A 55,200-nucleotide genomic window follows, 5' to 3' on the forward strand; every position below is an offset into this window, starting at 1 on the left:
CTCCGGCAATCCTGAATTCTTCGAAGTCTTCGGACGGAAGCCGCTGGTGGTCCTGACCTTGGTCTACGCCGTCGGTTCGCTGTTCGCAGCTGTCGCCGGAACCTACATCGCAGCCGACATCGGCATGCAGCCAGGGCTCGGCGAGCAGTACTTCATCGTTGCCATTATGGCTGTCTTCATCGGCGGAATCGGCAGCATCCGCGGCGCCTTCGTTGCAGCCATGCTGCTGGGCGTATTGCAGAATCTGCTGCTGCTTTGGATGGGTGCGCAATGGACACTGGCCGCGGTCTTCCTCGCCTTTTTGATCCTCATCACGGCCAGTCCCCAGGGGCTCCAGGCCATCAAACTGCAGACAAGAAAGAGGAGGCTGGCATGACACTGCTGCTGTCGCTGGTCACATCCATCGCAATCTTCGGAATCCTTTCGGTCTCCCTGGGCCTGCTGACCGGACACCTCGGAATCTTCTCCATGGCTCATGCCGCACTCTTCGGAATCGGCGCCTATACTTCCGCGTTCCTCACCGTGAAAGTGGGCTGGGACTTCATCCCCGCCCTGTGCATGGCGATGGTCATCACGGCGCTCGCTGGGGCGGTCATGGCAGTGCCGTCCCTGCGCGTCTCCGGCGACTACTTCCTGGTGGCTTCGTTCGCCCTGCAGGTCGTGGCGACCAGCTTGTTCGAAAACTGGACGGATGTCACCGGCGGCACCGCCGGTGTACCGGGCATACTACGACCGGAGCTCGGCCCTGTGGAGTTCTACACGGACGGATCCTTCCTGGTGCTGTGTCTGGTGGTGCTGGCACTCATTACCGGCTTCATCTGGTTTCTCGTCCACTCACCGTACGGGCGCATGCTCCATGTCATCCGGGACGACGAGACGGTGGCCGCGACCATGGGCAAGCCGATTGCCGCCTCTAAGGTCATTGTGACCATGGTCAGCGGCGCCTGCGCCGGCATCGCCGGTGTCCTCTACGGCCAGTACCTGATGTACATCAGTCCGGCGTCCTTCGAGGTCCACGTCTCGGTGACCATCGTGACCATGATCGTGATCGGCGGCATGACATCGGTGTTCGGCACCGTGGTCGGCGCGGCCATCATCCTGTTGATCCCGGAGGCGCTCAAGCTGGTCCATCTGCCGACGTCGGTGGCCGGCCCGCTGGAGCAGGTTTTCTTCGGCGTGCTGCTGGTGGTCCTGATGTTCTTCAGGCCGCAGGGCATCTTCGGCGAGCTGCCGCGCGGCCGCAAGCAAAAAGTGGGCACGCAGCCCGACGGCGACAACCACACGACGGAGGTGAAAGCACATGCTGCTTGAGATCAAGGATTTGAACAAGCACTTCGGCGGTCTGCACGCCGTCCGGGACGCCACCTTCACCGTGCCGGAAAACAAGGTCACCGGCTTGGTGGGCCCCAACGGCGCCGGCAAGACGACAGTGTTCAATATGGTCACCGGAACCATTGCTCCGGATTCCGGGGTTGTCACTTTTCGGGGCAAGGACATAACTAGGGCGTCGGCCCAGGAAAGGGTCCACCACGGCATTGCCCGCACCTTTCAGGATGTCCGGCTGCTGCCGCGGCTGACCGTGGCGGAAAACGTGGCTGTAGGCGTGCAGGGCCAGCCCGGAGAGAATTTCTTCAAGGTCTTCCTGACCCCGGCCCTGGTGCGCAGGCGCGAAAAGGACACCATGGCCCGCGTGCAGGAGTGCCTGGACTTCGTCGGCATCAGTGACAAGGTCCGCCGGGAACCGGCAGGCAACCTCTCCTACGGCGAACAGAAGCTGGTCTCCATCGCCCGGCTGCTGGCCACCGATGCGCACCTACTGCTGTTGGACGAACCGACGTCCGGGCTGGACGAGTCCTCGCTGGACCAGTTCCGTGCGGTGCTGGCCAAGCTCATTGCCGACGGCCGCACCGTGCTGATGGTGGAGCACAACATGCTGCTCGTCCGCGAGCTCTGCGACAGCGCCGTCTTCCTGGCTTCGGGCCAGGTGCTCGCCGTCGATACCCCGGAGAATCTGATGGAAAGGGAGGAACTCCGTGAAGTCTACTTCGGAGCCTAGGACGGACACGGCACGGGTGGGCCTGACAGCCCAGCTGGAGGTCTCTGAGGTCCATGCCCAGGTGGGAGGCCAGCATGTGCTTCAGGGCCTATCGCTGACCATCCAGGAAGGCGAATTCCTGGCTATCCTGGGCCACAACGGGGCAGGGAAGTCCACGCTGCTGCGCACTGTCATGGGACTGGTCAAGGCCCAGCGAGGGAGCCTGTCCTTCGAAAACCAGGACATCACCAAGCTGAACACACCGCAGATAGTGCACTCGGGTCTCACCCTGGTCCCGCAGCAGCGCGGTTACTTCGAAAATCTCACGGTCGAGGACAACCTAGGCCTTGCGGTCACCGCAGGCCGGATCACACTGGACACTATTTACGAACTGTTTCCCATCCTGGTGGAGCGGAAAAAGCAGCTGGTAGCCACCATGAGCGGCGGGCAGCGCCAGATGGTGGCAATCGGAATCGCGCTGCTGTCCAACCCGAAGTTGTTGATGCTGGATGAGCCGTCCGTGGGCCTGCAACCGAACCTGGTCGAGCGCGTGATGGAGGTCGCCGCCCAGATCAACCGGGACTTCGGAATTACGGTAATTCTGGTGGAGCAGAACATCGATAAAGCCCTGGCCGTGGCGCACCGCGTCGCAGTGATCAACCGCGGCCGGATCGCATTGAACAAGCCGACCGCCGAAGTCGAATCCAAGGAAATCTGGGATCTGCTTTGAGCCGAGAAAACTATGCCGCGCTGCTGCAGGATCTGGCCCGGACACACGGCAGCAAGACTGCCCTGATTGACGACGCCGGTACCATCACTTTTTCCGGCCTGGCCGACCGGACAAACCGGCTGGCAGCCGGTTTGTCCGGTCTCGGGGTGGGACCGGGGGACGTGGTCGCAATCTGGCTGCCGAACACCATCGAGTGGGCGGAAATCGCGCTGGCCGCGGGCCGGCTCGGAGCTACTGCACTGGGTGTGAACACCAAATTGCGCTCCCACGATGTGCAGCAGTTGGTGGCCGAGTCCGGGGCCAAGGTACTTGTCACCTACCCGGGCTTCAAGGGAATCGACTTCCTGGGCATGCTGGCGGATATCAGCAGATCCGGTGCAGGGATGCCGCGCTCGCTGACGCATATCGTGCATATCCGTTCAGCGGGGCTCCCGCGTCCCTCCGGACCTGACCGGACTCTGGTGGATTATGAGACGCTGCTGGAGGGCGATGCCGCATGCCCGACGGCGCCGGGCGGTGCAGCGGAGCTTCCGGCCCAGGCTTTCACCTCATCTGGGAGTACCGGCCGGCCGAAAATCATCCTGCATAACCAGCGGGGCCTGCTGTTTCACGGCCATGAGGTGGCCGGGCGGTTCGGCTATGACGCACAGGACGCTGTCGTCTTTGGAACCCTGCCGCTCTGCGGCGTGTTCGGCTTCAATACGCTGATGGCGGCCCTTGCGGCCGGCCGCCCTTTGGTGCTCCAATCCGTCTTCAATCCCGAGGATGCTTTGTCGCTGGTCGAAAAGCACCAGATCACCCACATGAACCTGTCCGACACGATGCTGCGCATGATGCTGGACGCCCTGGCGGACCCGGGCCGCGTCGCCTCGTGGCGTGAGGCAGCGTTCGGCAACTTTACCGCCACGGACCCGATGGACATGATCCGTACGGGGGAGCAGCTGGGCAAGAAGTTTTTCCAGACCTATGGCTCCAGTGAAGTCCTGGCACTAATGACGTATCCGGAACAAGGATCCACTGCCGGACGCTGGGCGCTCGGCGGGGGTGTCCCGGTGTCGGAGGACATCGAGGTTCGGATTCGTGACGCCGACACAGGCCTTCCGGTTGCCGCGGGTGCACACGGTGAAATCGAAGTCCGCGGCCCCAATCTGTCGATCGGAGTGTTGACGGCGGACGGCATTCGACCCCAGCCCCTCGGCGCGGATGGGTTCTTGGGCACGGGGGACCTAGGCTACCTGCGGACCGCGCGGGACGTGGTCTACCTGGCGCGGATGGGGGACGCCCTGCGGCTCGGCGGCTTCCTGGTCAGCCCGCGTGAGGTTGAGGCGTTTCTGGGCGGCCTCACCGGGGTGTTCGAGGCCCAGTACGTTGCGGTGGGGGGACCCAACGGCCTGGTGCCGGTGGCTTTCGTCATTGTCGACAAGGGGGAAAACTCCAAAGGCAGCATCACGGAGGAAGACATCATCGCGGCCTGCCGCGCGCGGCTCGCCGCCTTCAAGGTGCCCCGGCGGGTCCTGATCGTGGACAACTTCCCGATGGTGCGCGGCGCCAACGGGGACAAGGTGCAGCGGAACACGCTGCGCGAATTCGCCTACGAGCACTTGTACGGCAGAGCCGGCAACAACGCTGATGCGGCAAGCACGTCGGGTAAGAACGGACAGAGGGTATGACGGTAGCGGCAACGATGAAGGCCATCCAGATACAGGCATTCGGTGGGCCGGAGGTGATGGAGTACACGACCCTGCCTGTGCCTGTGCCTAAGCCGAACGAGGTCCTGATCAAGGTGGCCTACTGCGGCGTCTGCCGGCATGATCTTCTCACCCGGGCGGGCGCCTTTCCGCGCGCGCAGGTTCCGGTGGTTCTGGGCCACCAGGTCAGCGGGACCGTGGCCGCCGTCGGGAGTTCCGTCACGGAATTCGTAGTCGGCGATCCCGTGATGAGCATGATCTTCGTTGGCTGCGGCGACTGCGGGAATTGCGCCGAGGGCCGAGACGCGCTGTGCACATCTGTGACGCCAAAGTTCCTCGGCGAGGATTACGACGGCGGATACGCGGAGTACGTGGTGATTGCCAAACGCACCGCCGTGAAGATCCCGGGCCGGGTAGGCCTTCCGGAGGCGGCGATCCTGACCTGCACCCTGGGCACCGCCTACCACGGGCTGCTGGGCCGCGGGGAGCTCAAGGCCGGGCAGACGGTGGTCATCACCGGAGCCAGCGGCGGCGTCGGCAGCCACGCCGTTCAGATTGCCAAGGCCGTCGGGGCAACCGTGGTCGGGGTCGTCTCCTCGGCCCGGAGCGAGGCCCGGGTCCGGGCCGCCGGCGCGGACCATGTGATCGTTAGCGCAGAACGGAAGTTCGCCAAGGAACTGCGTGTATTGCTGGGCTATCAGGCCGATCTCGTTCTGGAAGTGATCGGCGCCCCCACCCTGCTGGAATCCCTGCACGCCGTCCGCCCGGGCGGCCGCGTGGTCGTCGTCGGCAATGTCGAAGGTAAGGGCGTCACCGTGCCACCGGCCTACCTGATCCTCAAGGAAATCAGCCTGATCGGCACCAAATCTTGCACCAAAGAGGAGATGGCCGAGGTGCTCGCGTTAATCGAGGCGGGCAAGGTGTCCCCGGAAGTCTCCGAGATCATCCCGCTGGCGCAGGCCCGAAAACTGCATGAGCGGATGGAGGCCCAGGGTGCCTCCGGCCGTGCAGTGCTGGAGGTGGCCGGTGTCTGAGCCGCAGCCCGCAGCGGTGCTGAACTACCCGCCGCACGACGGTCTATTCTACGAAGACTTGGAAGCCGGCCAGTCGTTCCAGTCGCAGGGGCGCACCGTCACCGAGGCCGACCTGACCATGTTTTCCATGCTCTCCGGGGACTGGAACCCGATCCACGCGGATGCCGAGTTCGCCATGAAGAGCCCGTCCGGGCAGCGGCTGGTGCACGGCGTGCTGGGTCTGGCGATCGTAACCGGGCTGATGGACCAGGCCGGCTGGTTCCGGGATTCGGCCATCGCCATGATGGACATCGAGCACTGGAAATTCGCTAAGCCGATCCTGATCGGCGACACCCTGAGGTGTCGGATGGATATCACCTCCGTCCGACCAACGTCCAGGGGCACTGCCGGCGTCGTCGGACGCCGGTTCACACTGACCAACCAGCGCGGCGAGACCGTACAGGCGGGGGACATCGCCATACTGGTCAAGATGCGCAAAGCACCGGAAGGAACCTGAGATGCGGGTAGTGGACGGACTGCAGGGACTGGCCGCATTGGTAGGGCAGGAGCTCGGCGTCAGCGGATGGCTGCGGATCGACCAGGACAGGATTCAGCAATTCGCTAATGCTACCGGCGACCATCAGTGGATCCACGTTGATCCGGTCCGCGCGGCCGGCGGCCCCTACGGGAGAACCATCGCCCACGGCTACCTGACCCTGTCCCTGCTGCCGCTGCTCAGCGGCGAGGTTTACCGGGTGGATGGGCTGAAGCTGACCATGATCTACGGTCTGGATAAGGTCCGTTTCCCGGCGCCTGTTCCGGTGGGATCCAGGCTGCGGAACCGGCCGGTGCTGGTCTCGCTGACGGACACCCGGGCCGGCACTCAGGCGCTCATCCGGCACACGCTGGAGCTTGAGGGCTCCGGGCGGCCGGCCTGCGTGGCGGACCAGATCCGTCTGATGGTGCCGTGATGCCAGCTGCGTATGAATTGGTCTTGACCGAACTGAACGACGGCGTGCTGGTGGTGACGCTAAACGATCCTGCCCGGCGCAACCCGCTGTCCACGCCGATGCGCGAACAGCTAATAGATGTCCTCGCGGCCGCCGCCGCTGACGACGCCGTCAGGGTGCTGGTCCTCACAGGGGCGGACGGCGCGTTCAGCTCGGGTGGGGACCTCTCCGCAATGCCGCCGGCATCGCGGGAAGACAGCGATGAGCGGATGGACCGCGTCCGGACGCTGGTACAGCTCGTCGCGGGATCCGCCAAACCCACAATCGCGGCCCTTGAAGGCCCGGCAGCCGGCATCAGCGTCGGCTTGGCGGCGGCCTGCGACGTCGTCATCATGGCGGAAGGGGCAAAGGTGCTGTTTCCCTTTACCAGGCTGGGACTGCTCCCTGACGGCGGCCTGATGGGCTCGCTGTCGCACCGGATCGGACGGTCCGCAGCCAAACGGGTGCTGCTGCTGGGCAACCCGGTCGGTACCGCCGAGGCGCTCGCCTTAGGGCTTGCGGACGAGGCGGCACCGGCGGGAGCCGCCCTGCATCGGGCACTGGATACCGCCGTCGTGCTCGCCGGCCGGGCGCCGCAGTCGCTGGCGGCGGTCAAGGAATTCTTCGCGGCAGGGCGGCTGGAAGTCGGTGACGCCCTGGCTGCCGAGCAGCGAATCCAGCGGGAACTGTATTTTTCCCAGGATTTCGCCGAAGGCAAGTCCGCTTTCTTCGGGGGCCGCGAGCCCCGGTTCACCGGCAACTGAGCACATGACACACCACAGACAATAGATAGGAACATCATGGGACTTCTTGACGGACGCACCGCGGTCGTTACAGGCGGCGCACAGGGCCTCGGCTACGCGATTGCGGAAGCCTTTGTCCGCGAAGGCGCCAATGTGGTCCTCGGCGACCTGAACGCCGACGGCGTGGCCCAAGCGGCGGCGGCGCTCGGCACGGGCGCCTTGGGCCGGGAGTGCAATGTGACCCGAGAGGCCGACGTGGACGCGCTGATCGCTGCGGCCCGCGAAACGTTCGGTTCGGTGGATGTGATGGTTAACAACGCCGGGATCACCCGCGACGCCACCATGCGCAAGATGACCCCAGACCAGTTCGACCAGGTGATCGACGTGCACCTGAAGGGCTGTTGGCTCGGCACCCGGGCCGCGTCGCTGGTGATGCGTGGACAGGACCGGGGCGGCTCTATCATCAACGTCTCCTCCATCTCCGGGAAGGTCGGAATGATTGGGCAGACCAACTACAGTGCCGCCAAAGCCGGAATTATCGGACTAACCAAGGCAGCGGCCAAGGAAGTGGGGTTCGCCGGGGTCCGCGTCAACGCCGTCCAGCCCGGGATCATCCGCACCCCCATGACGGACGCGCTGCGCGAGGATGTCATGGCCGCGAAGCTGGCCGAGGTGCCAATGGGCCGGGTCGGGGAACCGTCCGAGGTCGCATCGGTGGTGCTGTTCCTGGCAAGCGATATGTCCAGCTACATGAGTGGGACCGTGCTGGAAATTGCCGGTGGACGCCACATCTGAGCCGGCCGCTACACGCACCTGGTCCTGACATCCCCAGCGTCCACGTCCGCCGGGGACGTCAGGACAATTACGGGCACGTGAACGCGTCCGCCCGGTGGTCCTGATCGATGAGGCGCAGAGCGCTATGCTCGACCGGATGACCCGGCGGGGCGGCCGGCCACCTTCGCCGGTCCCGACTCGTGACGTCCCTGCAGGTGGAGTACCGCCGGTCCGTGATGTACGGGGCGGCTATCGATGTGGACCTGTGGGTCGGCCCCGCCAGCACCAACTCCTACCGGGTGGAATATCTGGCCCGGCAGTCCGGCGGGACGATGTTCACGGCGTTGCCCGTTCATCGAACTGCCGGGCCAACAGCACGCCGGCCCTGACCACGTGCTCGTGCATGGCCTTCCGGGCCCCGTCGGCATCCCGGCTCCTGAGGAACTCAAGCACGGTGGAGTGGTCCTGCGACGTGGCCGTGGGCCAGCCTTCGATTTCAGGGTAGAGACGCCGGGGCACATAACGGGACATCAAGCTGAGGACCCACAGGGTTTTGCGGGAGCCTGCGATCAGATTGATCTCCCGGTGGAAGGCGTGGTTCTTTTCCTCGAGCACCACGAAGTCCCGCCGGCCGGCTGCGGCGAGCAGTTCGTGATGCAGGGCCTCCAGTTCGCCCAGATCTGCTTCCGTGGCGTTCACCGCGGCGCGTGCGGCCAGTTCGCCGGTGATCAGTGCCTGCACCGTAAACAGGTCCTCGATGTCCCGGGCGGTCAGAGGCGCCACCTGGAACCCGCGCCGGGGCACCAGTTCCAGGAAACCCTCCACCCGCAGGGCCTGGAGGGCCTCGCGTGCGGGGGTTGTAGAGATGCTGAGGGCCTCGCCCAGGACTTCGGCGCGCACCGATTCCCCCGGCCGCATCTGGCCGGACATGATCAGCTCGCGGACATAACCAGCCGCTTCATCGCTGAGTTGAGGCCGCCCGCGGACGGGGGAGAGTGCGCGGCTCAAGCTAGACCGAGTCCTTCTGCGGCACGGTCACCTGGCCGGTCAGCGGCGCGTCCAGCCGGAGGCCTGCGATGGATGCGTCCAGGGCCTGTGCCGCGGATGGGGTCAGGAGCCCTGCCGCCTTGGCGACGAGCTGGTCGCGGGTGGCGCGGTCCTGCGGGGCGCCACGGAAGGCATCCTCGCTTTTTTCTATGATCCGCCCATCCTTGAACCGGATGCTGACCTCGGCCTGCCAGCTCGCCGGGAAGGCAGCCTCAAGCCGTTCGCTGGTGTAGCAGTGCACCTTCGCCAGCCAGGGCGCCAGTTCGCCAGCAATGGCCGGTGCGTTGTCGAACTGTTCAACCGTCGCCTGGCCGGTGGTCAGGGCGACGGCGGCGCCGAACGGCATATTGAACTGCGCGTCCACCGGAGTGTTGACCACGAGCTTCCGATCAGCTGGCACGGAGACCAGGGTGGCGCCGGCTTTGATGACGCCGACCTCGATGGATTCGATGTCATCGATGTCCAGGCCGGGGTTCTGTGCGTGGATGTCGCGAAGGAGGTCGATGTTGCCGTGCATGTACCGGCAGCAGGGGTAGAATTTGATGCTGGTGTCCAGGGCGCTCTTACCGAAGACCAGGTCCAGGCTACGGCCCGCGACGCGGCCCCGGCCGTACTGGTTCAGGAATCCATCCCTGCCCTCGATCGAAGTCTCGGGCGCGGTAAAGCCCGCGGCGGCTAGTTTCGCCGCACGGATGCCGCTGGCTGCCGCATGGCCGGCATTCAGGCGCTTGGTCCAGGACCCATCGGATAGGAATTCCAGGCTGCCCGCAGCCAGATTGGCGGCCAGGCTCAGTGCATGGGTGCTCCGGTCCTCATCCAGCCTGAACAAGGAGGCAACGGCGGCGGCAACGCCGAGCACGCCTGCCACACCGGTGGGGTGGAAGCCGCGGCCGTAGCTTTCGGCCGCGCCGAGCAGGACGCCTGCGGTGCACATGACGTCGTAGCCGACGGCGGCGGCGTGCAGGACCTCGCGCACGCTGTAACCGTGTTCATCGGCCAGCGCGAGCACCGCCGGGAAGATCGCGACGGCCGGGTGGAGCGAGGACTCCTCGAAAGTGTCATCCAGTTCGAGTCCGTGGGCGGTGATGCCATTGACCAATGCGGCGTCCTCGGGTGTAGCCCACAAGGTGGTGCCGTGAAGGGAAGCGGTCTGGAACTGGGTCTTGGCCGTGCCCGTGACGACCGCCGAGCGCGCGGCCACGGCGGAATCCCGTTCCGCCCCCCCTGTGGTGACGGCATAGTAATCTAGCAGCAGCAGTTTCATCCAGTCTGTGATCTCTGCGTTGAGTTCATGGTCTGCTGTGACGTGCCGCGCCAGTTGGCGGGCGAAGCTGATCTCGGTCATGCTGATTCCTCCAGTTCGGTAAGGATTTTCTCGGTGTGCTGGCCGATGGCCGGGACGGCATCCATGCGGAAGCCTGAAGAACGCGCGGAAACGGGCGGGATAAGGCTGCGCACCGGTCCGGCGGGGGAATCCACGTCAGCCCAGCGGCCGCGGTCGGCAAGTTGCGGATGGGCTGAGAACTCATGCATGGTGCGCAGCTTGGCGTTGGCGATGTTCGCCGCGTCCAGCCGGGAGAGCACCTCGTCGGCGCCCAGCACACCAAGGACCCCATTGATCCTGGTATGCAGCAGCGCGCGATTGTCCACGCGCAGGGCGTTGCCGTTAAAGAGTGGATCCGTTGCCATTTCCGGGATGTGGATCACGTCGGCGCAGAACGCGGCCCATTCGCGTTCGTTCTGGATCGCGAAGAACACCGTCCCGTCGGCGGCGGGGAACGGACCATACGGGGCGATGGTGGCGTGTTCGGCTCCGCTGCGCGGCTGCTGGGTTCCGCCGTATTCGGCGTAGAGCGAGGGTTGCTGCATCCATTCGCCCAGGGCCTCCAACATGGAGATCTCCAGTACATCCCCGACGCCGGTCTTCCCGCGCTGGATCAGCGCGGTGAGGATCCCGGTGTAGGTGTACATGCCGGCGGCGATGTCCGCGATGGAAATGCCCACCTTGGCGGGTTCGTCGGGGGTGCCGGTGACGCTGAGCAGACCGGCCTCACACTGCACCAGCAGGTCGTATGCCTTCTTCTGCTCGTAGGATCCGCCCTTGCCGTAGCCGGAAATGGAGGCATGGATCAGCCGGGGGTTCAGGGCAAGAGCATCATCGCCGCCGAGTCCCAGGCGCTCGACGGCGCCGGGCGCCAGGTTCTGTACGAGCACATCGGCTTTGCCGACGAGTTTCTTGAGTACGCCGATGCCCTCCTCAGACTTGAGATCCAGGACAATGCTTTCCTTGCTGCGGTTCAGCCAGACGAAGTAGCTGGCCATGCCGTTGACCTTGGTGTCGTAGCCGCGGGCGAAATCTCCGGTGTCCCGTTCGACCTTGATAACCCGGGCACCCAGATCCGCGAGCTGCCGGGTGGCGAACGGTGCCGCCACGGCTTGCTCGAGTGAAACAACGGTGATCCCTTCGAGGGGGAGGCTTGCCATTACTGCTCCTGTCCTGACTGAAATCCTGCGAGTTGAAGTATTCGCCGTGCACGTTCGACCACGGGCGCATCAATCATTTTGCCGTCAAGCTGGACGGCAGAGCCCCCCGCGTCGCCGTCGGCCGCCAGCACGGTGCGCGCCCAGGCGGTCTCCTCCGCCGTCGGGCCGAAGGCATCGGCGACCGGGCCCAGCTGGGCCGGATGAATGCAAAGTTTGCCCCCGAACCCGAACCCGTTGGCATGCGCAGCGGAAGCTGCGACTGCCTCCGCGTCTCGGATCTCGGTGGAGGGTGAATCCAGCGGGGCAGCGATTCCGGCGGCGCGCGACGCAACGACAAGCCGCGACCGCGCATAGGCAAGGTACTGCTCCTCGCTCGCGGAATTGATGTCCAGGGCGAAGTCGATGGCGCCGAAGGCAAGTCTGGTGACACCGGTGACCGACGCCAGCGCGTCCGCCTCGCGCAGCCCCAGCGCTGATTCCACCAGGGGGATCACCGCGAGCCCGGCCGGCAGCACGCCGAGAAGGTGTTCCACATCAGCGGCGGTTTCCGCCTTGGCCAGCACGACGCCGAGCAGACCCGCCGGGGGGCCGCCCGCCAGCAGGGCGGAGAGATCCGCTCCGAACGCTTCGGTGCCGGCGGGGTTGATCCGAACCAGCGCCCGGACGCCGCCGTCGCTCGCGGACAAGGCGCCGACGGCGGCAGCCCGGGCCGCAGCCTTTGACCCGGGGGCCACTGCGTCTTCGAGATCAATGATGATGATATCGGCCCCGCTGGCGGTGGCCTTGGTAAAGCGCTCCGGGCGGTCTCCCGGAACGAATAGCGCGGTGACGGCGGACGCGGCCAGGGGGGACACGGCCGGGGCAGTGCCGGTCATTTGCTGGCCTGGACTGCCGGGAGCGATGCCTCGTCCGGGCGGACGGCGCTGGTCTGTGGGCCTTGGCCGCGGCGGTACACCATAAAGGTCCGCTGATACGAGAGCACGATGGTGCCGTCCTGATTGAAGCCCTCGGTAGCGGCAGTGACGATACCAACGTTGGGTCGGGAACCGGAATCACGCAGGGACAGGATCTTGGAGCGGGAGTAGATGGTGTCGCCCTCGAAGACCGGGGCAGGCATCCGGACCTCGTCCCAGCCCAGGTTCGCGAAAACATTCATGGACAGGTCGGTGGTGGACTGCCCGGTGACCAGGGCCAGTGTGAAGGTCGAGACCACCAGGGGCTTGCCCTGTTCGGTCTGCAGGGCGTAGTTCGCATCAACATGGGTCTTCGAGGTGTTCTGCGTCAGCAGCGTAAACCACTGGTTGTCGGTGGTCGTGACGGTCTTGCCGGCCGGGTGGTAGTAGAGGTCGCCGATTTCGAAGTCCTCGAAAAACCTGCCGTTCCAGCCCGCGACCTCGCGGGTTTCACTTGTCGTGGCGTCCAACTGATGCTCCAATGCTCACAATCCCCGTTGATGCGGAAATATATTTTGTATTTCAGCTAATGATTCCCAGAATTCCCATGAATGTCAACGATTTGTTGGGCTTCGCGACAGGCTTGCGGGTCTTGTTTTTACTAAATATATTATATAGATTGCTTCCAGAAGCCTCCCGCATCGTAGCCGGGGGCTGTACCACCACTTTGATCCGAGGAGGACCCTGTGCACGAACTACAGGTAACGTTGGATGAGTACCGTGAAGCGACCCGGACCATCTGCTCCAAATTCCCGCCGGAATACTGGCGCGAAACTGACCTGAACCGCCGGTATCCGCAGGAATTCGTTGATGCACTGACTGCATCCGGGCTGCTGGCGTCGCTGATCCCCACCGAATACGGCGGCGGGGGGCAGGGACTGACGGTGGGCAGTGTCATCATGGAGGAAATCAACCACTCCGGCGGCCATTCCGCGGCATGTCATGCTCAGATGTACACAATGGGCGCGCTCCTGCGGCACGGCAGCGACGCGCAGAAGCAGGCCTACCTGCCCGGCATCGCGAGCGGCGAGCTGCGTCTGCAGGCCTTTTCCATTACTGAGGATGCCGGCTCCGATACCACGAACATCCTTACCCCGGCCGTACCCGACGGCGACGACTACATCATCACCGGCCACAAGACCTGGACCAGCCGGGTGGATGAATCCGATCTGCTATTCCTGCTGGCCCGCACGTCGGAGAAAGGCGCGGACAAGACCAAGGGCCTGACACTGTTCCTAGTGGATCTGCGCGAGGTCCGGGCCAACCAGCCCGAGGCGATGGAAGTGGTCAAGGTCCGGACCATGTTCAATTACGCCACAAACCAGATCTTCTACAAGGGACTACGGGTGCCCAAGTCCGCCGTCATCGGCCAGGTCGGCAACGGCTTCCGCTACGTGTTGGACGGCTGGAATGCCGAGCGGATCCTGCTCGCCGCCGAGGCCATCGGCGACGGCTACTGGTTCGCCGAAAAGGCGACCGAGTACGCCAACAGCCGTGAGGTCTTCGGCCGCAAGATCGGCTCCAACCAGGGGGTGGCGTTCCCCATCGTCGATGGCTACATGAAGATTCGCGCGGCAGACCTCATGCGCTACGAGGCTGCGCGGCTCTTCGACGAGGGTAAGCCCTGCGGCGCCGAGGCGAACATGGCCAAGCACCTGGCCGCAGACGCCAGCTTCGAATCCGCCAACGCCTGCATGAACACCTATGGCGGCTTTGGGTTTGTGGACGAGTACGACGTCGAGCGCAAGTTCCGCGAGACCCGCATGTTCCAGACGGCCCCGGTCAGCAATAACCTGATCAAGAACTTCATCGCCACCAAAGTCCTCGGGCTTCCCCGGTCCTACTAGAAAGGCTGACCACCATGACAAGCACGACTGTAAACGCACGAGGCGCTAAGCCCATCCGCTCCGATATCGCCCGTTCCACCGCCTCCACCGTCACCGTCTTCGGACAGGATCTGGTCGGCATGCTGGGCACCGTCAACTTGGGTGACTTCGCCTATCTGGAAATCTTTAAGCGTCTCCCGGACGAACGCGAGTCGGTGCTCTTCAACGCCTTGGTGGTCACTCTGGTGGAGCACGGCGTCACACCCAGCGCGATCGCCGCCCGGATGACCTATCTTGGAGCCCCCGAATCCCTGCAGGGTGCGGTGGCAGCGGGCATCCTGGGTCTGGGCAACACCTTCGTTGGGACCATCGAAGGCGCGGCGCAGATCTGCCAGAAACGCCTCCCGGCCAAGGGCGCGGACAAGGTGGCAGCTGCCGAGCGGCTCAGCGACGAGCAAGTCGACGCGCTCGCCGCGGAGATCGTTGCCGAGTTCGCCGCGGCAAAGCGGCCGATCCCGGGCCTGGGCCACCCGGTCCACAAGCCGGTGGACCCACGGGCGCAGAAATTGTTCCAGCTGGGCCGCGAACTTGGCTTCGACGACTCGGCCACGCGTCTGGTTGAGGCCTTGTCCCGGCTGGCCTCCGAACGCTCCGGGAAGGTTCTTCCGGTCAATGCCACCGGTGCCATCGGCGCCCTGGCCTCGACCCTGGGCGTGCCCGCACACGTCGCCCGCGGCCTGGGCGTTATGGCCCGCGCCATTGGCCTCGTGGGACATTTGCTGGAGGAAAAGGCGGACCCCATGGCCACCACCATCTGGTACCGCGCCGAGGACGAATCCAGCGCGAGCCAAAGCGAGTAGTTAGTTCCTCAACCCGGGAGCAGCCCTGCTGACGCGCACCAGCCCGCCCCGCCACACCAACGCGGGGTCACATGGCGCCCATAAGTCCCGGCGGGACGGGCCGGGAGGATCCCCGCGTTGGTGTGCCGCGTGGACCGGGCGGCGGGAGGTGCCGTCCGGGGACACCCAAACTTCGCCGGACGTTCAGCTCCGGCTCAACCGCGGGCACCGCGGTGCCACGTACCGTGAAGGGGTCCGGAGCGCCACCCGCCTTCAGCAGTGAGGATTTTCCATGAGCAACGGCCTTTCCACCGCCCTTCCCGCCCACCTTCCCGCCACGAATAATGCGCCGGTCCTGCCGCGGGAGAGCATCAACGGCAGCGACGCGGACGTCGTGGACGCCAACGTGGACGTGGTCAACACCATGTACGCGGAGTTGCTCGACGTCGACGAAATCGCGCCCACCGCATTGCGCAGCTACTACGTTGACTTCTACCTGACGCAGTCGCTGGGCGGCGGTTTCGCCCAGTACGTGTTCACCGCCCCGGACCGCGAGGACGTCGACGCCTACATCAGGACCGGGCTCGAAGGGATGGGGGCCGCCGCGCACCTGGACCTGTTCAACCGCACCGCAGCTGCCTTCGATTCGCTTTCCGAGGAGGAAGCCGACGCCTACCTGGACGGGGACGCGGACCTGGACGACGCTGCCGAGGCGGGCGTTCCGGACGCTGTCCGTCAGCTGGAGGAGCTCGACGGCGAGTTCGAAACCCTGCTGGAGACCGAAGACATCATTGCGTTCAACGCCGCCTGGCTGCGGGGCCAGCCGGACCTGCTGGTCCTGGACGCGGAGGAGCTCGACCGGCACGTGGCCGAGCGGGTGTCCCGGATCCCCAACCTTGCCGAACGCCAGGCCGATGCCGCCGAAGATGAACTCCTGGACACCCCGGAATTCGAGATGATCATCCGTGAGCTCTGCGACGTGGCCGGCCACGCGCTCCTGAAGATCACCATGGGCGACCCCAACTATGACCACGACGGCCAGACCACCCTGGCGTGGCATTTCACCACGGACCAGGGCGAGTTCCTCATGCTGGACGATGAGCGCGAAGCGGTCATGATCCACCCGGACACGAAGGAGATCCTGGCCGCCGTCGAGTTCGAGCTCGAAGACGACTAAGCCTGAGCGTCCGGCGTCGCTGCCGCCGGCTGCCGGAACCGCTGCCGCCGGCTGCCGGAGCCACTGCCGCCGGCTGCCAATATCCGGCGCCGGCCCGCTGCTAATATCCGGCGCCGGCGGCGGCGGTGATCATCTCACCTGAGGGCGCCACGAGGTACCAGACGCTGCCGACGCCCTGGCCCAGGATGTCCCCGGCGGCCAGATCCTTGGCGAAGTAGTACACGGGCATCCCGTTGATGGTCAGCTGTTTCTTGCCATCGGGGGTGTCAATCGTGCCCACGGTGCCGGTGATGCCCTCGACTGTTGGCGAGTCGGCGGCGGCGAGGACCGGAGGCCACGCCGTGAGGCAGCCGCCGGTGCAGGCGCTGGCTCCGGAATCCTTCACGTCCTTCGTGTAGAAGTAGACGCTCATCCCTTTGCCGTCGACCACGATCGTGCCCGCGGTTGACTCCGCGACCTTGAGGTCCGGTGTGGCGACGGCGGGTGTGGACATGGCCGGTTCCGAGGCCGAGGCCGACGCCGGAGCCGAAGTCGCCGGGACCGACGCGGCACTGCCGGTCGTCGTCGCGGCCGCCGGCGGCGTGGAAGTGCCTGTCCCACTGGTGCCTGCGCAGCCGGAGAGCAGGGCTGCGAGGGCGAACGCGGACAGGCCAATGCTGAGGTGCTTCTTCATCTGCTGCTCCTTGACTCGAACCGGCCAACTGGCGAGGCCGGCGCTACCCGATACGACGCCGCCGGCGTAAGAATGGTTCACAGCAGGTCCCTTGCCCCGCCCCCGAATCCCCGCGCGTGAACCGTTCCGGCGGTCCGCACGTCATAGGGGCAAAAGCGCAGGACCGCAGGAGCCAGGGAGGACGGGTATGTCGCTGGACGAGGACGTCGTGGCGGCGATCTACCGCGACCACGGGCCGGCGCTCAGGCGTTTCGTCCTCGGCGCCTGCCGGGACCCGCAGCTGGCGGACGACGTCGTGCAGGAGACAGTGCTGCGGGTCTGGCAGCGGGCCCCACAGATCACCGGCAGCCTGCGCAGCTACCTGTTCAGGACGGCCCGGAACATCCTGATCGACAATTACCGCAAGGCCCAGCGCCGGCCCCGGGAAACGGCGGACCGGGATCTGGCCGACCCGGCCGACGGCGAGGAACGCGTCGACGAACTGCTCAACCGGGTCCTGATGGAAGAGGCGCTGCTGCGGCTCAGCGCGGAGCACCGTGAAGTTCTTGTGGCCTTGCATTACCGCCGCTATACCGTCCAGGAGGCATCGGTCAGTTTGAATATCCCGAGCGGAACGGTGAAGTCCCGCGCATTCTATGCCGTGCGCGCCCTCCGGACGATCCTTGATGAGATGGGGGTGCAGCGGTGAGCGGCACGGAACTGCACCAGCTGCTCGGCGCCTACCTGCTGGGCGGGCTGGCGCCGGAGGAGGCAGCCGCCTTTGAGCAGCATCTGGGCAGCTGCGCGGACTGCCGGCAGGAACTGGACGAACTGGCCAGCCTCCCGGCGCTGCTGGACGCGCTCCCGGTGCCCGACGCCGTCGCCCTCGGCGCCGCTGCGGCCGCAGCCGGGCGGGAACCGGTGCCCTCGGTCCCGGCGCTGTCGGTCCCCGCGCCGGCCGCGACGCCGCGGCGGATGCTTGACGAATTGTCCGCGCGGCGCCGGAAAACACGACGCCGCGCGGCGGCGGCGCTCGCTGCGGTCGCCGCGGCGTGCCTCGCGCTCGGAATCCTGGCCGCGCCGCTGGTCAACCAGCCGCCCAAACCGGACGCCAGCTATTCGGTCCAGGCCAGCGACGGGCTGCAGATCACGGTGGGCATGGTCAAGAAAACGTGGGGCACCGAGCTTGCGGTCGAGGCCCGGAGCCTGCCGGCGGACGGCACCTTCTCGCTGTGGGTGAAGGACCGCGACGGCGGCGAGGACCGCGCCTGCGCCTGGACGGCAACGCCCAGCGGCAGGGTCAGGATCACCGGAGCCACACCCGTGCAGCTCACCAACATCTCCAGCGTCGAAATGCGGAACGCGCAGCACCAGACCATGGCCGTCATCGCCGTGCCCCTCGGTTAACGGGGGCGGCGACAGTCTGGGCATCGGCGGGCGCATAAAGCAAGGCCCGCGCAAAGCAGGCCCTCATTAATCCGGCCCGCACTAACTGTCGGACCCCGCTGCTCTACTGACGGTGGGGGAGCGGCCGCCTTCCCCACCACCTGCGGCCACCGTCCGCGCCGGCGATTGGGGATTCGTTATGGAACAGTCTTATGTAGTTGTCACCTCGGGGGCAGAACTCGCGTTGCGGCTGATGGCGTCGGGTCGGACCAGGCCGGCGGCGGTTGTCTCATGGCATCCGGAGCAGCAGGACAACCGGATCGACGTCGAACATATTTTTCGAAGGATTGGGGATCTGGCCGAGGTCTACTGGCTGGAAAACGGCCCGGAAAGCTATGCCTTCGGCGACACCCTGCCGTACGGGGCGCACGTGTTCGGCAACGCGGCACGTGTCTACTCGGAGGATCTTCGCTGGATGACCGACGTGCACCGCAGCCCGCTGCGGATGGCACGAGACCGCCGGACGGCTGCCCGCGCGGCCGAGTACATCATCGAGGACGTGCTGGGCCGCGCCAGTGCGGGCTGCGATCGTCGAACTGGGCGACGGCAGTTGCCGGACGGGACGATTGAGCTGTCCCGGGTTGTGGTCCACGACGATTTCAAGCCCTGAGCCAGGCGGTGGGGCGATCACCTCATGAAACGGGGTGACGGCCCGCCGTGGCAATTCCCTGCGTCGTGTGAAGCGATGTTGCGCTGCGCGTCCGCAGGTTCCGGCTGGTGTTGGGAACCGGAAGCAACGGTGATTGATAGGGGGAAAGCTTCGAAAGGAATCGCCATGACGGATCATTCAGACCTGAGCCCGCAACGGCTCCGTCACGTTCTGGGTCATTTCGCTACCGGGTTGACGGTGATCACCGCTGCCACGAACGACGGCCCCGCCGGGTTTACCTGCCAGTCCTTTTCGTCCCTGTCGCTGGAGCCCGCCCTGGTGACTTTCAGCCCGGCCCGGACGTCCTCCATCTGGCCGCCCAATTCGCCCGGTCGGGCACCGAAAAATTCGCCGGAGTGGACCACTCTCCGTCGCCGCTGGGCAACCCTGTGCTGCCCGAGGCCCTGGCCTGGGTGGACTGCCAGCTCCACCATGAATACGACGGCGGCGACCATACGATCGTTGTCGCGGCCATCCGCTCCCTCAGTGCACGCACCGACGCGGAACCCCTGGTCTTTTACAAAGGCAACTACTCCGGCGTTCAGCTCCGTGCCGGGATGCTTACCGGCGCCGTGTGACCACGGCCGGCGCCGCCTTACCGGCGCCGCCTGACCACGGCAGGCACGCCGCCTGCCGTGGTCCAGTGGTGCCTGGCCAAGCCGGCAGCTGAGCCAAGTCGTTCGGCTTCACCGTTGCTGCGGCCGACAGATCACTGAAGGCACCGCGATAACGTGTTGCGGGGTGGGTCGGCTCGAGCTTCGAGCCACGGCCGAAGACCTTTTCACGCAGCGTGCCCGGCGCGTACTCCGTCTGGGCCAGGCCGCGGCGCTGCAACTCGGGCAGCACCCCCTGGATGAAGTCCGTGTAGGACCCGGGGATGATCTGGTTGATGATGTTCACACCATCGATCCCGGCATCCTGCCAGCGTTCCAGTTCGTCCACGATCTGTTCCGGGGTGCCGGCGATCTGCTGGGCCTTGGCCCGGTAACGTGCCAGGTCACCGATGGTCGGCTTGCCGCCCGGAACGGATGCGATGGCCGCCTGAAGGACACCCTGGGCACCCTCGGTCTCGATCTCGCCCAGCGGGGTATCGAGCGGGAGACCGCCCAAATCGACGCCGATCCCGCCGCCGATATGCGCGATGATCGTGTCGAGATCCAGATACTCGTCGTAGTCGGCCTGTTTGCGGGTGACCTCTGCCTCGGTGCTGCCGATCACGAAGGACAGTCCGCCGAAGATCTTGACGTCGCCGGCGGCCCGGCCTGCCGCGGCCTCGAGGGCCCGGATCGAGGCGGTTTGCTTCCTGACGTAGTCCACGTTGGGCGCAAAGAGGAAAGTCGCCTCCGCATTCTCAGCGGCGAATTTCTTGCCGCGGGGGGAGCTCCCCGCCTGGAACAGGAACGGGGTGCGCTGCGGGCTGGGTGCGACCAGATGCGGACCGTCAATGGAGTATCGGGTCCCGCGGTGGTTGATCTTGTGGACCTTCGCCGGGTCCGCGTGGATGCCGCGGACCTTGTCGGCCAGCAGGGCGTCGTCGTCCCAGGAACCCTCCCAGAGTTTGTAGACGGCCTCGGTGTATTCCTCGGCCCAGTCGTACCGGTCGTCGTGCGGAGTGAGTCCAGCGTTGCCGAAGTTCCGGTGGGCGTTCTCCAGCACACTGGTAACGATGTTCCAGGCAACCCGGCCATTGGAAATGTGGTCCAGGGTCGAGAGCTGGCGGGCGAGCTGGAACGGATCCGACTGGATCACCGAGCTCGTCATGGCGAGGCCAATATCCTTGGTCACCGCGGCCAGAGCGGAGCAGAGCACCAGCGGATCGTTCGAGGGGACCTGAAGCCCGCGCTCGACCAGCGAGGCCCAGCCGCCCTCGTGGTCACCGTAGAGGCCCACGACGTCGGCGAAGAACATCGCATCGAATTTTGCCTCCTCCAGCTCACGGGCCAGATCGACCCACAGCTGCAGTTCGTTGAAGCGGTGCTGCTGCGCCTCCGGATGCCGCCACTGACCGCCCAGGATGTGGGTGGTTGTGTTCATCACGAAAGCGCTCAGGAGCAGCCGCGGACGTTCATCGAAGGTCCCCATCAGGAATCGCTCCCCTGGCCGGGCGCGGTTGCCTGGACCGCATCGCCGATGCTGTGGAGGCCGGTGGGAATGGTTCCGTTGATGTGATAGTCGCCGACGGACCGCGCCTTGAACACCACCGGGTTGTGGGTGGCTACGGTCCGGGCGTTGCGCCAGTGCCGGTCCAGCCCCTTGCTGCGGCTGGTCGACGAAGCGCCGGTGACATCGAACAGCTCATTGGCCGCGGCCAGGACCAGGCCGGGGACGCTCACGTGTGCCTGCTGCACTCCCAGTTCGGCCCGGACGAAGGCGGCCTCCCCATCAAGTCCGAGAGAAGGGTCGACGGCGGCATCGAGGTCGCGTGCGGCTGCCACCACGATGGACTGCGCGGCGTAGACGCCGGCGGCGATCTGGCCCACGCGTTCCTGGATCAGCGGATCGTTCCGGAACAGTGAACCTGACCCGGTATTGAACGTACGGGTGCGCTCGCGGACCAGCCTGCTGGCGTCGCGAAGCGCCGCCTGGCCGATTCCGACGAGCACGGTCAGCAGTGCAAGCTGGAAGAAAGCCGGTTCCAGCGTACTGGTGACCTTGCGCTGGATGATGTCCCCGGCGTCGACCTCCACGTCATCGAAAATGGCCGTTCCGGTGCCGGTGAGCGGCTGCCCGAAACCGTCCCAGTCGTCCAGGATCGTGACTTTGGGGTCGTTCACACGGACCAGTGCGTACTGGCGGCCCTCACGGCCCTCCGTGCTTGCCATGACCACGACCCAGTCGGCGAAGATGCTGCCGGTTGTGTAGTACTTTTCGCCCTTGAGCAGCCAACGGCCCCCCACCTCGCGAAGCTTCGTCTGGGTGGTGCCCAGCGCGTTGCCGGAGCGTTCCGTGGCAGCATTGCCAAAGATCTCACCGGCGAGGACCCGGGGGAACCAGCGGTTGCGGAATTCGATGGGCTGCAGCGCAATCGTTTCCACGAACGAGAAGTGTGACCGCAGCAGGTGTGAAACGTTGGAGTCCGCGGCGGCGAGTTCGATCAGCAGCCGGCTCAGGTGCTCATAGCTGACGGGGTCCCCGCCGTGCCCGGCTGGGACACGGAGGGTGGTGAATCCGCTTTCCTTCAGCCAGGCCACGGGCTCGAACGGCAGGACGTGGGTGGACTCGCGTTCCAGGGCACCTTCTGCGATCCGTGCGAAGACATCCTGGAAGCGCGCGGACAACGCCGCGTAGCGGGCCTCTCCGCTGAGTTCTCTTACTTCTGTCGAGACAGTCATCATGTTCCTAACGTTGAAGGGGGACTGACGTTCTTAGTGGCCGGTTGTAACTAGTTCGCGCAGGCGGTGGCCGGGGTTGGAATCGAGCAACAGGCGGGTGTATTCGCTTTGTGGGTTGGCGAAGACCTGCGCAGTCGGGCCGACTTCCCGCAGCTGGCCCCGACTCATCACGCCGACGTCGTGGGCGAAGCGTTCAACAACGTGCAGGTCGTGGGAAATGAAGAGGTAGGACAGTCCCAGGTCGCGTTGCAGGTTTTCGAGCAGGACCAGAATCTGGGCCTGCGTCAGGACGTCCAGGGCGGAAAGGGCCTCGTCCAGCACGATGGTGCGGGCACCAAGGGCGAGGGCCCGGGCGATCGCCACGCGCTGGCGCTGGCCGCCGGACAGTTCCTTGGTCCTGCTGCCGGTGACGCGCGCGGGGAGGTTCACCTGGTCAAGGAGTTCGGCAACCCGGGCACGACGCTCCAGGCGGGACCCGGCACGGAAATTCACCAGGGGTTCGGCGACGATGTCTTGAACGGTCAGCCGCGGATCGAGCGCCGAGTCCGGATTTTGGTACACCAGCTGCAGGGAGCGCCACAGCTCGCGTTTGTCGTTGCCCTGGGTCGAGGTGACGTCGTTCCCATGCACCACCACGGTGCCCGACGTCGGGTCCAGCAGGCGCATGATCATGCGGGCTGTGGTGGACTTGCCCGACCCGGATTCCCCGACCAGGGCGAAAGTGGTTCCTTGGCGCACCGCAAAACTGACGTCATCCACGGCGCGGTGTTCGGTCTCGCCCTTGCCGAAGACCTTGGTGAGTCCGCGGACTTCGATCGCCGCAAGGGGCTCCTCGCGGGCGGTGCCCACGGCGGCCGGGGCAGCTTTCGGGGCGGCCGGCGAGGCCTCCCGGAGCAGCCTGACCGTGTAGTCGTCCTCCGGCCGCGACAGGATATCGGTCACCGGACGGTCTTCCAGGATCCTGCCCTGCCGCATCACCACGATCCGGTCGGCCAGGTCCGTGGCGACGGCCAGGTCGTGCGTCACGAAGATGACGGCCGTCCCATGGTCCCGGGCCAGCCTGCTGAATACCTCAAGAACCCGGCGCTGCACGGTGACGTCCAGCGCCGAGGTCGGTTCATCGGCTATCAGCAGCTTCGGTCCCAGGCTGAAGGCGATCGCGATCAGGACCCGTTGCTTGAGTCCGCCGGAGAGTTCGTGGGGGTACTGTTTCAGCCGCTCCGCAGGTCGGTCGATGCCCACCAGTTCGAAGAGCCGGATGACCTCCGTCCGGATCTCGCTTTTGGAGCGCTTGCCTTCCTCCGGGTGCAGCCGGAAGACTTCGGCCACCTGGGATCCGACCGTCTTCACCGGATCCAGTGAGGCGCCGGGGTCCTGCGGGACCATGCCGATTTTGCGTCCACGGATTTTCTCCATGGCGCGTTCGGAAAGGCCGGTCAGCTCAATTCCGTCGAACATGATGGTTCCGGCGGAGACCGTGGCCGCTGCGGGGAGCAGGCCGATGAGCGATTTGGCGAGCGTGCTTTTTCCGGAACCGGATTCGCCGACGACGGCGACGATTTCGCCCGGCTTGAGGACCAGTTCGAGTGACTCTGCGGCCACGATGGCCGCCGGGCCGCGGCCGTATTCGACCTGCAGTCCGCGCACCTCAAGCAAAGGTCCGGGTTCGACGATGGGTTTTACGGCGTGAGTCATGGGGCTCCTGTCTAGAACCGGAAGGTCTTGAGAAGTTGGCGTCCGAGGCCGGCCAGAAGCACGACCGTCAGCACGATGACCAGGCCCGGCAGACTGGTCATCCACCAGGCGCCGGCGAGGTATTGCCGACCCTCAGAGATCAGCAGGCCCCATTCCGGGGTGGGCGGAGGGGCGCCGAAGCCGAGGAAGCCAAGCCCGGAAATTGCGAGGATGGCGGCGCCAAGGTCGACGGCAAGCAGGGCGAGGACCGGTCCGCAGGAGTTCGGCAGGACATGCTTCCAGACGACGGACCAGTAGGATCCGCCGTTGAGGAAGGCGGCCTCGACGTAGTCCAGGTTGCGGACGCGCAGGACTTCCGAGCGCACTACGCGGGCGAATGAGGCAATCGAGGCGATGCCCACGCCCACGCCGAGCGAGATCGGTCCGGGCGCGAACGCTGTCACGATGATCAGGGAGATCAGGAATCCCGGCACAGCCAGGAGAACGTCGACGAGGCGCATGGTGCCCGCATCGGCGGCCCGGCCGGCCGTCGCAGCAAACAGGCCCAGGAACGTTCCCACCACGAAGCCGATCAGGACAGCGAGCCCTGCGGTGAGCAGGGTCTGCGAGGTGCCGTGCACGACCCGCGCGTAGACGTCCCGGCCCAGGTGGTCGGTGCCGAACCAGTGCCCGGCACTTGGCGGCTGGAATTTCTGCTTCGGAATGCCGCTGATGGGGTCGAAGGCGGTGAACAGGCCCGGTAAAAAGGCCCACCCCAGAACAATTAACAGGGGAAGGACGGTCAGCCACAGGCCCACCAAGCGCAGGAGGCTTCCATCGCGTTTTACCTGGCCGGTCGGGACAGCGCTGCCACCGGCCGGCGGCTGCGCCACCTCATTAATAGGATCTGTTCGTAGTAGCTCTATGCTCACAAGGTTCTCCGTTCGGTCTCAGGCAGTCAGTGCTCGTGGCGAGCCGTGCGCACTGCTCTTGAGGATCCGGGGATCCAGCAGCGGATACAGCAGGTCGACGATCAGGTTCACTGCAACGAAGGCCGACGCCGTCAGCAGGACCAGGCCCTGGACCAGCGGGACATCCTGGACGGTGACGGCCTGCAGGACCACCGAGCCCAGGCCGGAGCGGGCGAAAACGGTCTCCGTGATGACGGAACCGGCAAGCAGGGTTCCGACGGTGATACCGGCAATGGTCATGGCCGGACCTGCAGCATTCTTCAGGGCGTGGCGGTAGAAGATCCATGCGGGGGACGCGCCCTTCGCCCGCAGTACGTCGATGAACGGTTGCTCATAGACGTGCGTGATGCTCTTGAGCAGCACCTGCGCGATCGGGGCGGAAACGTGAAGGGCCAGGACCAGCACGGGAACTGCCAGCGAGGCAAAGGAACCGTCCGGGAAAAGGGACATCACGCCGAGCTGAATGGACAGCAGCTGCAGCAACACCAGCCCGAGCCAGAACACCGGTACCGCTGCGAACAACGGCGGCAGATTGGTGATGAAGCGCTTCAGCGCCGTCGAGCGGCTCAACGTTGCCGCGGACACGAGGGCCACAGCCAGGACGACGGCCAGCACGAAGGCACTGGAGGCCAGCGCCAGGGTGGATCCGGCCACCGCACCGATGCGGGCCGCCACCGACTGCCCGGAGGCCAGGGAGTACCCGACGTCTCCACCGAGCAACTGCCCAAGCTGGTTGAAGTACTGCACCAGCAGCGGCTGGTCATAGCCGTACTGGGCCTTCATGGCATCAATGGTCGCCTGGTCAGCCGCTGCGTCCGCCGAGAGGAAGATCGTGACCGGATCGCTGGGCAGCAGCTGGATTGCCAGGAAAACGAGCGTGTACGCCAGCCAGATGACAAGCAGTGCCTGTCCGAGGCGCCGCGCAAAGTAGAGGCCCATGACCATCTACTTGCCGGTCTTCCAGGCGCCCTGGAAGATCGGTGCGGTGCCGGAGGTGAATTCGACATGCGACTTCGCATTGGCGCCGTAGACCTGGACCTCGTCCCAGAGCACGAGGGCCAACGCCTGGTCGACCACCAGCGCGCGCTGCTCGTCGGCGACGGACTGCTTGTGCGCGGCGGCGGTGGTGGCGGCGCGTTCCGTGGCGAAGAGTCCATTGAGCTGCTGGTCCGCGTTCAACGTCTGCGTGTTGGTGACCGGGCCGAAGACTGGCCCCAGGCCGCCGTAGGCAAACTGCCGGGTCCCGAAGAATTCCACGTTGGGATCCTTCATGGCAGTCGCCAGGAAGGCGTTGTCCGCGGCCCGGTTGACCAGCTTCACGCCGATCTCGCGCCACTGCTGCTCGATCAGTTCGAAAGCGGGCTTGATGACCACGGAGTTGTTTGATGACGTGACGGTGACCTCAAGCTTCTGGCCGTCCTTGGCGCGGATGCCGTCGGAGCCGACTGCCCATCCGGCTTCCTCCAGCAGGCTCTTGGACTTCTCCGGGTTGTAGGCCAGATCGGCGGAGAGATCAACGAAGTCAGGCGCTTCACGGTTCAGGATGGAACCGGCGAGCTCGTAGCTGTCGGAGAGCACCGTGTCCTTGAGTGTCGGCCGGTCGATCCCAAACTGCAGCGCCTGGCGGACCTTCGCGTCCGCCAGCTTGCCGCTGCCGACCCGCACTGCCGCCATGTTTGCCGTCAAGTCAATGCCCTTGGCCGGCAGGACCTGGTTGCCGCTGCCGGCAAGGGCAGTCTCGTCGGCCGGCTGCAGTCCGCGGACCAGATCAACCTGGCCGGTCTGCACGGCACCCGCACGGTGTGCCACCTCCGGCAGGTACTTCACGACGACCTTGTCCAGGTAGGCGGCGCCCTGGTTGGCAGCACCCTCCGGAGCCCAGGCGTAGTCGGAACGCTTTGCCAGGACGATTTCCTCATCGGCCTTCTCTGATTCGAAGGTGAAGGGGCCCGATCCGGAGATTTTCGCGATGGCCGACTGGCCGGCGTTATCGAGGGTGAGGGTCTTTGCCGACACGAGTCCTGCGGTGACGGAGGACGTGGCGCGCAGGAAGTTGGCGTCGGGGGAGGACAGGGTTACTTCCACCTGGTCCTCGCCGATGACCTGCGAGGACTTGTAGGCGGAGAAATCAACGTTCGGCTGGATCTTCGCGCCCTCGATACCCTTCCCCAGCGCCTCGAAGTTTGCCTGGACCGCTTTGGCGTCCAGCGGTGTCCCGTCGCTAAAGCTCACGCCCGGGCGGATCGTGAAGGTGAACTTGGTCTGATCCTCACTTGCGGTGAACTTGCTGGCGATCCAGGGGACGAGCTCGCCCTTAATGGCATCGAAATAGGTCAGCCGGTCCAGCACGCTGTTCAGGACGTTCGCCTTCTCGTAAAAGCGCGCCGCCTGGGTCTGGAAGTTATTGATCGGGGTGACCTCGGCGAAGACGAACGTCCCGCCCTGCACCGGGGTTCCATCCTGGGTCTGCGATGCCGCGGCGCCGGCCGGGTTGGCGCCGCAGGCGCTCAGGGCCAGGGCCGCCGCCCCCATCAGGGTCAGCAAGCGCAGCGGGCGGCGTTTGGCCTTCGCGTTCGTCGTGGCCGTGCGTGATCTATTGGTATCCATCGGGGATCCTCTCGGTCATGACCGAGGAACTCCAGAATCACAGGCCCCACCCGCCAGCCACCGCAAAGGCGCAGGTCGGAGGTACTTGGGATCGTGGCAATATCCATCGGTCCTGGCATTAGCACCGTGCCCGAAGGGTGGTTGCTACGGCGTCATCGAGCCAGGTCTCTCAGCCGATCTGGATGGTTGGTAATTCGTTCAGAAGGACTTTTTTCGTTGCGGCAACCGTTTCGGCTGGCGGCAACACCTACTTTCCTGCAGAATCTTCGATTTTCCAATAATGACGACACGTTCTGAAACAAACGATCACAAACGCCCCAGTTTCGCGCCCGGGGGCGTCATGACTGTGGCCGCGTCAGGGCGTGTCCGCCGCGCAGGACCACGACGAGCCGGAAGTCGTGGTCCACCGCCACGACGTCGGCGCGCCTGCCCGGCCGCAGGCTCCCGATCTCGGTTCCAAGACCCAGGATCCCGGCCGGAACCAGGGTCGCGGCTTTGACGGCGTCTGCGGGTGCGACGCCGGCGGCGATGGTCCGGCGGACGACGTCGAGCAGCGTGGCAGTGCCGCCGGCGAGGGCACCGCTGCTCTTCAGGGCCGCCACGCCGTCGCGCACCACCACGGGGGAGCGGCCGAGTTCGTAGTCGCCGTCGGGCAGGCCGGTCGCCGCCATGGAATCGGTGACCAGGGCGACGTTGCCGGCGCCGACCAGCCCGAACACCATCCGGACGGTCTCGGCGTCCAGATGGACGCCGTCGCCGATGAGTTCCACCGCCACGGTGCCGGCGGCCGCGAGGCGCAGGCATGCTGCCACGGGACCGGGGCTCCGGTGGTGGAGCGGCGGCATCCCGTTGAACAGGTGCGTCACCGTCGGCCGCCGGCCCGTTCCCCGCAGGGCTTCCGCCGCGGCGGCCAGCGAGTTTGCGGCGGTCTGGGCATCGGCGTCGGTGTGGCCCAGGGAAGGTGTCACACCGTTCCCGGCGAGCAGGCTGACCAGCCCGGCGGCTCCGGGCAGTTCGGGGGCATACGTCATGGTCGTGAGCGTGCCGCCGGCCGCGTGCAGCAGCCGGCGCAGCAGCTCAGGGTCCGGGTCCCGAAGCCACGCCGGGTCCTGCGCCCCGCAGCGGGCGCGGGCGAGGAACGGGCCTTCGGCGTGGATGCCGGCGATGAGGCCCTCGTCGGCGAGCGGCCGCAGCACCCCCATTCCCCGGAGGAGCTCCTCCGCCGGCGCGGTCACGAGGCTGGCCAGCAGCGTTGTGGTTCCGTTGCGGTGCAGAAATTCGACGGCCGCGCGGCACGCCGTGTTGTCACCGGTGGGAAAATCGCCGCCGGCTGCACCATGGCAGTGCAGGTCAACGAGCCCGGGAAGGATCGAACTGCCCGCCGGAAGGTCGATCTCCGCCACGTGGCCGAAGCCCGCGGCGCGGACGCCGGCGTCGAAGCCCGCGGCGTCGAAGCCGCTCCGCGGCCCGGCATAGGAGATCCCGCCGCCGGCCACCGCCACGACGGAATCAGCGGTGGCGGCGCCGTCGGTGATCAGTGTTCCGGTCAGGACGAACGAGGAACCCGGGCCGGGGCCGCGGATGTCCGGGCTGGGCATGTCCGGCCTTACATCTTGGCGAGTTTGGCCCGCACCATCATAAAGATGCCGTAGAAGATCAGGCCGACGCCGACGGCTGCCAGGATGTACAGGCCGAACGGCTGGTCGCGAAGGGCCTTCAGGCCGCCGTCGAGCCCGGTGGACTCCTCAGGGTGGGCCGTCACCGTGGCGATGATGACCAGCAGCCCCACCAGCAGCAGGACGATGCCTTTCGCGGCGTATCCGACGACGCCGAGGATGGTCACCGCCGAGCGTGCCCGCGGCGAGGCGGGGAGCCGGAGGTATTTGGTGAAGGACTGCCGGAAGCCCCGGATGGCGTAGATGATGCCGGCGATGGCCACGCCCGCGCCGACGACGAGCAGCAGCGCGTAGCCGCCCGGGGCTTTCAGGATGGACGCCGTGAGGTCGCTGGTGGAGCTGGTGTGTTCCTTCCCGGCGCCGTTGGCGAAAGAGAACAGGGTGAGGGCGAGTCCGGCGTAGACCACCGCCTGGAGGGCGGCTTTGGCCTTTTTCCCCAGCTTTTTCTTCGCCGGCAGGTGTTCAAAATCGAAGATCGCATCGCTGGCCTGCCAGATCGCAAGGGCCACGCAGGCTACGAAGGAACTCCAGAGCAGCAACGGCCCTGCCGGCTGCGCGGCGAGTTGCTCCACGGCGCCACTGACGTCGGCCTCGCCTTCGCCACCCATGGCCAGCCGGATCGCGACGAGTCCGATCAGGAAGTGCAGGATGCCGCTGACCGCAAAACCGGCACGGGCCACCAGCTCCAGTGCGCGGGAATTCGTGACGCTTTCGGCCGCGTCCGCGGCGTCCTTCAGTTCTCTTTTGATGGCGGGTTCCTCGACTGACTCGGTGGTTCTGCCGGACGTCCATTCCGCCCGGATCATGCCTTTCCGTAATCGTGCCACGCGAAGCCCGCCGGGAACAGCACTGACGTGTGGCGGGACTAGCGGCGCCGGTAACTGAGGTCGAAGATGAGCCGGCCGGCGTCGTGCGCCTTGTTCTCGAAACTCGTCAGGATCCGCCCATCGAACCGCGGCGCCCAGCCGCCGGCCTCATCGGTTCCCTCATTGGGGCCGGTGTGTTCGGTGCTTACCGGGGCGCGGCCCTCCTTCACCGGGGCCCCGCCCACGAGGGACTCGACGCCGGATTCCCAGACCCGGGTGAGCGGGCTTTCGTCGCCGCTGCGCTCGCCGTCATGCAGGTTCTCAAAGTCGGCGGAGCCGGCCAGGACGTCGCGGACGTGGACGGCATAGTTGGACCAGTCCGTTGCGATCCGCCAGATGCCCCCGGGCTTGAGGGCCCGTGCGGCGAGCTCCGCGAAGGCCGGCTGGATCAGGCGGCGTTTGTGGTGCCGGGACTTGTGCCACGGGTCCGGGAAGAAGACCCAGAGTTCGGTCACGGACCCGGCCGGCAGCATGGTGGCGAGCACTTCGGGGGCATTCGCTTCCACGACGCGGACGTTGGCCAGGCCACGGCTGTTGATCTTGATCAGGGTGTTGGCCAGTCCCGGGGTGTAGACCTCGACAGCGAGGAAGTCCTTGTCCGGGTTCGCTTCGGCGGCGTGGCAGACGGCGTCGCCCAGGCCGGAGCCGATCTCCACGATCAGGGGGGCCGTGCGGCCGAATTCGGCCTCGGCGTCGAAGACATAGTCCGGGTGCACGGAGGTGTTGGCGATGTGGCGGGGGACCTCGACGGCCCACCGGTCGGAATGTTCCTCCCACGCGACCTGGCGGCGGCCCTGCAGGCGGGTGCCGCGACGCACGAAGCTGACCGGACGGCCGCCGTACGTGCCGAAGGCGGCCTGCGTGCCGGGGGTCACCGGCCGGGGAGGCTTCGGTGTTTCGGGGGATTCTGGGGATTCACTCATCCCTTCCAGAATAGTGGAGTCCCGGCCGGGCGCCGTGACACGGCCGGCGGCGCGGAGCCTGCCAGAATGGGGCCGTGACTGTACCGAAAAGCTCCCAGGACCCCGCCGCCACCGGCGTCGGGGTCGAAGACCGCCGAAGCCTGCTGGTGGACGCCGAGATCGACGACGTCCCCGCGGCGGAGCCCACCCGGGTCGGGAGCCGCCGCAGCCTGGCCTACCTGGGTGTGTGCCTGGTCCTGATCGGGCTGAACCTGCGCACCGTGTTCTCCAGCTTCTCCGCGGTCCTGCCCGAGGTGACGGCCGACGCCGGGCTGCCGGGCTGGGCCGTCGTTGTCCTCACCACGGTGCCGGTGACGCTGCTCGGCGTTTTCGCGCCGCTCGCGCCCGTGCTGGCCCGCCGCTTCGGCGCCGAGCGCGTGCTCCTGGGGGCCATGGCCGTGCTGACGGCAGGGCTCCTGCTGCGGCCCCTGGAGGCCGGCGGCGCCGGGCACCTCCCGGCCCTGCTGGCCGGGACGGCTGCCTGCGGTGCGGCGATCTCGCTGTGCAACGTGCTGCTGCCGGGTCTGGTCAAGCGTGACTTCCCGCACCGGCTCGGCCTGATGGGTGGCCTGTACACCACTGCGATCTGCGCCTCTGCGGCGCTCGGCGCCGGTTTCACCTATCCGGTCTTCAGCGCCACGGCGGAGTGGACAGCGGCGCTGCGGTTCTGGGCACTGCCCGCCGGCGTCGTTCTTCTGCTGTTCCTGCCGCTGGCCCTCCGGCAGCGCCACGGCCGGCACCAGGTTGCGCAGGGCGGCGTGAACGTATGGCGTTCGGCAGTCGCGTGGCAGGTGACCATCTTTATGGTGCTGCAGGCGATGATGTCGTTCAGCGTTTTCGCCTGGCTGGCCCCGATCCTGCGCGAGCGCGGGGTGGACGGCGGCACGGCCGGGGTGATCGTCTCGGTCTCGATCGTGCTGCAAATGCTGGGGTCCCTGTTCGCGCCGGCGCTCGCCACCCGGTTGCGGGACCAGCGCGCGATCAACACCGTGGTGGCGCTGATGACCGGAGGCGGCTTCGCGCTCAGCATTTTCGGGCCGCTGGAGCTGATCTGGCTGTGGACCGGGCTGCTGGGCCTGGGCCAGGGCAGCCTGACCGCCGTCGCGCTCACCATGATCATGGTCCGCACCCGGGACGGGCACACCGCGGCGCACCTGTCCGGGATGATGCAGGGCGTGGGCTACGGGGTCGGGTCCACCGGGACGCTGCTGGTCGGCCAGTTGCACCAGGCCACGGGGTCGTTCGCGGCGGCGGGTGTGCTCTTCCTCGCCGTCGGATCGCTGGCGGCGGTGTTCGGCTACCGCGCCGGGCGGAACCGCTTCATCGGCAGCTGACGGAAGGATCGCTGCGGCTCGGAGGAGACCGGGCGTGGCCCCTACAGGCCGGCTTTCGCGAAGACCTGCCGGATGACGGCGCTTGCCGCGTCGACTGAGGCCTGGACCTCGTCCTCCTCGAGCGGCCGATACCTCATGGTGTCCACTTCCACCGTGAGCGTTCCCTTCCGGGCGCCGAGACGGACGTAGGAACGTCCGGTTCCGTCCGAGGCCCGGTACCTGAAGGCATGGCTGGAATCGGCGTCGAACTGCACGGCCAGGGGCTTAACCTCCGACCACGAGAGATCGCCCTGGCCCAGGACGTTCGCCTGGATGGACGTGCAACCCTCTAGTGCCGTGGTCCGGGCGTCGAAGGGGTACGGCCGGGCGAGCGCCGTGCCCAGGCTGATGATGGTCACGTCGAGCGAAACCAGCTTGTCGGCGGTGGACACGATGCCCTGGGCCATGGTCGCCGCGCCTGCCAGCATTCCGAAGTAGGCGGCGTCGTCGTAAACGCAGCCCGCTGGAGACGGGAGTGGCGAGCCACCTGACGAACTGGTGACCGCGCGGGCCCCGGTCGGCGTCACATAAAGCTCCGTGCCGGCCCCGCCCGTCACGCCCTTGAGCAACTGGCTGAGCTCGTCGGGGCTGCGGGCGCCGGCGGGATCAGGCTTCGGAGCGCTGGGCGGATTCTTCACTGCCTCGTCGATGAGGTCCCGGGCAAAGCCCGCCATGGATTCCACGGCGCGTGCGGTCGTCCCGGAGTCCACTGGCCAAAGGGACAGAGCCATGTCGATGGATACGGTTCCGGCCAGCACGTGCAGTCCGGCCGTCCCGATGTCCATTGGGCCGAGCCCCTTCGCCTTCTGCGTGGTCGCGTACGCCTGTTCCCCGACGGGCGGCACCGGCACGAGCCGGGCCTCATACGTTGACGACATCGCCCCGCCGCCGGCCACGGAGTAGGTGTAGCTCCGTTCGAATTGGGCACACTGTGCCGCCAGGACGTCCGTATTAGTGAAGTCCGCAGCGGCTAGTTTGTCGTGCGGCGCGCTCCTGATCACGAAGGTGATAGTGGTCGTCTGCGACTCTTGCGCGGCGAGGGGCAGGCGGCCCTCCGCGAAGTTCACGCCAGTGTCGGTCCGCCGCGACGCGGCCTCTGTTTCCTCATGCAGGCGGAAGGCGGCGCACTGGTCCGGCGTCGTGACGCTGGTACTGGCAGGCCCGGCGGCGTACTTGGCCGTTTCACGGACGGTCCTCGTGTCAATCACGATCCCCTGAAGGGTCCGCGAGCGCACCGCTGCCGTCGCGATGTCAACGAGCTGCTGGTCGTCGTAGACCTCGCCCGGAGCCTGTGCAGCGGGCGATGCCCCCGCGGTTGCGGCTTGCCCCCGGCGTTGCCCAGAGAATTCCTGCTGTCTCGACTGTGCGAGCGGACATCGCGGGCCCCTTATCGTGTAAGGCACAGGCTACGTTTCGGCAGGGAATCGCAAGAAGGGCACTTCGGCCCGACACGGGCGATCGATAGCCGACGCCAGCCCAGGAATCAGGACAGCGGGGCCCCCAGATACCTGTCGATGAGGTGGTCCGCGATGGCCAGGCAGGAGGTGGCAGCGGGCGACGGCGCATTCCGCAGCAGCGTGACCGGCCCGACCTGGTCCACGGCGAAGTCATCCAGCAGGGTCCCGTCGCGCCCCCAGGCCTGGGCCCGCACACCGGAAGCCGTCTTCGCCGTCAGGTCCGACATGGCCAAGTCCGGGATGAAGCGCCGGGCCTTGCGGTAGTAGAGCGGTTTGACGAGAGAGCCGCTGATCTCGTCGATCCCCATCCGCCAGTGTTTTTTCGCCAGCGGACCCGCTCCGGGCCAGCGCAGGGAGTCCCAGGTGTCCTTCGCCGAGACGGCGAGCCAGCCGTAGCCTTCCCGGGCGAGCGCCGGGACGGCGTTGGGACCCACGTGCACGTCGTCGTACACACCGCGGGTGAAGTGCACGCCGAGGAAGGGGAACCGCGGGTCGGGCACCGGGTAGATCATCCCGCGCACCAGGGCGGTCCGTTCCGGTTTCAGGGACCAGTATTCGCCCCGGAAGGGAAGGATTTTCGGTGCGGGGTCGGCGCCCACGAGGCGGGCAACGACGTCGGACTGCAGGCCGGCGCAGGCGATCACCCGGTCGAAGGCGTGCTGCGACCCGGCGGTGCCGACCCGCACGGTGGCGCCGTCGACGGTCATCGACAGCACCTCCTGCCCGAGCAGGATGGTGCCGCCGGCTTCCCGGACGTCCTGCGCCATCGCTTCGGTGATCGCCGCAAAGTCGACGACGGCGGTGTGCGGTGAATGGACCGCCGCCACGCCGGCGACGTGCGGTTCGATCTCATGCAACCCGGACGCGTCGTTGATCCGGGCAAGGCCCGGCACGCCGTTCGCCCGGGACCGCTTTTCGATTTCGGCCAGGGCGGGCAGTTCGGACTCGTCAACGGCGACCACAAGCTTGCCGACCTCCCGGTACGGAAGGTTCTTCTGCTGGCAGTAGTCCCGAAGGGCCGCGCGTCCGGCCACGCACAACTGTGCCTTCAGCGACCCGGCCGCGTAGTAGAGGCCGGCGTGCACGACGCCCGAGTTGTGCCCGGTCTGGTGGGCGGCCAGCCGATGCTCCTTCTCAAAGACGGTAACCTCACCGAGCCCGCGCTGCACGAGCGCGCGGGCCAGCGCGATGCCGACGATCCCGCCGCCAATGATTCCGATTCGTGCACTCACGTCACTGCGCCCCTGTCGCCGGTCTTCCCGCGAGTATAGAACTGATGCCGCGCGCATGGTGCGTGCCGCCGGCAAGCTGTGGCATGCTTCCCCTTGAGTTCCATTCCGGCTCCGCCGGAATGCTCCGCGGCAGCCGACCTCGACCTGAACCCCCGTTGAGGTTGTCCACGACAATTGATCAGGCCAGGCCCTTGCCCAGTTCCGTTCCCGCTCCGACCCTGGAATCAGCCGGCATCTTCCACCGCGATTACCTGCTGGTGACCCTGGGCGCCTGTGCACTCGTGTTCCTGGCCGCCTTCGAATCGCTGGCGGTGACCACGATCATGCCCGTGGTCAGCCGGGAGCTGGAGGGTGCCAGCCTCTACGCCCTGGCCTTCGCCGGCCCGCTCGCCACCGGCGTGATCGGGATGGTGGCAGCCGGCAACTGGTCCGACCGGCGCGGCCCGGTCGGACCGCTGTACGCATCTGTCGCCATGTTTGTGGTGGGTCTGCTGATCGCCGGGACAGCAGCGGCCATGCCAGCCCTCGTGGCCGGCCGGCTGGTCCAGGGCCTGGGTGGCGGCGCCATGACGGTGGCGCTGTACGTCGTGATCGCCCGGGTCTATCCGCCCGTGCTGCACCCCAAGATCTTCGCCGCCTTTTCCGCAGCCTGGGTGATCCCCTCGCTGGTGGGTCCGTTCGCCGCGGGCCTTGTGGCGCAGCTGGCCAGCTGGCACTGGGTGTTCCTGGGCGTGGTGGGGCTTGTGGTGCCGGCGCTGCTGATGATTGTTCCGGCGCTGCGCGGGCTGCACGGCACGCGGGACGCCACCCCCGAAGGCACCACCGACGGAACCCCCGACGACGAGCCCGACGACGAGCCCGACGGCGCACCCGACGGCGTACCCCGGGCATCCGATGCCCGGACAACCGCAGCACCGGAGGACATGTCCCCCCGCAGTCCGGGGCTTTCCTCCGGGATCGGGAGGCTGGCCTGGGCCGCCCTCGCAGCGCTCGCCGTGCTCGGCCTGAACCTCTCCGCCAGGCTTCCGGTGGCGGGCGGAGCCGTGGCCGTGGCGGCCGTCGTCGTGGCCCTCATCGCGGTCCGCCCGCTGGTGCCGCGGGGAACATTGACCGCCCGCCGCGGACTTCCCAGCGTTATCCTCACCCGCGGCCTGGCTTCTGCCTCTTTCTTCGGCGCCGAGGTCTACCTGCCCTACCTGCTGGTCGAGCGCTACGCTTTCTCACCCACCTTCGCGGGCTTGTCCCTGACCGGCGGCGCCGTCGCGTGGGCGGCAGGTTCCGCGGTCCAGGGCCGCCTCGGGTCGCGGCTGGATCACCGCCGCGCTGTTCGGATCGGGGCGGCCCTGGTCCTTGGCGCCGTCGCCCTGGTGCTGCTGACCACGGTCCTTAACTGGCCGGCCGCCGTCGCGATCATCGCCTGGGTGGTCGCCGGGGGCGGCATGGGGCTGATGTATGCCCGCCTGAGCGTGATGACCCTGGCACTGTCCAGCAAGGAAGAGGAGGGCTTCAACAGTTCGGCGATGTCCATTTCCGACTCGCTGGGCGGGGCGCTATCACTCGCCACCACGGGCATTATCTTTACCGCGTTCCCGACGGCGGCGGCGTCCTTCGGCGGGGTCTTCGCCCTGACCGCACTGATTGGCGTCGCCGCGGTCGCCATCGCCCCGCGGGTGGCCGGGCGGCGCAGCATCCTGGACGCCTAGTTTGCCTGTGACAGGACGGCCCCGGTCGTTGGCCGAGACCGGTTATTACTTCCAGCTGTGTTGCAAGCAACGACTGCGGCCTTCCGATCGGCGCATCTATGTGACCCGGTCTTGGATGAGCTTTGCCCGGCCTCGCGCCCGTTCCCGCCGTCGTTTCAGCCTCGGTTTTGTTTCAGCCGGGGAAAGAGCGCCTCGGAATTGTCGCGGTCGATCGCCGCGCGCAGGGATGGCTCCAGCGAGTAGTTCTCGTACTGCGTAGTCAGGAGCCCGATCGCCATCGATGGGGCGAACGGGAAGTCAGTTCCGTAGGTGATGCGCCGGGGGTCAGCGACCTTGAGCAGGGTGGGCAGCGTCGTCGGGCTCGCGGACAGGGCGAGGTCGTAGTAGAACCGCCGCAGGATGGATTGCTTCTCATCTGTCAGCGCGGCCAGGGCGCTTAGGGCCAGATCCTTATCGTTGAGCATCGTGAGCAGGATCCTGAAGGCGATGTACGGCACGAAGCCGCCCGCATGGGCCAGGAGGAACTTGATTTCCGGGTACTTCTCCATCGCACCGGACAGGATCAGGCTGATAGCGGCGCGGGTGGTGTCGAGCAGGAAGTCCGCGGCGAAGCCGGGGATGCCCGGCACCGCCGGGCCGGGCATCTCGGCAGGGTGAATGAAGACAACGGCCCGGCGGCGGTGCAGGAACTCCAGCAGGGGCTCGAAGTCCGGGTCGCCCAGGTAGCGGCCGTCGTTGTTGGCCAGCAGCACGATGCCGTCCGCCTGCAGGTTGTCCAGCGCATAGGCGGCCTCCGTCAGGGCGCCCTCCACGTCCGGCAACGTGAGTGTCGCGAAGAACCCGAATCGATCCGGCCGACCGGCCACCATCCCGGCGCTGTACTCATTGACCTCCCGCGCCCATCGCCGCGCCTCCAGGGCGTCCCCAAAGTAGACGCCGGGCGTGGAGAGGGACAAGATGCCCGTCTGCACGTCGTTCGCGTCCATGAACTTTAATGCGGAGCGCTCCGACCACGACGGCAGGCTCAGGCCACCCGGGCGGATGCCCTTCTCGAGCATCCATCGTGCATACCCCGGCGGAATGATGTGCTGGTGAGTGTCAATGCGGTGCGGCCGGCTCATGTCGCTCCCTGCTCCGCTTGGGTGAGCTCAGTGGGCGGTGAGGCGGGTGGCCCGCAGCACGGCGTCCGTCAGGGCGGCAGCCTCGCCGTCGGGCCCGGTGGCACTGCGGTGCCGAGTGTCGACGACGTCGAGCCGCCAGCCGGGTTCCTCAATTCCGAGCTCGCGGGCCAACTGCTCGGCCGTGTAAAACATCTCCGGTTCGTGATTATGGCCCGATGGCAGACCGGCGGGATGGTGGCCCACAATCAGCAGCGTCCCTCCGGTCCGCACCGCTGCGGCCGCGATCTGGAGGGCCTGCTGCCAGGGCATCACAGTGGAATGCAGAAACTGGGCCGTGACCAGGTCGAAGAGTTCCTCGGGCACCCAGGTGGCCAGGTCCTGCTGGACCCACGTGATGTTCCCGCTCTGACCGCGCTCTTGCGCATGCGCCTCCGCCCGCTCCAGCGCGACCGCGGAGACGTCGACGGCGGTGACTTTCCAGCCGCGGCTGGCGAGCCAGATCGCATCCGCGCCCTCACCGCAACCCAGGTCCAGGGCCGTTCCGGGGGAAAGGGGTGCGGCCTCGGCGATCAGCTGCGGATTCGGCTCGCCGCTCCAGATCCTGGCCCGGCTGCTGTACTTCTCGTCCCACATCTGGGCCGCACTGGTGTTGCTGCCGTGTTCGGGGTGCTCGTGCTCCGTCATCGTTGTCCTTGGGGTCGTAGGGCCGTGGGGCTATTCCCACATCATGGCAGGGGAAGGTCCCCGGGGGACACCAGTAAATCGGCGGACGCCGGAAATCGACATACGAAAATCACCGCCCGGAAATGCCCCCGAAACCTCGGTAGGGGAGGCTGAAGCCGGAGGACGGAACGACACTGGGGTGAATCCGAATCCGGGATAGGAGCAGGCCATGACTGTAGAAGCGGCGCGTCAGGTTCAATCGTGTGAGGAGTTGTCGGTGGGGGACCGGATTGAGGCGTGGCACAACGGACGGCTGTTCCACCGGGGCGAGGTCATCCGGACAGTGCCGGCCACGGACCTGTTCTGGATCCTGGACGAGCGGACCGGCTCCCGGAGACTGATCGACGCCGAGGCGCTGGTTATCCTGCGCGTTGCAGCGCCCGTGGGCGGGCACGGTTCCGTGGCTACGGGCGATCCGGTGGCCGCGGGAGCGTCGGCGGGCGCGGGAGGTTCGGCGTCGGCAGGTTTGGCGTCGGGAGGTTCGGCCGCCGCAGCCGGGGCGTCCAAACTGCCAGCGGCGGAGTCCCCGGCGGCCCGGGTGACGGCGTCGCACGTCCCGCTGTTCCAGGCGGCCAGCCTGGCGTCCTGAGCAGCGAAAACGGAACTGGCCCCACCGGATGATAGACTGAGGGAACTTGATGTGCAGTGATGCCCACTAATGTTCCGGTTCATCAACCGGTTCCCCTGATGGATTCCTTTCGGATTCCAGCCGCAGGGAGTGGGATTTTTTCATGTGAGAGGCACATCCTGCGTCGATGAACGCGTTCTATTTGGTCCCGGCCGCCGTCTTAACAGCAGCTGGCCGGTTGATCACCTGACTTTTCTTCGGCGAACCCCTGAGCCAACCGGCGCCGGGGGCCGATATCCGCACGGATACCGCCTGAAAGACCTTTGAAACCTATGACTACTTTCGCTGCCCTCGGCACGCCCAAGGCTCTCGCCGACACCCTCACCGCCCAGGGGATCGTCGAACCGTTCCCCATCCAGGTCAAGACCCTGCCGGACACGCTGGCCGGACGCGACGTCCTGGGCCGCGGCCGCACCGGCTCCGGCAAGACCATTGCTTTCGCCATCCCGCTTGTAGCACGACTCGCTGAGCGGGAAGCCAAGCACTTCCGCAAGCCCGGCCGCCCGATGGGCCTGGTCCTCGCGCCGACCCGCGAGCTGGCCACCCAGCTGAACGCGACCATCGAGCCGATGGCCACGGCCATGGGCCTGAACACGACCGTTATTTATGGCGGCATTTCCCAGGCCCGCCAGGAAAAGGCGCTGCGCGCCGGCGTCGACATCGTCATCGCCTGCCCGGGCCGCCTGGAGGATCTGATCCGCCAGCGCGTCCTGACCCTCGAAGGTGTCGAGATCACCGTCCTGGACGAGGCCGACCACATGGCCGACCTCGGCTTCCTCCCGGTGGTCAAGAAGCTCATGGACATGACCCCGAGCCAGGGCCAGCGCATGCTGTTCTCCGCCACGCTGGACAACGGCGTGGACAAGATCGTCCAGCGCTACCTGTCCAACCCGCTGACCCACGCCGTGGACGAGTCGCAGGCTGCGGTGACCACCATGGAACACCACGTGCTCGTCGTCAACGACCAGACCGTCAAGAAGCAGCTGATCGTCGAGCTCGCCTCGGGTGCCGGCCGCCGGGTGCTCTTCCTGCGCACCAAGCACCACGCCCGCAAGCTGGCCAAGACCCTGACCGACGCCGGCATCCCCGCCGTCGACCTGCACGGCAACCTCTCGCAGAACGCCCGGGACCGCAACCTGGCCGAGTTCGCCTCCGGTGAAGTCCGCGTCCTGGTCGCCACCGACGTCGCCGCCCGCGGTGTCCACGTCGACGACGTCGAGCTGGTCATCCACGTGGATCCGCCCACAGAGCACAAGGCCTACCTGCACCGCTCGGGCCGGACCGCCCGCGCCGGCTCCGATGGCACCGTGGTCACGCTGACCCTGCCGGAGCAGCAGTCCGACGTCAAGAAGCTGATGAAGGCTGCCGGCGTCGAGGTCAACTTCGAGCGCGTCACTGCCAACTCGCCGCTGGTTGCCGAACTGGTCGGCGAAATGGCCGACAAGATCGATCCGCGCACCCGCGCTGCACTGCTGGCTGCGAAGTCCAACCAGGGCGGCGGCAGCTCCACCGGTGCCAACGCCGAGCGCAAGCGGGCCCGCCGCACCACCCAGGCTGCACCCACCGCGGGTGGCCGTGGCGGTCGTGGCGGACGCGGACGCGTCGGGGCCGAGGCTCCCCGCACCGATCTGCCCCGCGCCGAGCGCCGTGCCGTGGCCTACGAAGGCCAGGCTGCCGCGCGCAACGCAGCAGACCGTGTGATCGAGCGCAACGAGGACCGGCAGGATGCCGAGCGCGCCGAACGCCGCAGCGTCCGCGCCCGCTCGACGTCGTACGGCACGCACCGCAATGATGTTCCGGCCGCCGGCGGCCGCGCCTCGGCCGGCCGCGGTTCAGACGGCCGCGCCGCCGAAGGGCGCAGCGACGCCCGGGGCGCCTCGGCTCCCCGCACCGGCGCTCCCCGCTCCGGCGGTGCCCCCCGCACGGGCGGCGCCACCGGCGGCCAGCGCGGCGGTCGCCCGGCAACGGGCCAGCGTGCAGCTGCCGGCGCCCAGCCCGCTGGAAGCCAGACCAGAAGCAAGACCGGGTCCAACGCGGCTGTGTGGTCCTCGAACACCGGCGGCACCTCGGGCGGATCCTACGCAGGTGGCGGCAACGGCCGCTCCAGCGAAGGCCGTCCGGCACGCAGCGGCGGCCCCCGCCGCGCGTCCGCCCCGGCGTCGAACGAACGCCGCAGCCGCTAAGCCTTCGGGTTTTCGCGACACAAACGGACGGCCGCTATGGGGATTCCCGTAGCGGCTGTCCGTTTACGCAGCGCAAAGCACGCAGCGCAGCGCAAAGCACGGAGCGCAAAGCACGGAGCGCAGATCGCGGCGCGGGCTACCAGCCTCGGGCTCGCCACTCCGCCAGATGCGGGCGTTCCGCGCCCAGGGTGGTCGGCTTCCCGTGGCCCGGGTGCACCACCGTGTCATCCGGATAGACCGCGAACAGCCGCTCGCTCACATCGCTGAGCAGCTGGGCGAAGCGTTCCGGATCCTTCTGGGTGTTGCCCACACCGCCGGGAAACAGCGAGTCGCCGGAGAAAATGTGCGCCGGGCCTTCCGGGTCCTGGTACACGAGCGCGATCGAACCCGGTGTGTGGCCGCGCAGATGCACTGCAGTCACATCGAAGCCGTCGAAGTTGCCGACCTCGCCCTGGTTCAGCAGCACATCCACCGGCACCGGCAGCTCCGGGGCGTCCTCCGTCCCGGCCGCCGTCTTCACCCCGGTGGCCGCCACCAGGCCCGGCAGCGCTCGGACGTGGTCCCAGTGCTGGTGGGTGGTGGCAACCAGCGCCAGCGTCGGCGTCGCGGAGGTATCCGCGGCGGCGACGGCGAGCAGCCCCTGGATGGCGGCCAGATCATCGGCCGCATCGATCAGGAGCTGCGCACCCGACGCCTTGCCGGTGAGCAGATACACGTTGTTGTCCATCTCGCCGACCGAAATCCGGCGGATGGTGATGTCACGTAACGAGTGAATAAGCGAGTCCATGGGCATCAGTCTACGGACGCGGTTATTCACGGCCCTCGGACACCCAGTTGGGGTCCGCGGAACGGGAGCCGACGACGGCGTCCGCGGCGGCGTCGAGTTTCGTCAGCTGAGCCGCGGTGAAGTCGAGCGTCAAGGCTCCCAGATTCTCGTCGATCCGGTCCGCCCTGCGGGTGCCGGGGATGGGGACCACCGGAAGTCCCTGCTTCCGGCCCTGCGCAAGCAGCCAGGCCAGGGCGACCTGGGCAGGAGTTGCAGCCTGCCCGGACGCGGCGAGTTCAGCCGCGACTGCCTGCACGGCGGCAACCACCCCCTGGTTGGCGTCCAGCGCCGCCTCGGCGAAGCGTGGGATATTGCGGCGGAAATCGCCGCTGCCCAGCTTCGACGCGTCCACGGTGCCGGTGAGGAATCCCCGGCCCAGCGGCGAATAGGGCACAAAACCCACTCCAAGCTCGGCTGCCGCAGGAACAACGTTGCGTTCCACATCGCGGCTCCAGATCGACCACTCGCTCTGGACCGCAGCGATCGGGTGGATCCCGCTGGCTTCCCGCAGCTCCTCGGCCGTCACTTCAGACAGGCCAAGATGCCGCACCTTGCCGGCCTGCACCAGCCCCGCCATGGCCTCCACGGTTTCCACTATCGGAACGCGGAGGTCACGGCGGTGCATGTAGTACAGGTCGATGACGTCGGTGCCGAGGCGCTGCAGGCTGCGGTCCACCGCCTGGCGCACGTAGGCGGCGTCGCCCCGGATGTCGGAGTAGCCGGTCGACGGGGTGCCCACCAGGCCAAACTTGGTGGCCAGCTGCACTTCGCCGCGGCGTTCCTCCAGAAGCTTGGCGATGAGCTCCTCGTTGCTGCCCCCGCCGTAGATGTCCGCCGTGTCGATGAAGCTGACGCCGGCGTCCACCGCGTGGTGCAGGGTCCGCAGCGCCTCGGCCGGATCAACGGCGCCGTACACCGGTGTCAGGGCCATGCCGCCAAACCCCAGCGGGCTTACCGCCAGACCGTCGCCGAGCCGCACGTTTGTTGCCTTCATTGGGGTTCCCCTTCGTTGTTTCTACCGCCAACCCGTCCCCGGTCCGGTGTATTCCGCCGCTCCAGCCCAGTTGCCGGCCCGGAACGGCCGACGCCACGGCGTGTCCCCGCGGAAACCCCGTCCCGGCGCGGACTAACTGGGCGGGAGCATCGGGGCAGCCGCGGACGCCGCGGGTTCCCGGGCCGGGAGGAGCTTCAGCCCGGCCGCGCAGCCCACGATCCCCGCGATGAACAGCAATTTGAGCGGGCTGGCGGGCTCGACGCCGGTCGCCATCGCCCAGCAGACGGTCAGCGCGGCGCCGATCCCCACCCAGACGGCGTAGGCGGTGCCGAGCGGGATGCTTTTTACGGCCAGGCCCAGCCCCACCATGCTCAGCGTCGCGGTCAGCGCGAACACGAGCGTGGGCAGTGGCCGGGTGAAGCCGTCGGACAGCCCCAGGGCCGTGGCCCAGACCGCCTCCAGCACGGCGGAGGCGAGCAGGACGAACCATGCCGCGCTGGCAGCGGGCGTGGTGCCGGCTGATTTCGGCGTGCGGTTCGCGGCCATGGTCACGCCACCAGCTTCAGGCCGGCCACGCAGGCCACGATCCCGCCGAGGAGCAGGATCCGGGCCGCCGTCGCGGGTTCGACCCTGGTGATCATGGCGTAGGCGGAGGTCAGTACGACGCCGACGCCCACCCAAACGGCGTAGGCGGTGCCGGTCGGGATGGACTGCATGGCGACCGCGAGGCCGCCGGTGCTGGCCAGGACGGAGACGAGGAAAACTGCGCCCGGAACGATCCGGCGGCGGCCCGTGGCCTGGGAGGTGCGGTGCAGGGCTGCGGCCCAGACGGCTTCCAGCGACCCGGAAAGGATGAGAATTACCCACGACATAACTGCTCCTGTGGCCAGTCTTGTCGCGTGCCGGGTACTGAACCGTCGTCCGGAGCCCCGAAGAGGGGACTTGATTCCAGCGTAGCAACGACCCCTCGGGGTGGCGAACCGGCGGGGCGCAGGGGCTGCCGGCGAGGGCTTGCTGTCCTCCCAATTCCGGGCTTTTGCCGGGGTCTGTGCATCAAACCAATGGAGTAATAGGATGTGGCCCATCAGCCCGATGTGGTCTGCCTCACGTCCCGCTGCGCCGCAGCTATGACGATCCGGCAACGGAGTTAGGCGCACCCGATGACCGAAACACTCGCCGCCGGCCGGCAGGCCGGAACGGACGCGGTTCCGGCGATCCGGCTGCGGAAACTCACCAAAGTCTTCGGGGACACCGTCGCCGTGAACGCCGTGGACCTGGACATCCGGCAGGGCGAATTCTTTTCCATGCTCGGCCCGTCAGGGTCCGGCAAGACCACGGTTCTGCGCCTGATCGCCGGGTTCGAGCAGCCCACCTCCGGAAGTGTCGAACTCGAGGGCAAAGACGTCACCGGGCTGGCGCCCTTCGAACGGAACCTCAACACCGTCTTCCAGGACTACGCCCTGTTCCCGCACATGTCCCTCGTGGACAACGTCGCCTACGGCCTGCGTGTGCGGGGAATGCCCCGGAAGGAGCGCCAGGCGCGGGCCCGCGAAGCCTTGGAGCGTGTGCAGTTAGGGAAGTTCGTCGGACGCAAGCCCGCGCAGCTCTCGGGGGGCCAGCGCCAGCGGGTCGCCCTCGCCCGGGCCCTGGTGGTGCAGCCGAAAGTCCTGCTGCTGGATGAGCCGCTCGGCGCCCTGGACCTGAAGCTCCGGCAGCAGATGCAGGTGGAACTCAAGGAACTGCAACGCTCGCTCGGCATCACGTTCATCTTCGTCACCCATGACCAGGAGGAGGCCCTGACCATGAGCGACCGGATCGGCGTCTTCAACAACGGCAGCCTGGAACAAATCGGCACGGCGCACGAGATCTACGAGCGGCCCGGCGGCGCGTTCGTGGCCAACTTCGTCGGCACCTCCAACATCTTCGACGCCGCGCTCGCGCAGAAGCTCTACGGCCGCGCGGAGCAGGTCTCCATCCGGCCGGAACGGCTGCGCCTGTCCTGGACGGCGGCGCCGGAAGCCCGACCCGGCGTCACCTCCCGCCCCGGAACGGTGACCGCGCTGGTCTACGTGGGGCACGCGACCCAGGTGCGGGTGCAGCTCGACGACGGTCCCGCCGTCGTCGTTCTGGCGCCGGAGACGCTGCCCGGCGGCGACGCCGAACTGCTGGACCGGCGGGTCACCGTGAGCTGGGACGACGCCGCCGCTGTCTGGCTGCCGTCCGACGGCACCTGAAACTCCTGTGTCCAGCGTGCAGTCTCCGTGGCATCCCGTCACCCACTCACCCCGTCACCCCCGCAACGAAAGGTAAGGATCATGGCATCAAGGAATCTGGCCTCCCTGGTAGTCGGGGTGGCCGCGGCGGCAGCACTCGCCCTGGCGGGATGCGGCACCTCCGGCGGGGGAGCGGCCAGCCCGTCCGCCCAGCCGGTCAAGTCTGAAATCGGCCCGGGCGAAGGGCAGCTCTCCGTCCTGGGCTGGCCGGGCTATGTCGAGGACGGCAGCAACGACCCGGCGGTGGACTGGGTGCATCCGTTCGAGCAAGCGACCCAATGCAAGATCAACTTCAAGCCCTTCGGCACCTCGGACGAAGCCGTGACCCTGATGCGCACCGGCCAGTACGACGTCGTCTCGGCCTCCGGTGACGCGTCCCTGCGGCTGATTGCCGGCAACAATGTGGAGCCGGTCAACATGAGCCTGTTGAAGAACTATCCCGACGTGTACCCGTTCCTGAAGGACAAGGCCTGGAACACGGTGGACGGCAAGAACTACGGGATGCCCCACGGCTGGGGAGCCAACCTGCTGATGTACTCCGTCGATGCCGTCACGCCCGCACCCACCTCCTGGCGTGCCGTGTTCGAGGACGCCGCACGGTTCAGCGGAAAGGTCACGGCGTACGATTCGCCGATCTACATTGCCGACGCCGCCGTGTACCTGATGGCCCACCAACCCGAACTTGGCATCAAGAACCCCTATGCGCTGGACAAGGACCAGCTCGCGGCCTCGGTGAACGTGCTGAAGGAACAGCGCAAGCACATCGGCGAATACTGGAGCGACGTCGTCAAGGAAGTCCAGGCCTTCGCCAGCGGCAGCACGGTGGTCGGCACCACCTGGCAGGTCGGCGCCAACATCGCCGCTACGGACGGCGCCAACGTCAAGACGCTTCTCCCCGAAGAAGGCGCCACCGGCTGGTCGGACACCTGGATGATCAGCGCGACGTCGAAGAACAAGAACTGCGCCTACCTGTGGCTCGACTACATTGCCAGCCCCACGGCCAACGCGGCGGTGGCGGAATACTTCGGCGAATCACCGGCCAACCCCAAGGCCTGCGAACTCACCAAGGACAAGGCGCACTGCGAGACCTACCACTCCGGTGACGAGGCCTACGCGAAGCAGATCTGGTACTGGACCACCCCGGTGGCCGGATGCCTGGACGGCCGCAAGGACGTCAAGTGCACGGACTACTCGGAGTGGACGAAGGCCTGGACCGAAATCAAGGGCTGAGATGGCGCTCCAGACGCGGCAGCCGGCCCCCGGGGCGCCCCGGGCCGGCGCCGCCGTGCCGCCGCCCAAAGCCAACAGGGTTTCCGCGTTGCTGCACCGCCGGCCGACCCTGCGGCTCGCGGGACTGATTACCGCCCCCGCCTGCTGGCTGGTAATGGTCTACATCGCTGCCCTGGCAGCGCTGCTGATCACGGCGCTCTGGACCGTGGACACCTTCACCGGCAAGGTGTCCACGGTCTGGACCGCGGACAACCTGGTCACGGTCCTGACCGATCCGGTGTACCAGCGCATCACGCTGCGGACGCTGTGGATCGCACTGGCCGTGACCATGATCGACCTGATCCTTGCGCTGCCCATGGCGTTCTTCATCGCCAAGGTCGCCAGCGCCCGCTGGCGGAAGCTGCTGGTGGTGGCCGTGCTGATGCCGCTGTGGGCCAGCTACCTGGTCAAGGCCTACGCGTGGCGGAACGTGCTCGCCGACGGCGGGCTGCTGGAGTGGCTGGGGGCCCCGGCCGGGCTGATGACTCCGGGGTACGGCGAAACGGCGGTGATCCTGACGCTGGCCTACATCTGGCTGCCGTTCATGATCCTGCCGATCTACGCGGGATTCGACCGGGTGCCCGATTCACTGCTGGAGGCCTCCGGGGACCTGGGTGCGAAACCGCTGACCACGGTGCGCCTGGTCATGTTCCCCCTGCTGATCCCCTCCATCATTGCCGGGACGATCTTCACTTTCTCGCTCTCGCTGGGCGACTACATCACGGCCCAGATTGTCGGTGGCACCACCCAGATGCTCGGCACCGTGGTTTACGCGAATGTCGGAGCCGCGAACAACCTGCCGTTCGCCGCGGCCGTCTCGCTGGTCCCGATTGCGATCATCACGCTGTATCTGATCATTGTCCGGCGCTCCGGCGCCCTTAACAGCCTGTGAAGCGCGGACAATCTGTGAACTCTTGGCAGCCCGCAACCATGAACAGCCGGTAGGAGCGCGATGAGACTTTCCCGAAGCGCCAAAGTCATCCTCGGCGTTGTGACGACCCTGGTGTTCCTGTTCATTTATGCGCCGCTGCTCCTGGTGGTGGTGAACTCCTTCAACGCCGACCGGACCTTTGGCTGGCCGCCGAGGGGACTGACCCTGGAGTGGTGGGGGCGCGCCTTCGATTCCTCCGGCGTCCGCGAAGCCCTGGTGTCCTCGCTGTGGGTGGCGGCGGTCTCGACCCTCATTTCGCTGGTGCTGGGGACCCTCCTGGCGCTGGCACTGCTGCGCTACAACTTCTTCGGCCGGGATGTGATCAGCCTGCTCGTGATCCTGCCGATCGCGCTGCCCGGGATCGTGACCGGCATCGCCCTGAACAACATGTTCACCACCATCCTGGGCGTCTCGCTGAGCCTATGGACCGTCGTCATCGCGCACGCCACCTTCTGTATGGTGACCGTGTTCAACAACGTGACTGCACGGTTGCGCCGGATGAGCGGCGGGCTGGAGGAGGCGTCCGCCGATCTGGGCGCAGGCGTGTTCACCACGTTCCGGCTGGTGACGTTTCCGCAGCTCCGCTCCGCCCTGCTGGCCGGCGGGCTGCTGGCCTTCGCGCTGAGTTTCGATGAAATTATCGTGACTACGTTCACCATCGGCGCCGGTGACACCACCCTGCCTATCTGGATCCTGCAGAACCTCTTCCGGCCCAACCAGGCACCGGTGGTCAACGTTGTGGCGGTGGTTCTGATCGTCGTCTCGATTGTGCCGATCTGGCTCGCGCAGCGGCTGTCCGAGGACTCGGTCGGGATCGGCGCCGCCCGGGTGAAGGTTACAGAACGTTAATCCGCGACCCGGTCGATCGACACGACGGCGAGGAAGCCGCGGCCCAGGATCTCGGGGGTGACGGTGTCGGAACCGACGACGGCGTCATAGCGGCCGAGCGCTGTCGGCCCGACGGCGGCCGCCTCAGGGTTGCCGCCGGCCGCTGTGCTTCCCGGTGCCGTTGCGCCGGGTGCCCCGGCAGCGGGCGCGGCGCCGGGCTCTTCGCCCGCGGTCCCGGGGGCGACGGTTGCCTGGCCCTGCAGCAGGATCCCCAACTGGCCGTCGAATACGGGGTGGGCCCGCTTTTTGGAGAGCTCGATGATGGAGGTGTAGCCCTTGAAAGCGCCATTGCGGGTGATGACATTCAGGTCGCGGACGTCGCCCGTCGGGAGCGCGCCGGTCGCCGCGGCGTCGCCGGAGAACCGGAACGGGCGGTACTTCTCGAGCGGGTGCTCGGCCCCGTCGACAGTCAGCAGCAGCAGTTCGCCTTCGACCACCGTGAGCACGCGGTCCATGCCAGGGAAGGCCGAGAAGTCGCCGGCCTTGGACACGTCGGCGATGCTCACCCGCCAGTCGCAGTTGGTGGTTTGCCCCGCATTGTCCTGCGGAGAAGCGGCGTTCGTGTGGCTGGCCAGTTCGCGGGTCACCCCGCCGCCGTTGCGCCAGGGTTGGGCTTTCAGCTCGGCATAGCGGATGATCTCCATCCCTCCACCCTATCCGCCGGCCGGCCGCCCAACCCGCCGGGACCGGCCCCTGCCAATAGCGCCGAGGTCCGACTTCGCGCCCATGTTCCGGACAGCCATGGGCAGCTAATCTCACCTCGAGGGCGGGCAAGGCGCCGTCGTGCCGCTGTCCTTGCTAACGTCAGGAACAGGAAACACTGCAGAAGGAGCCGAATGTTCGTCAAGGTATGCGGGCTCAGCACGCCCGAATCGGTTCTGGCCGCTGCGGAGGCCGGGGCCGACGCTGTCGGGTTCGTCCTGACGCCCAGCCCCCGCGAAGTGACCCCCGCGCGGGCCCGGGAGCTCCTGGCCCACGTCCCGGCCGGGCTTCCCGCCGTCGGCGTTTTCCGGCACGAGGCCGCCGGGGACGCCGCCGCACTGGCCCGCGAGGCCGGACTGGACTGGATCCAGCTCCACGGCGACCGCACCCCCGCAGATGTGCGCACCGTGCACGACGCCGGTCTGAAACTCATCCGCGCCGTCACCATGTCCGCCGCACCGGAGGCCTTCGCGGACTGGGGCGAGGACCTGTTGCTGATCGACGCCGCCGTCCCCGGCTCCGGCGAAGCCTGGGACTATGCCTCGGTCCGTGCCAAGGGGCTGGCCGGTCGGCACTGGCTGTTGGCCGGCGGGCTGGACCCGGCCAACGTCGCGGCCGCCGCGTCGCAGGCAGGCTCCTGGGGTGTGGACGTCTCCTCCGGCGTCGAGTCCTCCCGCGGTGTGAAGGACCTGGCCAAAATCCGGGACTTCGTCGCGGCGGCAAAGTCCCTGGCCACGAAGCCCTAAGACGGCCGCAGGAATGCCGCCGGACCGTGCCGCGTTGGCCCTGACATGAAGCGCATCGGTTTTTTGTCCTTTGGACACTGGGGCCCCGGCGAGGGCTCCCGCACCCGGACAGCCCGGGATGCCCTGCTGCAGGGCATCGAACTGGCCGTCGCGGCCGAGGAGCTCGGCGTGGACGGGGCCTACTTCCGGGTGCACCATTTCGCCCGGCAGCAGGCCTCCCCGTTCCCGCTGCTGGCCGCCGTCGCCGCCCGGACCAGCCGGATCGAAATGGGGACCGGCGTGGTCGACATGCGCTACGAAAACCCCCTGTACATGGCCGAGGAGGCCGCCGCGACCGACCTGATCAGCGGCGGGCGGCTGCAGCTCGGGATCAGCCGCGGCTCACCCGAACCGGCCCGCGACGGCGCCGCCGCCTTCGGACATGTCCCCGCTGACGGCGAGACCGACGCGGACATGGCCCGGCGGCACACCGCGGTTTTCCGCCGCGCCATCTCGGGGGCCGGGATGGCCGAGGCAGAGCCGCGCTACGCGGGCGGCGGATCCGGGCTGCTGCCCGTGCAGCCGCATTCGGCGGGCCTTGGCGAGCGGATCTGGTGGGGCGCCGGCTCGCGGGCCACCGCCGTCTGGACCGCCGAGCAGGGCATGAACCTGATGAGCTCGACGCTGCTCACCGAGGACACCGGGGTGCCCTTCGACCAGCTGCAGGCCGAGCAGATCGCCATGTTCCGCCAGGCTTGGGCCGACGCCGGCCATCAACACGAGCCCCGCGTCTCGGTCAGCCGCAGCGTCCTGCCGATCGTCGACGATGAGGACCGGCGGTTCTTCGGCCTCAGCGCGCTGCGGGAGAAACGCGATCAGGTCGGGGTGATCGACGGACTCGTGGCCCGCTTCGGCAGGAGCTATGTCGGCGCGCCCGACGCCATTTCGGAGGAGTTGGCCGCTGACGCCGCTGTCCGGGCCGCCGACACCCTGCTGCTGACCGTCCCCAACCAGCTCGGCGTGGATTTCAACGCCAAGCTGCTGGGCACCGTGGTCCGGCATATCGCACCCGCGATCGGCTGGGCACCGAACCCCGCGGCCTAACCAGGGCGGCGCACCGCGGTGTTCCGCCGCCCCATCTCGGGGATCGGAAATGCGGGCGGCGCGGGGTTCGGCCAAAAGGCTAGCCGCGCCGCCGCGCCATGGCTAGCATGGCTCCTTGGGGGAGTACCCCGGATGTCCCGGCGGGCCCGGCCCGCCACCTGCGAAGGAGACCATAGTGACACTGCCCGAAGGATTGACTCCCGGCGTCTGGACGCTGGACATGTCCCACAGCGAAGTCGGCTTCAGCGTCCGGCACGCCGGCATCAGCAAGGTCCGGGGCCGGTTCAATGAGGCGTCGGCGGAGGCCCGTGTCGGCGACTCCCTCGCCGACTCCAGCCTGCATGCCAGCGTCAAGACCGCCAGCTTTGACTCGGGCGATGCGAACCGTGACGGCCACGTCCGCGGCGCCGACTTCTTCGACGTCGAAAAGTACCCGGAGATGACCTTCCGCGCCACCGGAATCAGGGGCGACGGCGAGGATTACGTGCTGACCGGAGACCTCACCATCCGCGACGTCACCAAGCCGGTGGATCTGGAAGTCGAGTTCACCGGGATCGCGGTCGACCCGTTCGGCGCCACCCGCGCGGGGTTCAGCGCGGAGACGGACATCAGCCGCAAGGACTACGGCCTGACCTGGAACGCCGCCCTCGAAGCAGGCGGGCTGCTGGTCAGCGACAAGGTCAAGATCAGTGTCGAGGCCGCCATGGTGAAGCAGGCCTAGCCAACGGCCGAACCTTTCCAGCCAAACGGTTCGAACGTTTAGAAGAGCAGCAGAACGAAACCCCCGACCGTGGACAGGATCCCCACTCCGGTGAGGATCCAGCCCAGGGTCCAGGGTGCATTGTCGTGCCGCGGCGGTTTGAGCCCCCAGCGGGAGGGATGGCACACGTCGTAGAAAAGGTCGACGTCGGACCCGACCACCAGACCGTCCGACTCGGCCGCCGGCAGCAGCGAGCGGTGGTCGGCGTCGTGGTGGTCCGTCCAGCTGTAGCCCATGAAACCGCCGGCACTGATCACCGTGCCGGTGGTACCCGTCCAGGTGCACCGGCGGCGCCGGGAATTCCAGCCCCAGCCGAGCAGCGGCAGGCCCAGGACAAAACCCACCCACGTCATGACTTCGAGAATGGGGCCCAGAAGGTCCCCGATGGTTGTCATCTGCGCATCCCGGGCGGCGGCGTCAGCGGGTGAGGCGCGAGCGGCGCAGGACGTACACAACGCCGGCGCCGACCAGGAGCAGCAGACCCACGTAGAGCAGGAACTGCACAGCCTTCACAACGACGCCAACGACGAGCAGGGCGACGGCCACGATCAGGACAAGCTTCAGGAGTGCAGGCATGCTCCCAGTATTATGCCCTTCCGGGCGTTCGCAAAGCTGCACGCCCTCCGCCCGCGTCACCGGACGCATTTCAGGAAATGTTCAGGGTGAACCCTTAGGCCGGATGGACGTCCGCCGGGGGAGAATAGAGCCATGAAGACTCTGCTCAACATCATCTGGCTGCTTTTCGGCGGACTCTGGCTCGCACTCGGTTACTTCGCGGCCGGGGTCATCTGCTGCCTGCTGGTCGTCACCATCCCGTGGGGCCTGGCGTCGTTCCGGATCGCGAACTACGCGCTGTGGCCGTTCGGGCGTACCGTCGTGGACCGCCCGGGAGGCACGGGGGTGTTTTCGCTGCTCGGCAACGTCATCTGGCTGCTCGTCGCCGGCATCTGGATGGCGATCGGCCACGTGGTCACCGCCTTCGCCATGGCCATCACCATCGTCGGAATCCCGCTGGCCATCGCCAATCTCAAGCTCATTCCCGTTTCGCTCATGCCGCTGGGCAAGCAGATCGTTCCGAGTGACAAGCCCTTTGTGACGACCTACAGCAAGGCCTACCGCTAGCCCGTTTTCGAGGAGGAGTACCGCAATGTCCGAACATGTCACGGCTGTTCCGGCAACGTCAGGCCAGGGCGAAGCCCCCGCTCCGCCCGAAGACCTCATGCTGGTCATTACCCGCGAGTTCCAGGCACCCGTCACCAGGGTGTGGTCTGCCCTGACCGACGCGGAGCAGGCCCCGGCGTGGTGGGGGCCGCGCGGTTTCCACGTACCGCGCGAGAGCATCGACGCCGATCTTGAGATCGGCGGCCTTTACCGGGCCTGCATGGTCCGGGACAGCACCGGTGAGGAACACTGGTGGAGCGGTGTCCACACGGACATCGAACCGCCCAATCTCTTCGTCTTCACCCACGCCTGGGACAAGCACGACGGAACCCGCGGCTTCGAGACCGAGGTGACCTTCCAGCTGGAGGAGTTCGACGGCGGCACCCGGATGACGTTTTTCCAGGGCCCCTTCGACACGATCGACAACCGCGACGCCCACGGCGTCGGCTGGCGCGAAGCCTTCGACCGTCTCGCCGAGCACCTCCGCCGCAGCCCCTGACGCCCCCCAGCAACACGGGGTCACCTAGCGCCCATCCCGAGCGGTTTTATGGGCCGCAAGTGACTCCGCGTTGCTGGGGACTGGGGCGTCCCGCCTGGACGGGGTTTGGCCCGGGCCGCGTCTAGGGTTTCAGGGCCGCGGATTCGCGCGTTTCGTAGCTGATGTTCTGCAGCTCCTCGTCCGCTTCGTTGACCTGGAGGAGGTACCCGTCGGGATCCGCGACCGTGAAGTACCGGCCGAAGGTTTCGTCCATGATGGCGGACGGCCCGAAGCCCGCCGTGGCCAGGCGTTCAGCGAGCGGCTCGAGCTTCTCGTCGCTCGTGAACTGCAACGACACCGCGCCGGCGTCGAGGTGGCTGCCGGGCGTGGCTGCGATATGCAGCCCCAGCCCGCCGCCGTCTGCGCCCAGTTCGGCCCACGTGCCACTGGTGGCCGCGGCCCGTTCCGCCAGGCCGAGCAGGCCGTAGAACCGGTTGGACTTCTCGATGTCCCGCACGTAGCGGATCGGCGTGATTCTCATTTTCCCGAGCCTTCCTTGCTGTTGAGGACTTGCGTCAGTGCTTCTTCCACATAGGCCGACAGGGACAGGCCTTCTTCGATGGCGGCGTGTTTGACCCGTTTCACCAGCGCCGCAGGCAGGTACACGTTGAACTGCGTTTTTTCGACCATACTAGGATGCTAGCAATCTAGGCCGCAGCTGGCTAGGGCTGGTTTCAAGTTCCGCGCAGGCGTACCGCCTATTCGAGCTCGCCCTGCAGGTTCCGCCGCGCCGCCTCCAGCCAGAGTGTCCGGCCGCGGCGGGTGTGGAAGAGCGGATCCAGCTGCAGGAGCTGGCGGACGACGGCGGCGCGCCCGGCGGCGAAGTCGTCGGCACCGATGTGCGCAAAATCCTGCCGGACGGCGGCCAGATACCGGGCATAGGCTGCCGGTTCGCCGCCCAGCACGGAGAGGTCGGCGTCGCTGAGCAGGGCGGCGGCCCCGTCCCCCGTCTCCGGCTGGTGGTCGGCTGTCATCCGGACCAGTCGGGCCACCTCGTCCACCTCGGCGGCGGGAAGGCCCTCGTGCGCCAGACGGTCCTCGGCGAGCCGGGCCGACTCCTCCTCGTCCTGGCCCGCGATGCCGTGGTAAACGGCGTCGTGGAACCATGCAGCGAGCAGCACGGTGCGCGGCGGATTGGCCGGCTCGGTCAGCAGATCCAGGGCCTCGAGGACCGCCAGCAGGTGGGTGCGGCCGTGATACCTCCGGTGCTCTTCGCCCCAGCGGTCCAGCAGGTCCAGGAAGAGCGCGTCGTGGCCCGGGAGAACAGCGTTCCAACGCGTGAGCAGGGGGAGCCTGAGTGAGCTGCTGCGCCGCCGGGCAGGAATCCGCAGTCCGCTGGCAATCAGTTTGCGGACCAGGATCCGCCCCTCCACCGGGACGGCCCCGGCCGCGACGAGGTCGCTGTACCGGGCCTCGGCGACGTCGTAGTGGTCGCCGTCGAACGCCCGTTCCGGGATGCCGGACGCCGCCGCGAAG

58 protein-coding genes, 1 pseudogene and 2 riboswitches (2 of these 61 running past the window's edge) are annotated in these 55,200 nt (G+C 67.2%); of the genes and pseudogenes, 30 read left to right on the plus strand and 29 right to left on the minus strand.

From position 1 onward, the window contains the following. The 10 genes in view from AC50YM_RS04860 to fabG are tightly spaced (at most 36 nt apart) and all read left to right on the plus strand, a layout consistent with a single transcriptional unit that may run on beyond the window. Positions 1-376, plus strand: partial view of a branched-chain amino acid ABC transporter permease gene (locus AC50YM_RS04860; RefSeq protein WP_494955845.1) — the end only. It extends 521 nt beyond the left edge of the window; only the last 376 of its 897 coding nucleotides appear in the window; its start codon lies beyond the left edge, outside the window; its stop codon occupies positions 374-376. Further along, entirely contained in the window at positions 373-1,311 is a 939-nt protein-coding gene (locus AC50YM_RS04865; RefSeq protein WP_494955846.1) for a branched-chain amino acid ABC transporter permease, read from the plus strand. Before AC50YM_RS04860 ends, AC50YM_RS04865 begins: the two co-directional genes overlap by 4 nt. Further along, positions 1,301-2,056 (plus strand): ABC transporter ATP-binding protein, encoded by a 756-nt coding sequence (locus AC50YM_RS04870; protein ID WP_494955847.1) that lies wholly within the window; start codon positions 1,301-1,303, stop codon positions 2,054-2,056. Before AC50YM_RS04865 ends, AC50YM_RS04870 begins: the two co-directional genes overlap by 11 nt. Then, positions 2,034-2,765 (plus strand): ABC transporter ATP-binding protein, encoded by a 732-nt coding sequence (locus tag AC50YM_RS04875; RefSeq protein ID WP_494955848.1) that lies wholly within the window; start codon positions 2,034-2,036, stop codon positions 2,763-2,765. The genes AC50YM_RS04870 and AC50YM_RS04875 overlap by 23 nt, the downstream gene beginning before the upstream one ends. Further along, positions 2,762-4,435 (plus strand): AMP-binding protein, encoded by a 1,674-nt coding sequence (locus AC50YM_RS04880; protein WP_494955849.1) that lies wholly within the window; start codon positions 2,762-2,764, stop codon positions 4,433-4,435. Before AC50YM_RS04875 ends, AC50YM_RS04880 begins: the two co-directional genes overlap by 4 nt. After that, a complete protein-coding gene (locus AC50YM_RS04885; RefSeq protein ID WP_494955850.1) occupies positions 4,432-5,487 on the plus strand; it encodes an alcohol dehydrogenase catalytic domain-containing protein in 1,056 nt (351 codons plus the stop codon). Before AC50YM_RS04880 ends, AC50YM_RS04885 begins: the two co-directional genes overlap by 4 nt. After that, a complete protein-coding gene (locus AC50YM_RS04890) occupies positions 5,480-5,983 on the plus strand; it encodes a MaoC/PaaZ C-terminal domain-containing protein (RefSeq protein ID WP_494955851.1) in 504 nt (167 codons plus the stop codon). Before AC50YM_RS04885 ends, AC50YM_RS04890 begins: the two co-directional genes overlap by 8 nt. A gap of 1 nt (position 5,984) precedes the next feature. Then, on the plus strand, positions 5,985-6,437 hold the full coding sequence (locus tag AC50YM_RS04895) for a MaoC family dehydratase (RefSeq protein ID WP_494955852.1): 453 nt from the start codon (positions 5,985-5,987) through the stop codon (positions 6,435-6,437). Between the two features lie 23 nt (positions 6,438-6,460). Beyond that, positions 6,461-7,219 carry an enoyl-CoA hydratase/isomerase family protein gene (locus AC50YM_RS04900; RefSeq protein WP_494955853.1) on the plus strand — a complete coding sequence of 253 codons (759 nt, stop codon included), beginning with the start codon at positions 6,461-6,463 and terminating at the stop codon, positions 7,217-7,219. A gap of 36 nt (positions 7,220-7,255) precedes the next feature. Next, positions 7,256-7,993 (plus strand): 3-oxoacyl-ACP reductase FabG, encoded by a 738-nt coding sequence (gene fabG / locus AC50YM_RS04905; RefSeq protein ID WP_494955854.1) that lies wholly within the window; start codon positions 7,256-7,258, stop codon positions 7,991-7,993. 315 nt (positions 7,994-8,308) lie between these two features. Here the strand turns inward: fabG and AC50YM_RS04910 are convergent, their stop codons facing one another. Genes AC50YM_RS04910 through AC50YM_RS04930 form a run of 5 tightly spaced genes read right to left on the minus strand, consistent with a single transcriptional unit; the run spans position 8,309 to position 12,926 of the window. Further along, complete coding sequence (locus AC50YM_RS04910) at positions 8,309-8,980, minus strand: GntR family transcriptional regulator (RefSeq protein WP_494955855.1); 672 nt, start codon at positions 8,978-8,980, stop codon at positions 8,309-8,311. Position 8,981: 1 nt separating this feature from the next. Beyond that, positions 8,982-10,364 (minus strand): MmgE/PrpD family protein, encoded by a 1,383-nt coding sequence (locus tag AC50YM_RS04915; protein ID WP_494955856.1) that lies wholly within the window; start codon positions 10,362-10,364, stop codon positions 8,982-8,984. Then, positions 10,361-11,503 (minus strand): CaiB/BaiF CoA transferase family protein, encoded by a 1,143-nt coding sequence (locus AC50YM_RS04920; RefSeq protein WP_494955857.1) that lies wholly within the window; start codon positions 11,501-11,503, stop codon positions 10,361-10,363. The genes AC50YM_RS04915 and AC50YM_RS04920 overlap by 4 nt, the downstream gene beginning before the upstream one ends. After that, complete coding sequence (locus AC50YM_RS04925; protein WP_494955858.1) at positions 11,503-12,378, minus strand: HpcH/HpaI aldolase/citrate lyase family protein; 876 nt, start codon at positions 12,376-12,378, stop codon at positions 11,503-11,505. Before AC50YM_RS04925 ends, AC50YM_RS04920 begins: the two co-directional genes overlap by 1 nt. Then, complete coding sequence (locus AC50YM_RS04930; RefSeq protein WP_494955859.1) at positions 12,375-12,926, minus strand: MaoC family dehydratase; 552 nt, start codon at positions 12,924-12,926, stop codon at positions 12,375-12,377. The genes AC50YM_RS04925 and AC50YM_RS04930 overlap by 4 nt, the downstream gene beginning before the upstream one ends. A 216-nt stretch (positions 12,927-13,142) precedes the next feature. On the opposite strand from AC50YM_RS04930, the gene AC50YM_RS04935 reads away from it, so the two are divergent. The 3 genes from AC50YM_RS04935 (at position 13,143) to AC50YM_RS04945 (ending at position 16,298) form a co-directional block, all read left to right on the plus strand. Beyond that, entirely contained in the window at positions 13,143-14,303 is a 1,161-nt protein-coding gene (locus AC50YM_RS04935) for an acyl-CoA dehydrogenase family protein (protein ID WP_494955860.1), read from the plus strand. A 14-nt stretch (positions 14,304-14,317) separates the two neighbouring features. Continuing rightward, positions 14,318-15,142, plus strand: coding sequence for a citryl-CoA lyase (locus AC50YM_RS04940; protein WP_494955861.1), 825 nt, complete (start codon positions 14,318-14,320; stop codon positions 15,140-15,142). Positions 15,143-15,413: 271 nt separating this feature from the next. Then, positions 15,414-16,298 (plus strand): DMP19 family protein, encoded by an 885-nt coding sequence (locus tag AC50YM_RS04945; RefSeq protein WP_494955862.1) that lies wholly within the window; start codon positions 15,414-15,416, stop codon positions 16,296-16,298. 100 nt (positions 16,299-16,398) lie between these two features. Here AC50YM_RS04945 and AC50YM_RS04950 read toward each other — a convergent pair whose 3' ends face one another. Further along, the gene (locus tag AC50YM_RS04950; RefSeq protein WP_494955863.1) at positions 16,399-16,971 is read right to left on the minus strand and encodes a COG4315 family predicted lipoprotein; all 573 of its coding nucleotides are present in this window, start codon (positions 16,969-16,971) and stop codon (positions 16,399-16,401) included. Positions 16,972-17,158: 187 nt separating this feature from the next. Here AC50YM_RS04950 and AC50YM_RS04955 point away from each other — a divergent pair, with 187 nt between their 5' ends. The 4 genes and pseudogenes from AC50YM_RS04955 to AC50YM_RS04970 all read left to right on the plus strand — a co-directional run bounded on the left by AC50YM_RS04955 (position 17,159) and on the right by AC50YM_RS04970 (position 19,623). After that, a complete protein-coding gene (locus AC50YM_RS04955; RefSeq protein WP_494955864.1) occupies positions 17,159-17,659 on the plus strand; it encodes a sigma-70 family RNA polymerase sigma factor in 501 nt (166 codons plus the stop codon). Continuing rightward, a complete protein-coding gene (locus tag AC50YM_RS04960; protein WP_494955865.1) occupies positions 17,656-18,357 on the plus strand; it encodes an anti-sigma factor family protein in 702 nt (233 codons plus the stop codon). The genes AC50YM_RS04955 and AC50YM_RS04960 overlap by 4 nt, the downstream gene beginning before the upstream one ends. A 178-nt stretch (positions 18,358-18,535) precedes the next feature. Beyond that, positions 18,536-19,006 (plus strand): hypothetical protein, encoded by a 471-nt coding sequence (locus tag AC50YM_RS04965; protein WP_494955866.1) that lies wholly within the window; start codon positions 18,536-18,538, stop codon positions 19,004-19,006. A gap of 165 nt (positions 19,007-19,171) precedes the next feature. Further along, positions 19,172-19,623, plus strand: a pseudogene (locus tag AC50YM_RS04970) (flavin reductase family protein). Here AC50YM_RS04970 and AC50YM_RS04975 read toward each other — a convergent pair. The 9 genes from AC50YM_RS04975 to trmB all read right to left on the minus strand — a co-directional run bounded on the left by AC50YM_RS04975 (position 19,607) and on the right by trmB (position 31,094). Then, a complete protein-coding gene (locus AC50YM_RS04975) occupies positions 19,607-21,127 on the minus strand; it encodes an NtaA/DmoA family FMN-dependent monooxygenase (RefSeq protein WP_494955867.1) in 1,521 nt (506 codons plus the stop codon). The pseudogene AC50YM_RS04970 and the gene AC50YM_RS04975 sit on opposite strands and share 17 nt — an antisense overlap. Beyond that, a complete protein-coding gene (locus AC50YM_RS04980) occupies positions 21,127-22,377 on the minus strand; it encodes an acyl-CoA dehydrogenase family protein (protein WP_494955868.1) in 1,251 nt (416 codons plus the stop codon). Before AC50YM_RS04980 ends, AC50YM_RS04975 begins: the two co-directional genes overlap by 1 nt. Positions 22,378-22,410: 33 nt before the next feature. Further along, positions 22,411-24,072, minus strand: coding sequence for an ABC transporter ATP-binding protein (locus AC50YM_RS04985; RefSeq protein ID WP_494955869.1), 1,662 nt, complete (start codon positions 24,070-24,072; stop codon positions 22,411-22,413). Positions 24,073-24,083: 11 nt separating this feature from the next. Next, positions 24,084-24,983 carry an ABC transporter permease gene (locus tag AC50YM_RS04990; protein WP_494955870.1) on the minus strand — a complete coding sequence of 300 codons (900 nt, stop codon included), beginning with the start codon at positions 24,981-24,983 and terminating at the stop codon, positions 24,084-24,086. An 18-nt stretch (positions 24,984-25,001) separates the two neighbouring features. After that, positions 25,002-25,961, minus strand: coding sequence for an ABC transporter permease (locus AC50YM_RS04995; RefSeq protein ID WP_494955871.1), 960 nt, complete (start codon positions 25,959-25,961; stop codon positions 25,002-25,004). Between the two features lie 6 nt (positions 25,962-25,967). Next, positions 25,968-27,629, minus strand: a complete 1,662-nt coding sequence (locus tag AC50YM_RS05000) for an ABC transporter substrate-binding protein (RefSeq protein WP_494955872.1) — start codon at positions 27,627-27,629, stop codon at positions 25,968-25,970. A gap of 100 nt (positions 27,630-27,729) precedes the next feature. Beyond that, positions 27,730-27,818: riboswitch (SAM riboswitch) on the minus strand. A 149-nt stretch (positions 27,819-27,967) separates the two neighbouring features. Beyond that, entirely contained in the window at positions 27,968-29,227 is a 1,260-nt protein-coding gene (locus AC50YM_RS05005) for an N-acetylglucosamine-6-phosphate deacetylase (RefSeq protein WP_494955873.1), read from the minus strand. A gap of 8 nt (positions 29,228-29,235) precedes the next feature. Beyond that, on the minus strand, positions 29,236-30,111 hold the full coding sequence (locus AC50YM_RS05010; RefSeq protein ID WP_494955874.1) for a DUF1206 domain-containing protein: 876 nt from the start codon (positions 30,109-30,111) through the stop codon (positions 29,236-29,238). A 59-nt stretch (positions 30,112-30,170) separates the two neighbouring features. After that, the gene (gene trmB / locus AC50YM_RS05015; protein WP_494955875.1) at positions 30,171-31,094 is read right to left on the minus strand and encodes a tRNA (guanosine(46)-N7)-methyltransferase TrmB; all 924 of its coding nucleotides are present in this window, start codon (positions 31,092-31,094) and stop codon (positions 30,171-30,173) included. Positions 31,095-31,234: 140 nt separating this feature from the next. On the opposite strand from trmB, the gene AC50YM_RS05020 reads away from it, so the two are divergent. Further along, the gene (locus AC50YM_RS05020; protein WP_494955960.1) at positions 31,235-32,467 is read left to right on the plus strand and encodes an MFS transporter; all 1,233 of its coding nucleotides are present in this window, start codon (positions 31,235-31,237) and stop codon (positions 32,465-32,467) included. A gap of 41 nt (positions 32,468-32,508) precedes the next feature. Here the strand turns inward: AC50YM_RS05020 and AC50YM_RS05025 are convergent, their stop codons facing one another. Next, entirely contained in the window at positions 32,509-33,714 is a 1,206-nt protein-coding gene (locus AC50YM_RS05025) for a hypothetical protein (RefSeq protein WP_494955876.1), read from the minus strand. A 275-nt stretch (positions 33,715-33,989) separates the two neighbouring features. Further along, a complete protein-coding gene (gene lhgO, locus AC50YM_RS05030; protein WP_494955877.1) occupies positions 33,990-35,195 on the minus strand; it encodes an L-2-hydroxyglutarate oxidase in 1,206 nt (401 codons plus the stop codon). 191 nt (positions 35,196-35,386) lie between these two features. Between lhgO and AC50YM_RS05035 the strand changes: the two genes are divergently transcribed. Beyond that, positions 35,387-36,898 carry an MFS transporter gene (locus AC50YM_RS05035; RefSeq protein ID WP_494955878.1) on the plus strand — a complete coding sequence of 504 codons (1,512 nt, stop codon included), beginning with the start codon at positions 35,387-35,389 and terminating at the stop codon, positions 36,896-36,898. A gap of 155 nt (positions 36,899-37,053) precedes the next feature. Here AC50YM_RS05035 and AC50YM_RS05040 read toward each other — a convergent pair whose 3' ends face one another. Then, positions 37,054-38,019: an amidohydrolase family protein gene (locus tag AC50YM_RS05040; RefSeq protein ID WP_494955879.1), complete on the minus strand. Its 966-nt coding sequence runs from the start codon at positions 38,017-38,019 to the stop codon at positions 37,054-37,056. A 27-nt stretch (positions 38,020-38,046) separates the two neighbouring features. Beyond that, a complete protein-coding gene (locus tag AC50YM_RS05045) occupies positions 38,047-38,703 on the minus strand; it encodes an SAM-dependent methyltransferase (RefSeq protein ID WP_494955880.1) in 657 nt (218 codons plus the stop codon). 208 nt (positions 38,704-38,911) lie between these two features. Between AC50YM_RS05045 and AC50YM_RS05050 the strand changes: the two genes are divergently transcribed. Next, positions 38,912-39,331 (plus strand): hypothetical protein, encoded by a 420-nt coding sequence (locus AC50YM_RS05050; protein WP_494955881.1) that lies wholly within the window; start codon positions 38,912-38,914, stop codon positions 39,329-39,331. Positions 39,332-39,642: 311 nt separating this feature from the next. Then, positions 39,643-41,553, plus strand: coding sequence for a DEAD/DEAH box helicase (locus tag AC50YM_RS05055; protein ID WP_494955882.1), 1,911 nt, complete (start codon positions 39,643-39,645; stop codon positions 41,551-41,553). A gap of 136 nt (positions 41,554-41,689) precedes the next feature. Here AC50YM_RS05055 and AC50YM_RS05060 read toward each other — a convergent pair whose 3' ends face one another. From AC50YM_RS05060 to AC50YM_RS05075, 4 genes are all read right to left on the minus strand, one after another. After that, complete coding sequence (locus tag AC50YM_RS05060; protein ID WP_494955883.1) at positions 41,690-42,340, minus strand: MBL fold metallo-hydrolase; 651 nt, start codon at positions 42,338-42,340, stop codon at positions 41,690-41,692. A gap of 22 nt (positions 42,341-42,362) precedes the next feature. Beyond that, positions 42,363-43,373, minus strand: coding sequence for an aldo/keto reductase (locus AC50YM_RS05065; protein WP_494955884.1), 1,011 nt, complete (start codon positions 43,371-43,373; stop codon positions 42,363-42,365). Positions 43,374-43,505: 132 nt separating this feature from the next. Beyond that, positions 43,506-43,919 (minus strand): DMT family transporter, encoded by a 414-nt coding sequence (locus AC50YM_RS05070; RefSeq protein WP_494955961.1) that lies wholly within the window; start codon positions 43,917-43,919, stop codon positions 43,506-43,508. Between the two features lie 2 nt (positions 43,920-43,921). Next, positions 43,922-44,245: a DMT family transporter gene (locus tag AC50YM_RS05075; protein ID WP_494955885.1), complete on the minus strand. Its 324-nt coding sequence runs from the start codon at positions 44,243-44,245 to the stop codon at positions 43,922-43,924. A gap of 9 nt (positions 44,246-44,254) precedes the next feature. Continuing rightward, a riboswitch (guanidine-III (ykkC-III) riboswitch) is annotated at positions 44,255-44,318 on the minus strand. A gap of 215 nt (positions 44,319-44,533) precedes the next feature. Here AC50YM_RS05075 and AC50YM_RS05080 point away from each other — a divergent pair. The 4 genes from AC50YM_RS05080 (at position 44,534) to AC50YM_RS05095 (ending at position 48,695) form a co-directional block, all read left to right on the plus strand. Beyond that, positions 44,534-45,607, plus strand: a complete 1,074-nt coding sequence (locus AC50YM_RS05080; protein WP_494955886.1) for an ABC transporter ATP-binding protein — start codon at positions 44,534-44,536, stop codon at positions 45,605-45,607. Positions 45,608-45,688: 81 nt separating this feature from the next. Beyond that, the gene (locus AC50YM_RS05085; protein ID WP_494955887.1) at positions 45,689-46,876 is read left to right on the plus strand and encodes an ABC transporter substrate-binding protein; all 1,188 of its coding nucleotides are present in this window, start codon (positions 45,689-45,691) and stop codon (positions 46,874-46,876) included. Between the two features lies 1 nt (position 46,877). Beyond that, positions 46,878-47,807: an ABC transporter permease gene (locus AC50YM_RS05090; RefSeq protein ID WP_494955888.1), complete on the plus strand. Its 930-nt coding sequence runs from the start codon at positions 46,878-46,880 to the stop codon at positions 47,805-47,807. Positions 47,808-47,867: 60 nt separating this feature from the next. Next, entirely contained in the window at positions 47,868-48,695 is an 828-nt protein-coding gene (locus AC50YM_RS05095) for an ABC transporter permease (protein WP_494955889.1), read from the plus strand. Here the strand turns inward: AC50YM_RS05095 and AC50YM_RS05100 are convergent. Then, complete coding sequence (locus AC50YM_RS05100; RefSeq protein WP_494955890.1) at positions 48,692-49,378, minus strand: HutD/Ves family protein; 687 nt, start codon at positions 49,376-49,378, stop codon at positions 48,692-48,694. The genes AC50YM_RS05095 and AC50YM_RS05100 overlap by 4 nt on opposite strands. 192 nt (positions 49,379-49,570) lie before the next feature. Between AC50YM_RS05100 and AC50YM_RS05105 the strand changes: the two genes are divergently transcribed. From AC50YM_RS05105 to AC50YM_RS05115, 3 genes are all read left to right on the plus strand, one after another. Then, positions 49,571-50,182, plus strand: coding sequence for a phosphoribosylanthranilate isomerase (locus AC50YM_RS05105; RefSeq protein ID WP_494955891.1), 612 nt, complete (start codon positions 49,571-49,573; stop codon positions 50,180-50,182). Between the two features lie 45 nt (positions 50,183-50,227). Beyond that, positions 50,228-51,265 (plus strand): LLM class flavin-dependent oxidoreductase, encoded by a 1,038-nt coding sequence (locus tag AC50YM_RS05110; RefSeq protein ID WP_494955892.1) that lies wholly within the window; start codon positions 50,228-50,230, stop codon positions 51,263-51,265. Positions 51,266-51,440: 175 nt separating this feature from the next. Then, the gene (locus AC50YM_RS05115; protein ID WP_494955893.1) at positions 51,441-51,986 is read left to right on the plus strand and encodes a YceI family protein; all 546 of its coding nucleotides are present in this window, start codon (positions 51,441-51,443) and stop codon (positions 51,984-51,986) included. 38 nt (positions 51,987-52,024) lie between these two features. On the opposite strand, the gene AC50YM_RS05120 is transcribed toward AC50YM_RS05115, so the two are convergent. Then, complete coding sequence (locus AC50YM_RS05120) at positions 52,025-52,420, minus strand: hypothetical protein (RefSeq protein WP_494955894.1); 396 nt, start codon at positions 52,418-52,420, stop codon at positions 52,025-52,027. 22 nt (positions 52,421-52,442) lie between these two features. After that, a complete protein-coding gene (locus AC50YM_RS05125) occupies positions 52,443-52,601 on the minus strand; it encodes a hypothetical protein (RefSeq protein WP_494955895.1) in 159 nt (52 codons plus the stop codon). A gap of 132 nt (positions 52,602-52,733) precedes the next feature. Here AC50YM_RS05125 and AC50YM_RS05130 point away from each other — a divergent pair, with 132 nt between their 5' ends. After that, positions 52,734-53,147: a YccF domain-containing protein gene (locus tag AC50YM_RS05130; RefSeq protein ID WP_494955896.1), complete on the plus strand. Its 414-nt coding sequence runs from the start codon at positions 52,734-52,736 to the stop codon at positions 53,145-53,147. 25 nt (positions 53,148-53,172) lie between these two features. Beyond that, positions 53,173-53,685, plus strand: coding sequence for an SRPBCC family protein (locus tag AC50YM_RS05135; RefSeq protein ID WP_494955897.1), 513 nt, complete (start codon positions 53,173-53,175; stop codon positions 53,683-53,685). Between the two features lie 121 nt (positions 53,686-53,806). Here the strand turns inward: AC50YM_RS05135 and AC50YM_RS05140 are convergent, their stop codons facing one another. From AC50YM_RS05140 to AC50YM_RS05150, 3 genes are all read right to left on the minus strand, one after another. Next, positions 53,807-54,205 carry a VOC family protein gene (locus AC50YM_RS05140; protein WP_494955898.1) on the minus strand — a complete coding sequence of 133 codons (399 nt, stop codon included), beginning with the start codon at positions 54,203-54,205 and terminating at the stop codon, positions 53,807-53,809. Continuing rightward, entirely contained in the window at positions 54,202-54,354 is a 153-nt protein-coding gene (locus tag AC50YM_RS05145; protein ID WP_494955899.1) for a ribbon-helix-helix domain-containing protein, read from the minus strand. Before AC50YM_RS05145 ends, AC50YM_RS05140 begins: the two co-directional genes overlap by 4 nt. A 68-nt stretch (positions 54,355-54,422) precedes the next feature. After that, a protein-coding gene (locus tag AC50YM_RS05150; protein WP_494955900.1) for a DUF4031 domain-containing protein crosses the window boundary here: on the minus strand, positions 54,423-55,200 show its 3' portion. 92 nt of this gene lie beyond the right edge of the window; the window shows 778 of its 870 coding nt (coding positions 93-870); its start codon lies beyond the right edge, outside the window; its stop codon occupies positions 54,423-54,425.

Source organism: Pseudarthrobacter sp. RHLT1-30-1 (assembly GCF_059383415.1).

Coding starts and splice junctions, on each gene's coding strand:
- AC50YM_RS05090 (WP_494955888.1), top strand. CDS start 46,878: ATGGCGCTCCAGACGCGGCAGCCGGCCCCCGGGGCGCCCCGGGCCGGC.
- AC50YM_RS05045 (WP_494955880.1), bottom strand. CDS start 38,703: ATGACGGAGCACGAGCACCCCGAACACGGCAGCAACACCAGTGCGGCC.
- AC50YM_RS04950 (WP_494955863.1), bottom strand. CDS start 16,971: ATGAAGAAGCACCTCAGCATTGGCCTGTCCGCGTTCGCCCTCGCAGCC.
- AC50YM_RS05085 (WP_494955887.1), top strand. CDS start 45,689: ATGGCATCAAGGAATCTGGCCTCCCTGGTAGTCGGGGTGGCCGCGGCG.
- AC50YM_RS04865 (WP_494955846.1), top strand. CDS start 373: ATGACACTGCTGCTGTCGCTGGTCACATCCATCGCAATCTTCGGAATC.
- AC50YM_RS04895 (WP_494955852.1), top strand. CDS start 5,985: ATGCGGGTAGTGGACGGACTGCAGGGACTGGCCGCATTGGTAGGGCAG.
- AC50YM_RS05065 (WP_494955884.1), bottom strand. CDS start 43,373: ATGAAGGCAACAAACGTGCGGCTCGGCGACGGTCTGGCGGTAAGCCCG.
- AC50YM_RS04940 (WP_494955861.1), top strand. CDS start 14,318: ATGACAAGCACGACTGTAAACGCACGAGGCGCTAAGCCCATCCGCTCC.
- trmB (WP_494955875.1), bottom strand. CDS start 31,094: ATGAGTGAATCCCCAGAATCCCCCGAAACACCGAAGCCTCCCCGGCCG.
- AC50YM_RS04915 (WP_494955856.1), bottom strand. CDS start 10,364: ATGACCGAGATCAGCTTCGCCCGCCAACTGGCGCGGCACGTCACAGCA.
- AC50YM_RS05060 (WP_494955883.1), bottom strand. CDS start 42,340: ATGGACTCGCTTATTCACTCGTTACGTGACATCACCATCCGCCGGATT.
- AC50YM_RS05105 (WP_494955891.1), top strand. CDS start 49,571: ATGTTCGTCAAGGTATGCGGGCTCAGCACGCCCGAATCGGTTCTGGCC.
- AC50YM_RS05145 (WP_494955899.1), bottom strand. CDS start 54,354: ATGGTCGAAAAAACGCAGTTCAACGTGTACCTGCCTGCGGCGCTGGTG.
- fabG (WP_494955854.1), top strand. CDS start 7,256: ATGGGACTTCTTGACGGACGCACCGCGGTCGTTACAGGCGGCGCACAG.
- AC50YM_RS04945 (WP_494955862.1), top strand. CDS start 15,414: ATGAGCAACGGCCTTTCCACCGCCCTTCCCGCCCACCTTCCCGCCACG.
- AC50YM_RS04920 (WP_494955857.1), bottom strand. CDS start 11,503: ATGGCAAGCCTCCCCCTCGAAGGGATCACCGTTGTTTCACTCGAGCAA.
- AC50YM_RS05055 (WP_494955882.1), top strand. CDS start 39,643: ATGACTACTTTCGCTGCCCTCGGCACGCCCAAGGCTCTCGCCGACACC.
- AC50YM_RS05050 (WP_494955881.1), top strand. CDS start 38,912: ATGACTGTAGAAGCGGCGCGTCAGGTTCAATCGTGTGAGGAGTTGTCG.
- AC50YM_RS05140 (WP_494955898.1), bottom strand. CDS start 54,205: ATGAGAATCACGCCGATCCGCTACGTGCGGGACATCGAGAAGTCCAAC.
- AC50YM_RS04885 (WP_494955850.1), top strand. CDS start 4,432: ATGACGGTAGCGGCAACGATGAAGGCCATCCAGATACAGGCATTCGGT.
- AC50YM_RS05130 (WP_494955896.1), top strand. CDS start 52,734: ATGAAGACTCTGCTCAACATCATCTGGCTGCTTTTCGGCGGACTCTGG.
- AC50YM_RS05095 (WP_494955889.1), top strand. CDS start 47,868: ATGAGACTTTCCCGAAGCGCCAAAGTCATCCTCGGCGTTGTGACGACC.
- AC50YM_RS04995 (WP_494955871.1), bottom strand. CDS start 25,961: ATGGGCCTCTACTTTGCGCGGCGCCTCGGACAGGCACTGCTTGTCATC.
- AC50YM_RS05000 (WP_494955872.1), bottom strand. CDS start 27,629: ATGGATACCAATAGATCACGCACGGCCACGACGAACGCGAAGGCCAAA.
- AC50YM_RS05075 (WP_494955885.1), bottom strand. CDS start 44,245: ATGTCGTGGGTAATTCTCATCCTTTCCGGGTCGCTGGAAGCCGTCTGG.
- AC50YM_RS05120 (WP_494955894.1), bottom strand. CDS start 52,420: ATGACAACCATCGGGGACCTTCTGGGCCCCATTCTCGAAGTCATGACG.
- AC50YM_RS05070 (WP_494955961.1), bottom strand. CDS start 43,919: ATGGCCGCGAACCGCACGCCGAAATCAGCCGGCACCACGCCCGCTGCC.
- AC50YM_RS05010 (WP_494955874.1), bottom strand. CDS start 30,111: ATGATCCGGGCGGAATGGACGTCCGGCAGAACCACCGAGTCAGTCGAG.
- AC50YM_RS04965 (WP_494955866.1), top strand. CDS start 18,536: ATGGAACAGTCTTATGTAGTTGTCACCTCGGGGGCAGAACTCGCGTTG.
- AC50YM_RS05005 (WP_494955873.1), bottom strand. CDS start 29,227: ATGCCCAGCCCGGACATCCGCGGCCCCGGCCCGGGTTCCTCGTTCGTC.
- AC50YM_RS04955 (WP_494955864.1), top strand. CDS start 17,159: ATGTCGCTGGACGAGGACGTCGTGGCGGCGATCTACCGCGACCACGGG.
- AC50YM_RS05110 (WP_494955892.1), top strand. CDS start 50,228: ATGAAGCGCATCGGTTTTTTGTCCTTTGGACACTGGGGCCCCGGCGAG.
- AC50YM_RS05135 (WP_494955897.1), top strand. CDS start 53,173: ATGTCCGAACATGTCACGGCTGTTCCGGCAACGTCAGGCCAGGGCGAA.
- AC50YM_RS04925 (WP_494955858.1), bottom strand. CDS start 12,378: ATGACCGGCACTGCCCCGGCCGTGTCCCCCCTGGCCGCGTCCGCCGTC.
- AC50YM_RS04985 (WP_494955869.1), bottom strand. CDS start 24,072: ATGACTCACGCCGTAAAACCCATCGTCGAACCCGGACCTTTGCTTGAG.
- AC50YM_RS05080 (WP_494955886.1), top strand. CDS start 44,534: ATGACCGAAACACTCGCCGCCGGCCGGCAGGCCGGAACGGACGCGGTT.
- AC50YM_RS05125 (WP_494955895.1), bottom strand. CDS start 52,601: ATGCCTGCACTCCTGAAGCTTGTCCTGATCGTGGCCGTCGCCCTGCTC.
- AC50YM_RS04975 (WP_494955867.1), bottom strand. CDS start 21,127: ATGGGGACCTTCGATGAACGTCCGCGGCTGCTCCTGAGCGCTTTCGTG.
- AC50YM_RS05100 (WP_494955890.1), bottom strand. CDS start 49,378: ATGGAGATCATCCGCTATGCCGAGCTGAAAGCCCAACCCTGGCGCAAC.
- AC50YM_RS05040 (WP_494955879.1), bottom strand. CDS start 38,019: ATGAGCCGGCCGCACCGCATTGACACTCACCAGCACATCATTCCGCCG.
- AC50YM_RS04870 (WP_494955847.1), top strand. CDS start 1,301: ATGCTGCTTGAGATCAAGGATTTGAACAAGCACTTCGGCGGTCTGCAC.
- AC50YM_RS04980 (WP_494955868.1), bottom strand. CDS start 22,377: ATGACTGTCTCGACAGAAGTAAGAGAACTCAGCGGAGAGGCCCGCTAC.